General features: G+C 61.6%; 67 protein-coding genes and 1 tRNA gene (1 of these 68 running past the window's edge). 21 read left to right on the top strand and 47 right to left on the bottom strand.

Going from position 1 to position 52,559, the window contains the following annotated elements:
* Positions 1-126 precede the first annotated feature (126 nt).
* Both JP75_RS07000 and JP75_RS06995 read left to right on the top strand, forming a co-directional pair.
* A complete protein-coding gene (locus JP75_RS07000) occupies positions 127-609 on the top strand; it encodes a CAP domain-containing protein (protein WP_051960450.1) in 483 nt (160 codons plus the stop codon).
* Positions 610-616: 7 nt separating this feature from the next.
* Entirely contained in the window at positions 617-826 is a 210-nt protein-coding gene (locus JP75_RS06995) for a sulfurtransferase TusA family protein (RefSeq protein ID WP_244446271.1), read from the top strand.
* A 118-nt stretch (positions 827-944) separates the two neighbouring features.
* Here JP75_RS06995 and JP75_RS06990 read toward each other — a convergent pair whose 3' ends face one another.
* Positions 945-2,108 carry a D-alanyl-D-alanine carboxypeptidase family protein gene (locus tag JP75_RS06990; protein WP_051960448.1) on the bottom strand — a complete coding sequence of 388 codons (1,164 nt, stop codon included), beginning with the start codon at positions 2,106-2,108 and terminating at the stop codon, positions 945-947.
* A 165-nt stretch (positions 2,109-2,273) separates the two neighbouring features.
* On the opposite strand from JP75_RS06990, the gene JP75_RS06985 reads away from it, so the two are divergent.
* The gene (locus tag JP75_RS06985; protein ID WP_035081016.1) at positions 2,274-2,843 is read left to right on the top strand and encodes a DJ-1/PfpI family protein; all 570 of its coding nucleotides are present in this window, start codon (positions 2,274-2,276) and stop codon (positions 2,841-2,843) included.
* A 103-nt stretch (positions 2,844-2,946) separates the two neighbouring features.
* On the opposite strand, the gene JP75_RS06980 is transcribed toward JP75_RS06985, so the two are convergent.
* Together JP75_RS06980 and JP75_RS06975 are read right to left on the bottom strand one after the other, a co-directional pair.
* Positions 2,947-5,370: a beta-glucosidase gene (locus JP75_RS06980; RefSeq protein WP_035081013.1), complete on the bottom strand. Its 2,424-nt coding sequence runs from the start codon at positions 5,368-5,370 to the stop codon at positions 2,947-2,949.
* 117 nt (positions 5,371-5,487) lie between these two features.
* Entirely contained in the window at positions 5,488-5,880 is a 393-nt protein-coding gene (locus JP75_RS06975; protein WP_035080933.1) for a DoxX family protein, read from the bottom strand.
* Between the two features lie 95 nt (positions 5,881-5,975).
* Here JP75_RS06975 and JP75_RS06970 point away from each other — a divergent pair, with 95 nt between their 5' ends.
* On the top strand, positions 5,976-6,395 hold the full coding sequence (locus JP75_RS06970) for a winged helix-turn-helix transcriptional regulator (RefSeq protein ID WP_035080931.1): 420 nt from the start codon (positions 5,976-5,978) through the stop codon (positions 6,393-6,395).
* Between the two features lie 166 nt (positions 6,396-6,561).
* On the opposite strand, the gene JP75_RS06965 is transcribed toward JP75_RS06970, so the two are convergent.
* From JP75_RS06965 to mgtE, 4 genes are all read right to left on the bottom strand, one after another.
* Complete coding sequence (locus JP75_RS06965; protein ID WP_244446270.1) at positions 6,562-7,470, bottom strand: division plane positioning ATPase MipZ; 909 nt, start codon at positions 7,468-7,470, stop codon at positions 6,562-6,564.
* 103 nt (positions 7,471-7,573) lie between these two features.
* The gene (locus tag JP75_RS06960; protein ID WP_035080927.1) at positions 7,574-7,999 is read right to left on the bottom strand and encodes a DUF1489 family protein; all 426 of its coding nucleotides are present in this window, start codon (positions 7,997-7,999) and stop codon (positions 7,574-7,576) included.
* Positions 7,996-8,673, bottom strand: a complete 678-nt coding sequence (locus JP75_RS06955; RefSeq protein WP_035080925.1) for a glutathione S-transferase family protein — start codon at positions 8,671-8,673, stop codon at positions 7,996-7,998. Before JP75_RS06955 ends, JP75_RS06960 begins: the two co-directional genes overlap by 4 nt.
* Before the next feature lie 317 nt (positions 8,674-8,990).
* The gene (gene mgtE, locus JP75_RS06950; RefSeq protein ID WP_035080923.1) at positions 8,991-10,406 is read right to left on the bottom strand and encodes a magnesium transporter; all 1,416 of its coding nucleotides are present in this window, start codon (positions 10,404-10,406) and stop codon (positions 8,991-8,993) included.
* A gap of 153 nt (positions 10,407-10,559) precedes the next feature.
* On the opposite strand from mgtE, the gene JP75_RS06945 reads away from it, so the two are divergent.
* Together JP75_RS06945 and JP75_RS06940 are read left to right on the top strand one after the other, a co-directional pair.
* Positions 10,560-10,925, top strand: a complete 366-nt coding sequence (locus JP75_RS06945; protein ID WP_035080917.1) for an MmcQ/YjbR family DNA-binding protein — start codon at positions 10,560-10,562, stop codon at positions 10,923-10,925.
* 3 nt (positions 10,926-10,928) lie between these two features.
* Entirely contained in the window at positions 10,929-11,465 is a 537-nt protein-coding gene (locus JP75_RS06940) for a GFA family protein (RefSeq protein WP_035080915.1), read from the top strand.
* A gap of 59 nt (positions 11,466-11,524) precedes the next feature.
* On the opposite strand, the gene JP75_RS06935 is transcribed toward JP75_RS06940, so the two are convergent.
* Together JP75_RS06935 and JP75_RS06930 are read right to left on the bottom strand one after the other, a co-directional pair.
* A tRNA-Leu gene (locus tag JP75_RS06935) sits at positions 11,525-11,609 on the bottom strand.
* 124 nt (positions 11,610-11,733) lie between these two features.
* Positions 11,734-11,967: a FliM/FliN family flagellar motor switch protein gene (locus JP75_RS06930; RefSeq protein WP_035080913.1), complete on the bottom strand. Its 234-nt coding sequence runs from the start codon at positions 11,965-11,967 to the stop codon at positions 11,734-11,736.
* Between the two features lie 64 nt (positions 11,968-12,031).
* Between JP75_RS06930 and lipB the strand changes: the two genes are divergently transcribed.
* Together lipB and JP75_RS06920 are read left to right on the top strand one after the other, a co-directional pair.
* A complete protein-coding gene (gene lipB / locus JP75_RS06925) occupies positions 12,032-12,769 on the top strand; it encodes a lipoyl(octanoyl) transferase LipB (protein WP_051960446.1) in 738 nt (245 codons plus the stop codon).
* 38 nt (positions 12,770-12,807) lie between these two features.
* A complete protein-coding gene (locus tag JP75_RS06920; RefSeq protein ID WP_035080911.1) occupies positions 12,808-13,338 on the top strand; it encodes a DUF4282 domain-containing protein in 531 nt (176 codons plus the stop codon).
* A 57-nt stretch (positions 13,339-13,395) separates the two neighbouring features.
* On the opposite strand, the gene JP75_RS06915 is transcribed toward JP75_RS06920, so the two are convergent.
* Positions 13,396-13,773, bottom strand: a complete 378-nt coding sequence (locus tag JP75_RS06915; RefSeq protein WP_035080909.1) for a DoxX family protein — start codon at positions 13,771-13,773, stop codon at positions 13,396-13,398.
* A 239-nt stretch (positions 13,774-14,012) separates the two neighbouring features.
* Between JP75_RS06915 and rimO the strand changes: the two genes are divergently transcribed.
* The 8 genes from rimO (at position 14,013) to folK (ending at position 20,920) form a co-directional block, all read left to right on the top strand.
* Positions 14,013-15,338: a 30S ribosomal protein S12 methylthiotransferase RimO gene (gene rimO, locus JP75_RS06910; protein WP_035080907.1), complete on the top strand. Its 1,326-nt coding sequence runs from the start codon at positions 14,013-14,015 to the stop codon at positions 15,336-15,338.
* Positions 15,339-15,383: 45 nt separating this feature from the next.
* Positions 15,384-16,301, top strand: coding sequence for a DMT family transporter (locus tag JP75_RS06905; protein WP_152565753.1), 918 nt, complete (start codon positions 15,384-15,386; stop codon positions 16,299-16,301).
* Between the two features lie 168 nt (positions 16,302-16,469).
* The gene (locus JP75_RS06900) at positions 16,470-17,453 is read left to right on the top strand and encodes a sulfate ABC transporter substrate-binding protein (protein WP_035080904.1); all 984 of its coding nucleotides are present in this window, start codon (positions 16,470-16,472) and stop codon (positions 17,451-17,453) included.
* Between the two features lie 66 nt (positions 17,454-17,519).
* Entirely contained in the window at positions 17,520-18,356 is an 837-nt protein-coding gene (gene cysT / locus JP75_RS06895; protein WP_035080902.1) for a sulfate ABC transporter permease subunit CysT, read from the top strand.
* A complete protein-coding gene (gene cysW / locus JP75_RS06890) occupies positions 18,356-19,168 on the top strand; it encodes a sulfate ABC transporter permease subunit CysW (protein WP_035080901.1) in 813 nt (270 codons plus the stop codon). Before cysT ends, cysW begins: the two co-directional genes overlap by 1 nt.
* Before the next feature lie 77 nt (positions 19,169-19,245).
* On the top strand, positions 19,246-20,088 hold the full coding sequence (gene folP / locus JP75_RS06885; protein ID WP_035080897.1) for a dihydropteroate synthase: 843 nt from the start codon (positions 19,246-19,248) through the stop codon (positions 20,086-20,088).
* 17 nt (positions 20,089-20,105) lie between these two features.
* Positions 20,106-20,489 carry a dihydroneopterin aldolase gene (folB, locus tag JP75_RS06880; protein ID WP_035080895.1) on the top strand — a complete coding sequence of 128 codons (384 nt, stop codon included), beginning with the start codon at positions 20,106-20,108 and terminating at the stop codon, positions 20,487-20,489.
* The gene (gene folK, locus JP75_RS06875; protein WP_035080893.1) at positions 20,489-20,920 is read left to right on the top strand and encodes a 2-amino-4-hydroxy-6-hydroxymethyldihydropteridine diphosphokinase; all 432 of its coding nucleotides are present in this window, start codon (positions 20,489-20,491) and stop codon (positions 20,918-20,920) included. Before folB ends, folK begins: the two co-directional genes overlap by 1 nt.
* Here the strand turns inward: folK and JP75_RS06870 are convergent.
* Genes JP75_RS06870 through JP75_RS06850 form a run of 5 tightly spaced genes read right to left on the bottom strand, consistent with a single transcriptional unit; the run spans position 20,917 to position 25,052 of the window.
* Positions 20,917-21,696 (bottom strand): ATP12 family chaperone protein, encoded by a 780-nt coding sequence (locus tag JP75_RS06870; RefSeq protein ID WP_035080892.1) that lies wholly within the window; start codon positions 21,694-21,696, stop codon positions 20,917-20,919. The two genes, folK and JP75_RS06870, sit on opposite strands and share 4 nt — an antisense overlap.
* A gap of 1 nt (position 21,697) precedes the next feature.
* Positions 21,698-22,363 (bottom strand): HAD-IA family hydrolase, encoded by a 666-nt coding sequence (locus JP75_RS06865; RefSeq protein WP_035080889.1) that lies wholly within the window; start codon positions 22,361-22,363, stop codon positions 21,698-21,700.
* Complete coding sequence (locus tag JP75_RS06860; protein WP_035080887.1) at positions 22,360-23,349, bottom strand: RluA family pseudouridine synthase; 990 nt, start codon at positions 23,347-23,349, stop codon at positions 22,360-22,362. The genes JP75_RS06865 and JP75_RS06860 overlap by 4 nt, the downstream gene beginning before the upstream one ends.
* Positions 23,346-23,729 (bottom strand): fluoride efflux transporter CrcB, encoded by a 384-nt coding sequence (gene crcB, locus JP75_RS06855; RefSeq protein ID WP_035080885.1) that lies wholly within the window; start codon positions 23,727-23,729, stop codon positions 23,346-23,348. Before crcB ends, JP75_RS06860 begins: the two co-directional genes overlap by 4 nt.
* A gap of 9 nt (positions 23,730-23,738) precedes the next feature.
* The gene (locus JP75_RS06850) at positions 23,739-25,052 is read right to left on the bottom strand and encodes a replication-associated recombination protein A (protein WP_035080882.1); all 1,314 of its coding nucleotides are present in this window, start codon (positions 25,050-25,052) and stop codon (positions 23,739-23,741) included.
* A 99-nt stretch (positions 25,053-25,151) separates the two neighbouring features.
* Between JP75_RS06850 and JP75_RS06845 the strand changes: the two genes are divergently transcribed.
* The gene (locus JP75_RS06845; RefSeq protein WP_051960445.1) at positions 25,152-25,724 is read left to right on the top strand and encodes a hypothetical protein; all 573 of its coding nucleotides are present in this window, start codon (positions 25,152-25,154) and stop codon (positions 25,722-25,724) included.
* Between the two features lie 394 nt (positions 25,725-26,118).
* Here JP75_RS06845 and JP75_RS06840 read toward each other — a convergent pair whose 3' ends face one another.
* Entirely contained in the window at positions 26,119-27,603 is a 1,485-nt protein-coding gene (locus tag JP75_RS06840) for a Do family serine endopeptidase (RefSeq protein WP_084587522.1), read from the bottom strand.
* Positions 27,604-27,846: 243 nt separating this feature from the next.
* Here JP75_RS06840 and JP75_RS06835 point away from each other — a divergent pair, with 243 nt between their 5' ends.
* The 3 genes from JP75_RS06835 to JP75_RS06825 all read left to right on the top strand — a co-directional run bounded on the left by JP75_RS06835 (position 27,847) and on the right by JP75_RS06825 (position 32,180).
* On the top strand, positions 27,847-29,031 hold the full coding sequence (locus tag JP75_RS06835) for a type III PLP-dependent enzyme domain-containing protein (protein ID WP_035080880.1): 1,185 nt from the start codon (positions 27,847-27,849) through the stop codon (positions 29,029-29,031).
* A gap of 333 nt (positions 29,032-29,364) precedes the next feature.
* On the top strand, positions 29,365-31,632 hold the full coding sequence (locus tag JP75_RS06830; RefSeq protein ID WP_035080877.1) for an LLM class flavin-dependent oxidoreductase: 2,268 nt from the start codon (positions 29,365-29,367) through the stop codon (positions 31,630-31,632).
* 11 nt (positions 31,633-31,643) lie between these two features.
* Positions 31,644-32,180 (top strand): P-loop NTPase family protein, encoded by a 537-nt coding sequence (locus JP75_RS06825; RefSeq protein ID WP_035080875.1) that lies wholly within the window; start codon positions 31,644-31,646, stop codon positions 32,178-32,180.
* On the opposite strand, the gene JP75_RS06820 is transcribed toward JP75_RS06825, so the two are convergent.
* Positions 32,167-33,192, bottom strand: a complete 1,026-nt coding sequence (locus tag JP75_RS06820) for an NAD-dependent epimerase/dehydratase family protein (RefSeq protein WP_035080873.1) — start codon at positions 33,190-33,192, stop codon at positions 32,167-32,169. The two genes, JP75_RS06825 and JP75_RS06820, sit on opposite strands and share 14 nt — an antisense overlap.
* A 188-nt stretch (positions 33,193-33,380) precedes the next feature.
* Between JP75_RS06820 and JP75_RS06815 the strand changes: the two genes are divergently transcribed.
* On the top strand, positions 33,381-33,773 hold the full coding sequence (locus JP75_RS06815) for a YciI family protein (RefSeq protein WP_051960444.1): 393 nt from the start codon (positions 33,381-33,383) through the stop codon (positions 33,771-33,773).
* A gap of 808 nt (positions 33,774-34,581) precedes the next feature.
* Here the strand turns inward: JP75_RS06815 and rplQ are convergent.
* The 30 genes from rplQ to rpsG form a co-directional block, all read right to left on the bottom strand.
* Positions 34,582-35,004, bottom strand: a complete 423-nt coding sequence (gene rplQ / locus JP75_RS06805; RefSeq protein ID WP_035080870.1) for a 50S ribosomal protein L17 — start codon at positions 35,002-35,004, stop codon at positions 34,582-34,584.
* 31 nt (positions 35,005-35,035) lie between these two features.
* On the bottom strand, positions 35,036-36,055 hold the full coding sequence (locus JP75_RS06800) for a DNA-directed RNA polymerase subunit alpha (RefSeq protein WP_035080869.1): 1,020 nt from the start codon (positions 36,053-36,055) through the stop codon (positions 35,036-35,038).
* A 100-nt stretch (positions 36,056-36,155) separates the two neighbouring features.
* Positions 36,156-36,548 (bottom strand): 30S ribosomal protein S11, encoded by a 393-nt coding sequence (gene rpsK, locus JP75_RS06795; protein WP_035080867.1) that lies wholly within the window; start codon positions 36,546-36,548, stop codon positions 36,156-36,158.
* Between the two features lie 150 nt (positions 36,549-36,698).
* Positions 36,699-37,067: a 30S ribosomal protein S13 gene (gene rpsM / locus JP75_RS06790; protein WP_035080865.1), complete on the bottom strand. Its 369-nt coding sequence runs from the start codon at positions 37,065-37,067 to the stop codon at positions 36,699-36,701.
* A 175-nt stretch (positions 37,068-37,242) separates the two neighbouring features.
* Positions 37,243-37,806, bottom strand: coding sequence for an adenylate kinase (locus JP75_RS06785; RefSeq protein WP_035080863.1), 564 nt, complete (start codon positions 37,804-37,806; stop codon positions 37,243-37,245).
* On the bottom strand, positions 37,803-39,140 hold the full coding sequence (gene secY, locus JP75_RS06780; RefSeq protein WP_035080861.1) for a preprotein translocase subunit SecY: 1,338 nt from the start codon (positions 39,138-39,140) through the stop codon (positions 37,803-37,805). Before secY ends, JP75_RS06785 begins: the two co-directional genes overlap by 4 nt.
* 217 nt (positions 39,141-39,357) lie before the next feature.
* Entirely contained in the window at positions 39,358-39,861 is a 504-nt protein-coding gene (rplO, locus tag JP75_RS06775) for a 50S ribosomal protein L15 (RefSeq protein ID WP_035080860.1), read from the bottom strand.
* A 15-nt stretch (positions 39,862-39,876) separates the two neighbouring features.
* Positions 39,877-40,065, bottom strand: a complete 189-nt coding sequence (rpmD, locus tag JP75_RS06770) for a 50S ribosomal protein L30 (RefSeq protein WP_035080858.1) — start codon at positions 40,063-40,065, stop codon at positions 39,877-39,879.
* A 20-nt stretch (positions 40,066-40,085) separates the two neighbouring features.
* Positions 40,086-40,619: a 30S ribosomal protein S5 gene (gene rpsE / locus JP75_RS06765; RefSeq protein WP_035080856.1), complete on the bottom strand. Its 534-nt coding sequence runs from the start codon at positions 40,617-40,619 to the stop codon at positions 40,086-40,088.
* Between the two features lie 20 nt (positions 40,620-40,639).
* On the bottom strand, positions 40,640-41,002 hold the full coding sequence (rplR, locus tag JP75_RS06760; protein ID WP_035080854.1) for a 50S ribosomal protein L18: 363 nt from the start codon (positions 41,000-41,002) through the stop codon (positions 40,640-40,642).
* Positions 41,003-41,014: 12 nt separating this feature from the next.
* Positions 41,015-41,548, bottom strand: a complete 534-nt coding sequence (gene rplF / locus JP75_RS06755; RefSeq protein ID WP_035080852.1) for a 50S ribosomal protein L6 — start codon at positions 41,546-41,548, stop codon at positions 41,015-41,017.
* 182 nt (positions 41,549-41,730) lie between these two features.
* Positions 41,731-42,129 (bottom strand): 30S ribosomal protein S8, encoded by a 399-nt coding sequence (gene rpsH / locus JP75_RS06750; RefSeq protein WP_035080850.1) that lies wholly within the window; start codon positions 42,127-42,129, stop codon positions 41,731-41,733.
* A 12-nt stretch (positions 42,130-42,141) separates the two neighbouring features.
* Positions 42,142-42,447 (bottom strand): 30S ribosomal protein S14, encoded by a 306-nt coding sequence (rpsN, locus tag JP75_RS06745; RefSeq protein ID WP_035080848.1) that lies wholly within the window; start codon positions 42,445-42,447, stop codon positions 42,142-42,144.
* A gap of 30 nt (positions 42,448-42,477) precedes the next feature.
* Positions 42,478-43,035, bottom strand: a complete 558-nt coding sequence (gene rplE, locus JP75_RS06740) for a 50S ribosomal protein L5 (protein WP_035080846.1) — start codon at positions 43,033-43,035, stop codon at positions 42,478-42,480.
* Entirely contained in the window at positions 43,028-43,339 is a 312-nt protein-coding gene (rplX, locus tag JP75_RS06735) for a 50S ribosomal protein L24 (protein WP_035080844.1), read from the bottom strand. The genes rplE and rplX overlap by 8 nt, the downstream gene beginning before the upstream one ends.
* Positions 43,339-43,707: a 50S ribosomal protein L14 gene (gene rplN / locus JP75_RS06730; protein ID WP_035080843.1), complete on the bottom strand. Its 369-nt coding sequence runs from the start codon at positions 43,705-43,707 to the stop codon at positions 43,339-43,341. The genes rplX and rplN overlap by 1 nt, the downstream gene beginning before the upstream one ends.
* 67 nt (positions 43,708-43,774) lie before the next feature.
* Positions 43,775-44,008, bottom strand: a complete 234-nt coding sequence (gene rpsQ, locus JP75_RS06725) for a 30S ribosomal protein S17 (protein WP_035080842.1) — start codon at positions 44,006-44,008, stop codon at positions 43,775-43,777.
* A 12-nt stretch (positions 44,009-44,020) separates the two neighbouring features.
* Complete coding sequence (rpmC, locus tag JP75_RS06720; protein WP_035080840.1) at positions 44,021-44,215, bottom strand: 50S ribosomal protein L29; 195 nt, start codon at positions 44,213-44,215, stop codon at positions 44,021-44,023.
* An 11-nt stretch (positions 44,216-44,226) separates the two neighbouring features.
* Positions 44,227-44,640 (bottom strand): 50S ribosomal protein L16, encoded by a 414-nt coding sequence (gene rplP / locus JP75_RS06715; protein ID WP_035080838.1) that lies wholly within the window; start codon positions 44,638-44,640, stop codon positions 44,227-44,229.
* Between the two features lie 15 nt (positions 44,641-44,655).
* Entirely contained in the window at positions 44,656-45,396 is a 741-nt protein-coding gene (gene rpsC, locus JP75_RS06710) for a 30S ribosomal protein S3 (protein ID WP_035080836.1), read from the bottom strand.
* Complete coding sequence (gene rplV / locus JP75_RS06705) at positions 45,396-45,776, bottom strand: 50S ribosomal protein L22 (protein WP_035080834.1); 381 nt, start codon at positions 45,774-45,776, stop codon at positions 45,396-45,398. The genes rpsC and rplV overlap by 1 nt, the downstream gene beginning before the upstream one ends.
* A gap of 1 nt (position 45,777) precedes the next feature.
* Positions 45,778-46,056 (bottom strand): 30S ribosomal protein S19, encoded by a 279-nt coding sequence (gene rpsS / locus JP75_RS06700; protein ID WP_035080832.1) that lies wholly within the window; start codon positions 46,054-46,056, stop codon positions 45,778-45,780.
* A gap of 3 nt (positions 46,057-46,059) precedes the next feature.
* Positions 46,060-46,899: a 50S ribosomal protein L2 gene (gene rplB, locus JP75_RS06695; RefSeq protein ID WP_035080828.1), complete on the bottom strand. Its 840-nt coding sequence runs from the start codon at positions 46,897-46,899 to the stop codon at positions 46,060-46,062.
* Between the two features lie 18 nt (positions 46,900-46,917).
* Complete coding sequence (locus tag JP75_RS06690) at positions 46,918-47,211, bottom strand: 50S ribosomal protein L23 (protein ID WP_035080826.1); 294 nt, start codon at positions 47,209-47,211, stop codon at positions 46,918-46,920.
* Positions 47,208-47,825, bottom strand: coding sequence for a 50S ribosomal protein L4 (gene rplD, locus JP75_RS06685; protein WP_035080824.1), 618 nt, complete (start codon positions 47,823-47,825; stop codon positions 47,208-47,210). The genes JP75_RS06690 and rplD overlap by 4 nt, the downstream gene beginning before the upstream one ends.
* Positions 47,826-48,521 carry a 50S ribosomal protein L3 gene (gene rplC, locus JP75_RS06680; protein ID WP_035080822.1) on the bottom strand — a complete coding sequence of 232 codons (696 nt, stop codon included), beginning with the start codon at positions 48,519-48,521 and terminating at the stop codon, positions 47,826-47,828.
* An 87-nt stretch (positions 48,522-48,608) separates the two neighbouring features.
* Positions 48,609-48,917, bottom strand: a complete 309-nt coding sequence (rpsJ, locus tag JP75_RS06675) for a 30S ribosomal protein S10 (protein ID WP_035080820.1) — start codon at positions 48,915-48,917, stop codon at positions 48,609-48,611.
* 68 nt (positions 48,918-48,985) lie between these two features.
* Positions 48,986-50,176: an elongation factor Tu gene (tuf, locus tag JP75_RS06670; RefSeq protein WP_035080818.1), complete on the bottom strand. Its 1,191-nt coding sequence runs from the start codon at positions 50,174-50,176 to the stop codon at positions 48,986-48,988.
* A 70-nt stretch (positions 50,177-50,246) separates the two neighbouring features.
* Positions 50,247-52,337, bottom strand: coding sequence for an elongation factor G (fusA, locus tag JP75_RS06665; RefSeq protein ID WP_035080817.1), 2,091 nt, complete (start codon positions 52,335-52,337; stop codon positions 50,247-50,249).
* Positions 52,338-52,349: 12 nt separating this feature from the next.
* Positions 52,350-52,559, bottom strand: the 3' portion of a protein-coding gene (gene rpsG / locus JP75_RS06660; protein ID WP_035080814.1) for a 30S ribosomal protein S7. Its footprint extends 261 nt past the window's final position; the window shows 210 of its 471 coding nt (coding positions 262-471); its start codon lies off the right edge, out of view; its stop codon occupies positions 52,350-52,352.

Below are 52,559 nucleotides of genomic sequence, written 5' to 3'. Positions count from 1 at the left end.
AAGGCTGAGGCGACCATAGTTTGGGGTTTTGCGCGCGGCAATGCCGCCGCTGGCGGATTAACCTCACATCAGGTTCGCCGTGAGAGTTTGGCGGCAATCGGCCCCACGAGCCCAAAAAGGATTCCAATGAAAACCTCGTTTCTTCGTATCGCCGCCCTCGGTGTTGCCCTTTCCGCCACGATCGCCATTGCCGGATGCTCGATGATGGGCGGCGGCGGCGCGCCAGTGGCCCTCGCCTCGGGCCTGACCGCCCGTATGGACCAGCCGAATGCACGCCTTGATCGGGCGCAGGCGATCGACCTGATCAATGCCTATCGCTCGACCCGCGGCGTTCCGGCGCTCGTGGCCGATACGGGGCTTGATGGCACGGCACAGGCGCTGGCTAATCAGTATGCCCAGACGGGCACGGCTCCGGCGACGCCGGCGGGTATGACCGTGATGAAGCTCAGCGCGGGTTATGCGACCTTTGCCGATACGTTCTCGGGCTGGCGCAATAGCCCTGCCGACGCGGCGGGTCTCGTGGCGCAGGGCAGCAAGGCCGGCCTTGGCGTGGCCTATAATGCGGCCTCGAGCTACGGGGTCTATTGGGTACTCGTCGTTGCCAACTGAGCCGGAGGTGATCGACGCCAGGGGGCTGAAATGCCCCCTGCCCGTGCTGAAGCTGGAAAAGAAGCTTGAGGGATTGGCGAAAGGGAGCGGGCTAACAGTGCTCGCGACCGATCCCATGGCGGCGATCGATATTCCGCTTTATTGCCGGCAGCGCGGACATGCGTGCGAGGCGAGCTCTGAGGGCGAGGTGCTGCGGTTTGAAATCGTGGCGGGGTAGCCCGACTAAACGCTCAATTATCTAGCGTCGTCATTGCCGGGCTTGTCCCGGCAATTCACCTTGGCTGCGGCATGGACCATCGGAACAAGCCCGGTGGTGACGATGGCGGAAGGTGCTTTTACCTGAACACAGGCCGCGGGCGGGGATAGGGGATGCCGGGATTGGTGGCGAGGTCCAGGCCGGGACGGAGGCCGGCTTCGGTGGCCGTGTTGGCCGCGACGTCCTGAACAACTGGAAAAGCCGGAGTGTGAGCCGGGCGCGGGCGCGGCAGGACGATGCCGGTGCGCACGCGGCCGAGGTCGGTGGCGACGTGTTCCAGCGCGGCGACGGTGTCGGTGAGATAGCTCGGCTGGCCCTTCAAACCCATTGGAAAGGCCGCTTCCTGGGCCTTCACATATTCGGCGGCGCCCTTGCCGCAGATATTGGGGCGCATGTCGACCGGCGCGGCGCCGACGGCATTGGGGAGCGCGAGGATATTCTGGCCGGTGCCGGTCGCAGCGCCCGAAAGGCCCTTGAGGAAGAGTTCGGCGGCGCGTTCGTTGCGATCGCGGCCAGAGGAGCCGCCGAGTACCACCGCCATGAGGCGGCGGCCATTGCGGTCGACGTCGGCCACGAGATTGAGGCCCGAGGCGCAGACATAGCCGGTCTTCATGCCGATGGCGCCGGCGAACGTGGTCAGAATTTCGTTCTGGGATTCGAGCTTCTGGCCGTTGATGCGCACGACACTGGTGCGGAACATCTGCATGTATTGGGGGAAGCTCTGCTCGATATAGAGCGAGAGAATGGCGAGGTCGCGGGCCGTGGTCACCTGGCGCGGATCGTGGAGACCATTGGCGTTGACGAAATGCGTTGCCGTCAGGCCCATGCGCTGGGCGACGTCGTTCATCTTGGCGACGAAGCTGGCCTCATTGCCGCCAATGGTTTCGGCAATGGCCACCGCCATATCGTTGGCCGACTTGACGATGAGGATGTAGAGCGCGTCTTCCATGGAGACCGAGGTGTCGACCTTGAGGCCCGAGCGGCTGGGCGCCTGGCTCAGGGCGTATTTCGAGAGGGTCACCGGGGTTTCGAGTGTTATCGTGCCCTTGGCGATTTCCTCGAAGGCCACATAGGCGGTCATCAGCTTAGTGAGGGAAGCCGGGTGCCAGGGCTGGCCGGCATCCTCGGCGTAGAGCACCTGCAGGGTATCGCGATCGACGAGGAGGAGCGGGGTCGCGAATGCCGGCACCAGGCTTGCAAAGCTCAGGACAAGGGCAATGGCAAAACGGCGCAACAACAGCACGGGGAATCTCTTAAGCAGGTCTTACGGGGACGCGGCCACTCTTAGCAGCGTCCTCCTGAAGCCTCAAGAAATGGGGCAAAGTTTGACGGGACCGTGAATGGGCTGCTGACGCAGATTGTCGCGGCAAAGAGAAATCCTGACGCTCGAACCAATAAGGATCACGTCATGACCACCTTTGTTACCATTCTCACGCCCGGCTATGCCGATTGGGAAACCGCCCTGCTCAACGCTGCAGCCCGCAGCTATTATGGGATTAATACGCTTTTCGCGACGCCGGATGGCGAGGAAGTGGTTTCCTCGGGCGGGCTGAAGGTGACGCCGCACATGGCGGTGGCGGATATCAATGTCGACGAGATCGATGCGCTGCTGGTGAATGGCGGGACCATCTGGAGCACGCCCTGCGCGCCAGATATTGCCGAGGTGTTGCGCAAGGCACACGCTGCCGGCAAGACCGTGGGCGGGATCTGCGACGGGACGCTGGCGCTGGCGCGGGCGGGACTGCTCGATGAGGTGGCGCATACGTCCAATGGGCCGGAGAGCCTGCCCGACACGGGCTACAAGGGCGTTGAGCACTATCGGGATCAGCCGCAGGCGGTGCTTTCAGGCAAGATCGTTACGGCGCCGGGAACCGCGCCTGTCAGTTTCATGGGGGCGGTGTTTGAATCGCTCGGCATGCGCAATGGCGATATGGACTTTTATCTCGGGCTTTATGGCAGCGAGCATAAGGCGGCTTAGACCGACTTGCGCGAGGGCCTCTCGTTGGTCGTCACCACCGGGCTTGTCCCGGTGGTCCCCCAGCGCCGATTGAGCGGGAGGCTTGCTCCTGCATCGGGCCTTGCTAGACGGGCAGCATCAGGATCGTGCTGCGCTTGATGGTGGCCGTCAGCGGCAGGTCGGCTGAAGACTGGCCGATGCGGAGAGTGAAGTCGCCGGATTCGACGAGCCAATGCTTTGCCTCGGTGCGGAAGAAGGCGAAGGAGCGGGCGTCGAGGGTGAGGGTAACCTGGCGGCTCTCGCCGGCTTCGAGCGCGACCTTGGCGAAGGCCTTTAGTTCCTTGGCGGGACGGGGCGACGAGGATTCTGTGTCGGACACGTAGAGTTGGACGACAGTGGAGCCGGCGCGGGCGCCGGTGTTCGTGACTGTCACGGTAGCGGTGACATTGCCGTCGGCTTCGAAGCCCCTGTCGTCGACGGTGAGATCGCTGACCGAAAAGGTCGTGTAGCCGAGGCCGAAGCCGAAGGGATAGAGCGGGGTCATGCCGAGGCGATCGTAGTGGCGATAGCCGACGAAGATGCCTTCTTCGTAGCGGACCTTGCCTTCAAGGCCCGGATAGACTTCGCGGTCCTGGCTATGGGCCGGATTGTCGGACCAGCGCACTGGAAAAGTTTGCGGCAGGCGGCCGCCGGGTTCGGCTGAGCCGGTTAGGACGTCGGCGATGGCGTTGCCGGCTTCCTGGCCGGGGTACCAGGTCTGGACGACGACGCGGACGGAGTTGATCCAGGGCATTTCGACGGGGCCGCCGGTCTGGAGGACTACAACCGTGTTCGGGTTGGCCTGAGCCACGGCGGCGACCAACTCGTTCTGGCGGCCGGGCAGTTCGATGCCGGGGAGATCGCTGCCTTCGGTGTCCCACTCGCCGTTGCGGCCGATGAAGACCACGGCGACATCGGCATTGCGGGCCGTGCGGACGGCCTCGGCTATATCGGCGTCGCCGAATGGCAGGCCGATGCCGCAGGCGAAGGCGGCGAGGCCGAGGGTGGCAAAGTGCTTGGTGGCGAACTCGATCGTCACGTCATAGGTGCGACCGGCTTCGAGATCAGCGGTGCCGACGACTTCGTCGCAGCCCTCTTCGAAGAAGGTGCGGCCCTTGGTCCAACTGGTCCAGGCATCGGCAACGAGTTTTCCGTCGACGAATACCTTGGCGAAACCGGCGGAGTAGATGCCGACACGGTGGGTGCCGGACTTTTCAGGCGTATAGGTGGCGCGGACGCGGGCGGAGAAATGCAAGGGATCGACCTTGCCGTCAGCCACGTGGCCGATCCAGAAGGCCTGGGCGTCTTCCTGGGTGCCGATATGGACAGGCTCGCCTGCGAGCTTCTCGTTGGCGAAATACTCGACAGTCATTGTGCCGCGGAGGAGTGGTTCGAAGCGGTCATTGCCGCAGCCCACGGCGTAGGAGAGCTGGTCTTCGCCAAGCTGGGCGACGAGGCCTTCCCAAGGCGAGACGCGATAGTGGGCGTTGAGCTGGGCACTGCCGCCGCCCATGATCTGGGCACGCTTGGCATTGGGGCCGATGACGGCCACGCGGCTTTCGGGCTTTAGCGGCAGGGCGCCGTTGTTCTTGAGCAGCACGGCGGCTTCGGCACCGGCACGGCGGATCAGGGCGCGGTGCTCGGGGCGGTCATTGGCCTGTTCCTGATGGGGGCGGTGATCGTCGAGCGAACCGACGCGCTCCATAAGCCGCAACATGGCGGTTACGCGCTTGTCGAGCGTTTCGGCGGAGACTGCGCCCGCGTTGACGGCGTCGATGAGCTTTTGGCCGCGGTCGCGGGCGGGGCCCGGCATTTCGAGGTCGAGGCCGGCATTGATGGTTTCGGCGGTCGAGTGCGAGCCGAACCAGTCGGACATGACGATGCCATCATAACCCCATTCATTGCGGAGGACGGTCGTCAGCAGCCAATTGTGCTCGGAGGTGAAGGTGCCGTTGAGGCGGTTGTAGGAGCTCATGACGCCCCAGGTGCCGGCCTTCTTGACCGCCCATTCGAACGGGATGAGGTAGATTTCGCGCAGGGAACGTTCGTCGATTTCGCTCGACATGGTCGTGCGCTCGATTTCGCTTTCATTGCCGACGAAATGCTTGATGGTGGCGCCGATCCCCTGCCCTTGCAGGCCTTTTATATAGCCCACCGCCAGCTCGGCGGAGAGGAAGGGATCTTCCGAATAGCATTCGAAATTTCGGCCATTGGTGACCGAGCGGTGGATGTTGACTGTTGGCGCGAGCAGCATATGCGCGCCTTTGGATTTGACTTCGTCGGCGAGGGCCGCGCCGATTTCTTCGACCAGAGCAACATTCCAGGTGGCGCCGATGGCGATGCCGACGGGAAAACTGGCGGATTTGACCCCGCCGATGAGCGAGCCGCCACCGCGGGCGCCATTGGGGCCATCGGTAACGCGGAGCTTGCCGATGCCAAGGCGAGCGACAGCGGGAACCGACCAGAAATCCTCGCCGGAGAGGATGGAAACTTTCTCCTCAAGCGTCATTTCCGACAAAAGCTGCTCGATGCGATTGGTCACCGTATTCTCCTCCGGGCGCAATAGTTGCGAAAAAAGACAGGCCCCGGAGGAGCCTGTCAATCGGTCTATCAGTGATGTTTGGACTCAGCGTGGGCTGATCGGCGCCTTGCGCAACCGGCCCCAGAGAACGAAGAGCGAGAGAGCCAGGAGGACAAGATTGACCGGCAAGACCTGGAATTCGCCGCGCATGCTGTGCAGGCCGATGGCGAGGACCTGGATGGTGGAGAAGCCGAGCGCCGCGAGAGGCGTCAGGAAGGGTGCGATGCGGGTGGCGGCGGGCAGGATGATACCGATGGCGCCCAGTACTTCCATAGTGCCGATGAAGCGGGTGAGCAGTTCGGGATAGTCGCCGGCATAGGCCATGCCCGAGGCGACCAACGCGTCGATGGGTTGGGTGAGCTTCATGAAGCCCGCCATGACATAGACGGCTGCGAGGATCACCTGCGCAACCCAAAGGCCGATATTCCATTTGTTCATAGGTCGTTTCCCCCTGTTGACCATTCGTCACACTAGTCACAACTAGTAACTGTGTCTATATAAGTGCCCAAGTACCCGAACTAGGAGGCACAGCCATGTCACTGACCGATACATCCAAGCACTCGAACTGCTCCGCGATGTCCGATGTGCTGAGCCGCATTGGCGACAAGTGGAGCGTGATGGTCGTCGGCATGCTGAGCCGCAACGGCACGCTGCGCTTCAACGAACTCAAGCGCCTGATCAACGGCGTTTCGCAGCGCATGCTGACGCTGACCCTGCGCAATCTCGAGCGCGATGGGCTGGTGAGCCGCACGATCTATCCCGAGGTGCCGCCGCGGGTGGAATATAGCCTGACCGAAATGGGCAAGACACTGCAGGAGCCGATCAACGCCCTGTGGGATTGGACCGCGGAAAACCATCACTCGATCATCGATGCGCGCGATATCTACGATCAGCGGCAGACTGCCGTGGAAGCGGCGGAGCCGCGCAAGATTGCCTATGCTCGCGGGCAGTAGGTAACGGAACCTCACCCACTTGCATAACCAAGTCTTCGTCATGGCCGGGCTCGTCCGGCCATCCATTTGGTATGCGCGTATGGGGAGATGGACCACCGGGACAAGCCCGGTGGTGACGATGGTGGAGGGTGCGGTGCCCCTGCCCCGCGCCTGCTCGAACTGAAAATCAGCTTTCAGACGGCGCCATGTGCACGAAACGATTGGCGTCGGTTCCGCGCGTGCCGGCTTCCAGCACTTCTCGGCGGGCTTCGGCGCGGCGGCTGAAAGGCAGGTTCAGGGCGGCGACGAGCGCGCGGTATTCCTGGCGGGCGCTGGAGTGGGACATGGACGGGACGCCGCCGAGCAGCTCGTCGTCCAAGGGATCGAATACCGTCATGCCGGTGGGGAAGAGTGAGCGGAAGATCACGCGCTCGGCAATGCCATCGGAGACGCGGCAGCCGAGGCGCATGGCGATGCGCTCGAGCATGGTCTGCACCTGCCGCATGTTTCGCGACGAGAGCATGGAAATGCGGTTGCGCACGAGCACCCAATCGATGGTGCGGCCATCGATGGCGAGGCGCTCGGAGCGGGCGCGCTGCACGAGGCGGGCATAGTGGCTGAGTTCGCGCGGCTCGCCGGTGACGGGATCGACATGGGCCATGACGTTGAGGTCGATGAGGCTGTCATTGACAGGGGTTACCAGCGTATCGGCGAGCGAATGGGCGAGGCGCGTCAGGTTGGTGTCGAAGCCGGGCGTGTCGATGACGATGAATTCGCTCGACTGCTCAACCTCGGCAATGGCCTGGCGGAAGAGGTCGAATTCGACGCGGTTGTTTTCCTTGAGGGAATCGCCGCGGGCCAGAGGCAGGTGGAAGTGGGTGGTGTGCGGCAGGCTGAGGCCGCGCTGCCGGGCCCAGTCACGGCGATTGCGCACGTAGTGGGTCAGTGTCTGTTGGCGGCTGTCGACGTCGATGGAGGCGACCTTGTAGCCCTGGTAGAGCAGATAGATGGCCAGATGGAAGGCCGTGGTCGATTTGCCCGACCCGCCCTTTTCATTGCCTACGACGATGACATGCGCCGCCTGCCGAACCATCATGCCCCCAAATCAGTCGTCGGATTCTCGACTCTCCACGCCTTATGCACAAGTGGGGCGAAGATTAACAATCGTTAAACGATTAATGCGACGCGATTACGGGGGTTCACAACAGGCCGAGGCGGGCCAGTTCGGCGGCGATCTCGACCGAGTTTTCCGCGTCATTGGCCGCGATATCGGGCGGAGCGTCCTTGGGCTCGAGATAGCGCCAGCCCTGGAAGGGGCGTTTGGGATAGGGAATCGTACGGACGAGTTCGGGCGACATGATGATGTCGCAGTAGTCCTTGCCCTCGGCATCGGTATAGGGCGCGAGGCGCAGAATCGGCTGGCGGCAGACGATGGAGCCGGCAATGACCCAATAGATCGAGGCTATGCCTTCCATTTCAGCGGCACGCTTGGGCATCATGCGGGTGCGATGGACGTGGACATCCTCGCCATAGTCGGCACCCCACCAATGGGCGCGTTCGTTGCGATAGCTTTCCAGCTCCTCGAAGCTGGAAATGCCGACGCAGAGTTTGACCATATGAATCATACGATAGTCCCGGGGGCGACGCGGCCCTGGATGACGTCGATCTCGTCGCGATCGATGACCCAGGGTTCGTGGAGCGCCAGTTTCAGCCAGTCCTGGAAGGCCGGCAGGCTGTATATGGCTTCGACATAGCTGTTGGCCATGTCGGAGATGGGTAGGGCATAGGTGCGAAGGCGCGTTGCGACCGGGGCGAACATGGCGTCGGCGGCAGAGAATTCGCCGAAGAGGAATGGACCGCCGGAGCGCGACAGGAATTCGCCCCAGAGCTGCTCGATGCGGTGCAGATCCTGGCGGACGAGGTCTGGATCGACCTTGCCGGGATGGGAGGCGCGCAGGTTCATGGGCGCGTTGCTGCGAAGCGCATTGAAGCCGGCATGCATTTCGGAGGCTGCGGAACGCGCCAAAGCACGGTCTCGTCTGTCGGCGGGCCAGATGTGCTTTTCGGGATATTTGTCGGCCAGGTATTCCATGATCGCCAGGGTCTCTGGAATGACCAAATCCCCGTCGATCAGGACCGGCACCTTGCCGGTTGGCGATCGGGCCGCGAGAGCCTCGGTCCAGCCTTCGCCCGAGAGCATCAGGACTTCGTCCTCGAAGGGTAGATCGAAGTGGCGCAGGACCAGCCAGGGGCGGAGCGACCAGGACGAATAGTTGCGGTTTCCAATGAGCAGTTTCATGCGAAGGACCTTGCTGCAAAAGGAAGGGCGCCCTGTGGCAAGGGCGCCCTTCCCTAAATCTTTTCGGTGCCTATTGCCAGCTGACTAGACGCCAGCAACCACCGAGATAACGAGCCCCATCGAAAGAAGGGCTACGAGGGCCCAGCTAATGGAGTGCCAGGCCAGGGTCTTCGGTTGACTGCGCATTTTGCCGCTCCTTGTCAGCCGTCCATTCCGGCCGCTCTGGACGCTCCAAGTAGCCGGTCAGCAAGCGTTAACTGTGTCACGTAACCTTTGCAAGTGACCCATCTGCAACAGTGGACAACCGGTTTCGGGCTTCAAAAAAGCCCGAACCAAAGACCGGCAATGCCCAAAAAGGCGAAGAATCCAACGACATCCGTGACAGTCGTGACAAAGACCGCCGAGGCAATGGCAGGGTCTGCCTTGAAGCGATCGAGGGTCAGCGGAATTAATATTCCTGCGGTGCCGGCAACGACGAGATTCGTGATCATGGCCATGCCGATGACCACGCCAAGCTGCGGATTACTATAGCGCAGCCAGGTGACGAGGCCGATGAGGATGGCGAAAATCACGCCATTGAAGAAGCCGACGACCATTTCACGGCGGATGAGACGGCGAAGGCGGCCGCCTTCGAGTTCGCGCATGGCGATGGCGCGCACTGTGACGGTCATGGTCTGGGCGCCGGCATTGCCACCCATGGAGGCGACGATGGGCATGAGCACGGCCAATTCGACCATGCTGTCGATCGTGCCGCCAAAGAGGCCGATGACCAGCGAGACGAGGACGGCGGTGACGAGATTGACGGCGAGCCAGGGGGCGCGGCTGCGGACGGTATCAAAGGTCGTGTCGGACACGTCTTCATCGCCCACGCCGGCGAGCAGCTTGATGTCTTCGTCGGCCTCTTCGGTGATGACGTCGACCATGTCGTCGATGGTGAGGACGCCGACGAGGCGGCCGTTTTCATCGACCACGCCGACTTCGACAAGGTCATAGCGTTCAAAGGCGCGGGCGGCCTCTTCCTGGTCCTCGGCTGCATCGACCAGCACCAGATTGGTGTTCATGATCGATTCGATCTTGGTGGCGCGCTGTGCCCGCAGCACGCGGTCGAGCGGCAGCGTACCGAGGACCTTGTAGCCGGCATCGACCACATAGATCTGGTAGAATTCATCCGGCAGGTCGCGCTCGGCGCGCAGGTAGTCGATCATCTGCCCCACGGTCCAGAAGGGCGGAGTGGCGATGAATTCGGTCTGCATCCGCCGGCCGGCGGAATCTTCGGGGAAATCGAGGCTGCGCTTGAGGCTCAGGCGCTCGAAGGTCGGCAGGGCCGAGAGAATCTCGTTCTGGTCTTCCTCTTCGAGGTCTTCCAGAATCGCCACCGCGTCGTCGCTGTCGAGGCCGGCCACGCCGCGGGCGATTTCCGCATTGGGCAGCGCTTCCATCAGTTCGAGGCGGATGCTCTCGTCGACCTCGGTCAGCGCGGAATAGTCGAATTTTTCGCCCAGGAGCCGCACCAGGGCCAGACGCTCGTCGTGATCGAGCAGTTCGAGCACGTCGCCGACGTCAGCCGCATGGAGCGGCTCCATGACGAGGGCAACGTCTTCGGCCCGGCCAGCGGCAAGAAAAGCCCGTAAGCGTTCGAGCCATAGCGAATTGATGCGGTCTTCCGCATCGCGGAACGCGCTGGTCTCCATCTCGGTCTCTGGGCCGAGTTCGGTCTCGAAATCGCTGCTCATAGGGAGCCCTTTGCGTGTCCGCGGGGTTTCAGGGGCAAGGCAAGCAGTAGCCAATCAGCAATAAAGACGCCAGACTGCGAATACGAAGTTTTCTTCCAATTTCGTCCCGGTTGAAGCGTTTGTGTCTAGTGTGATGCAAGGATGGAGATGGTCATGTCGAGCCAGAGCAGTTTCGACCTCGCCTTCGACCGAATCACGGCCCTGGCCAATGCGCGCGGGCTGACGGATGTGGTGCTTTCGACGAGCTACGGCACCCCTGCCCTCAAGGTGAAAGATCGCACCTTTGTCAGGCTCCTCGACGAGGAGACGATCGTGCTGCAATGTCCGCTCGAACAGAAGGTGCTGCTGATGGAAATTTCCCCGGCCATCTATTTCGAGACCGACCACTATGTCGGCTATGACGCGGTGCTGGTCCGGCTTGCCGCAATCGACGATGAAGAACTCAGCCTTCGGCTGCAGGACGCCTGGCAATTCAAGGCACCAGAGGGCCGCAAGCCGGCCGCGACAAAGGATGACTAGGGTATGACGCAATCCACGCGCCTCAACTGCTCCTGCGGGCGGTTCGAAATGGTCGTTACCGGGGAGCCTTTCATCACCACCGAATGCCACTGCAATAGCTGCCGCGAGGCCGGCGGGCGCATGGAGAAGCTGCCGCTGGCAAGACCGATGCTGGAAGAGAATGGCGGCACGCGATTCGTGCTCTATCGCAAGGACCGCGCGGAGATCACCAAGGGCAAGGAATTGCTGCGGGGCTATCGCCTGAGCGACAGTGCGCCGACGCGCCGCGTGGTGGCGACCTGCTGCAACAGCCCGGTCTTTCTCGAATTCAAGGGCGGGCACTGGCTCAGCCTTTATTCGAGCCTTTGGCCGGAAGGACAGGCGCCGGAGCCAGAAATCCGGACTGTGACCGGCGACCGCGGCGCAGATGTCGTGCTGGACGACACGGTTCCGGCCGGCACCTGGCAGACCATGGGATTTTACGGAAAGCTCCTCACGGCCTGGATCGCCATGGGTTTCAAGGTGCCCAATATCGATATCAAGGACGAGGCCGTGATTTGAGGCCCAAAAACAAAAAAGCCGCCCGCAGGCAGCTTTTTGTTTCTTCCCCTGGGGAAGAATGGTGCGGTCGAGAAGACTCGAACTTCCACGCCTCGCGGCACAGCGACCTCAACGCTGCGCGTCTACCAATTCCGCCACGACCGCACATCTGTGGTAGAAGCTTCAAGTGCCGAAGCGCCCGAAGCGAGTGGGGATGTAGCAAAGGACTTGGCGAACCTCAAGCACCTAAATCGAGATTTCTTTCAAGCCTGTGGAGAGACGCAAAAATTCAGCCGTGCTTGTAGACCTTTTCCGTGACGAGCACGCGAAGCTGGCCATCTTCCACATTTACCTCGCCGCGGGCGATAAGCGTATGGTTGGCATAGATGGAGAGCGGATCGTTTTCCGTCTGCTCCAATTCGATCACGGCGCCGCGGCCCATGCGCAACAGGTGATGGATCGGCATCATGGTGGCGCCGAGTTCGACGGTGATATCGACTTCAATATTGTCGAGGGTGTTCATAAATAAGAATCTCGCTCGCGGAATGCCGGGGGCTTCGTGAATTAAGGATTGCTCAGGCTTGGTTATGGAAGTCTTAACAACTGACGACGAGGCGTGCCAAATTCGTTCGAAATTGCATCGGACGGATGGGCAGGCGGTCGACTGGGTGCAGTTCGAGGGTCCCATGGACTATCTGAGCACCCTCGCCGCGATGGAGAATCGCGCAGCCCTCGTGGCGGCCGGTGAAGCGCCCGAGGCGGTGTGGCTGCTCGAGCATCCGCCGCTCTATACGGGCGGCACATCGGCACAGCCAGAAGACCTGATCGACCCGCGATTCCCCGTTTATCCCGCGGGGCGCGGCGGGCAATATACCTATCATGGCCCCGGACAGCGGGTTGCCTATGTCATGCTCGACCTGACGCAGCGCGGCCGCGATATCCGCTGCCTCGTCAAAGGGCTGGAGCGATGGGTGATCGATACCCTTGAGGCGCACAATATCAAGGGAGAGCGGCGCGAAGGGCGCGTAGGCGTCTGGGTGCAGCGGCCGGACAAGGGTTTTGGGCGCGAGGACAAGATCGCAGCCATCGGTGTGCGCGTGCGCAAATGGGTGACCTTCCACGGCATTTCGCTCAACGTGGATCCCGATCTCGCGCACTATGATGGGATTGTGCCCTGCGGCATTACCGATCAGGGGGTGACCAGCTTTGAGGATCTCGGGCAGCTCGTTTCGATGGCGGAAATTGATTCCGTGATGCGGAGCACGTTCGAGACCATATTTGGGCCGACGGCCCAGGCGCCCGCCGCACTTGCCAGCGTGGCGTAAGGCCCTACTTTGAGCCAATCCGAATCGAGGAGCCCGGCATGACTACGGACGACCTGAAACGCCTTCTCACCCGCCAGACGCTGTTCCGGCTCGATGCCATCCTGTCGCCGCGCCTCGTGCCGATCCTTTATGCGCTGGGCTTGGCCTCTATTCTGCTCTGGGCAGTCAGCCACTTCTTTTTCCGCTTCGGCAGCAGTTTTGGCGATGGCCTCTGGGGCCTGCTGGAAATTGCAGTGTTTGGCCTCGCGGCCCTCGTCGCCCTGCGTATCGGCTGCGAAGCGCTGCTGGTTTGGTTCAAGGCGCATGAGGCGACGGGCGAAACCGTCAATCGCTCGCGCTATTCAGCTTCGCTGCTCGACGAAGTGCGCGACGCCATTCGCGATCTCGCCGAACATGGCGAAGCCACCGACTATGCGGAGGCCGACGAGTATTACACCCCGGCGACCGAGCCGCCGCCGCATGTGACGCCGGACGGCGACATCCGCCGGGAGCCCTCCACTACGGCGGGCGAGCCGTTCAAGCCGAAGCGGACCGCCAAGCGGACGCCGCCCACGAGCCCCATCACCTGACACAAAAAGGCCGCCGCGGATTGCTCCGGGCGGCCTTTTTCATTGCTCAGCGAGCGATCAGCTCTTGTTGACGCTCCAGGCGCCCGGGCCGGCGAAGATCAGGTAGAGGAAGACGAAGCAGAACAGGATTGCTGCGTCGCCGCCATTGTTGGCCGGGAAGAAATTGACCGGGGCATGCGCCATCCAATAGGCGACAGCCATGGTGCCCGAGGCCAGGAAAGCGGCCGGACGGGTGAAGAAACCGATGGCGATCAAAACGCCCGTGACGATCTCGATCAGGCCGGAAATCCAGAAAATCGAAAAGGCGGGCGGGGCGAACTCGGCAGCGGGGAAGCCCAGCAGCTTCTGCGTGCCATGGGCGAGGAACAGCAGGGCTGTCATGATGCGCAGCACGGCGAGGGCCTGCGGCGCATAGGCGGAGAGACGATCGAACATTTTTGTAACTCCCGTGCGGCGCCGGTCCTGGCGCCAGGGGGAGACGCCTAACCCAGACTGTCGGTTCCAAAAACCGAACATTTGGGAACGCACTGTTCGCTGTTTGCGATGTTCAAGAGTGCGTGTCCACCGCTTGGCGAAGGTCTGCCAAGCCCCGCGCGAGGGTCAGTCACATTGCGTAACCGTCCAACATTCTGTATGACGCGCCATCCAATTCAATTCCGGACCTCCGCACGCGCATGACTCAGGCGCCCAAAATCGGTTTAGTCAGCCTCGGCTGCCCCAAGGCGCTCGTCGACAGCGAACGCATCATGACGACCCTGCGCGCGCAGGGCTATTCGTTCAGTCGCGACTATGCCGGCGCCGATATCGTGCTGGTCAATACCTGTGGTTTCCTCGACAGCGCCAAGAAGGAAAGCCTTGAGGCGATTGGCGAAGCGCTGAACGAGAACGGTCGCGTGATCGTTACCGGTTGCCTCGGCGTCGAAGAAAGCATGATCCGCGAAACGCACCCGAACGTGCTCGCGATCACCGGGCCGCATCAGTATGAAGACGTGGTTTCGGCTGTGCATGACCATCTGCCGCCGGTGCCGAACAAGTACATCGATCTGGTGCCGGAGAGCGGGCTGAAGCTCACGCCGCGGCACTATGCGTATCTCAAAATTTCCGAAGGCTGCAACAATCGCTGCTCATTCTGCATCATTCCGCAGATTCGCGGCGATCTCGCTTCGCGCCCAGCCGCTGGCATTCTGGGTGAGGCCGAGGGCCTCATCCGTTCCGGCGCCAAGGAACTGCTGGTGATCTCGCAAGACACCAGCGCCTATGGCCTCGACCTCAAATATGCGACCTCGAAGTATCGCGGTCGTGACGTGAAGGCGAAATTCTACGATCTTGCCAAGGAACTGGGCGAGCTGGGTGCCTGGGTGCGTCTGCACTATGTCTACCCCTACCCCCATGTCGACCCGGTGATGGAGCTGATGGCCGAGGGCCTCGTACTGCCCTATCTCGACATTCCGTTCCAGCATGCTTCGCCGAATGTGCTCAAGGCCATGCGCCGTCCGGCACACCAGGAAAAGACGCTGAACCGCATCCTCGACTGGAAGCGCCAGGTGCCTGACCTGACCGTGCGTTCCAACTTCATCGTCGGCTTCCCAGGCGAAACCGAGGAAGATTTCGAAATGCTGCTCGATTTTATCGAGGAAGCCGAAATCGACCGCGCGGGCTGCTTCAAATATGAGCCCGTGACCGGCGCCACCGCCAATGAACTCGAAGGCGTCGTGCCCGACGAGGTCAAGGAAGAGCGTTTTGCCCAGTTGATGGAAGTGGCGCAGAACGTGTCGTTCCACCAGTTGCAGAAGAAGGTTGGCCGAACCATCGACGTGATCGTCGACGACGTTCGTCCCGAGGGCAATGTCGCCATTGCCCGTTCCAAGTGGGACGCGCCCGAGATTGACGGCCAGGTGATCGTCAGCAACGCCACCGGGATCAAGATCGGCGACATCGTTTCGGTGAAGGTAACCGACAACGACGAGTACGATCTTTTCGCCGAACCCGCGACGGCCTGAGACCTGCGACTTCCACACAATCCCCGCGAAAGCGGGGATTCTTTTTTGCGTGACTTCATGGAACTGAGCATAGCGGCAGGCCAAGGGACCAAGTCCACCTGGGGAACGACCGGCGGCGTCGCCGCGGTTTTCATCTGGTCGATGACTGCCCCTATTGTCGCGTCGGCTGTGGGCGTCGATCCATTCCTCTATGTGGGGCTCGGCGATGGCGTCGGCGCGCTGGTGTTCATCGCCATGTGGATTTTGCGGCGCCAGAATCCCCTGCCGGAACTCACGACGGTTCCGGTCTGGCTCTATCTCCTGGGTGTCATTGGCATTGGCGGCCATAACCTGACCTGGGTCGCCGCGCTGCAGCAGGCGCCGCCGCTTGAGGCGACGCTGATTATCTATACTTGGCCGCTGCTCGTGGTCATCCTCACCACGATCTCGCTCGGGCAACGGTTTCGTTGGTTTCATGCGGTGGCGGGCGCCTTGGGGCTCTCGGGCATTGTCGCGCTGCTTCTCGGCAAGGGGCTGTCGGTCGGCGGCTTCCACTTGATGCCGGGGCATTTCTGGGCCGTCATTTCCGCCGTTACCTGGGCGGTCTTTTCGGCTATGGCGGCACGCTATCCTTCGAGCAGCAGCAATTTCCTTGGTGTCATTTTCGGTGCCAGCGCGCTGATCAATGGCTCGGTCTGGCTGTTCGTGCTTGGCGCCCCACCGGCCCCGGATTCGAGCATTCTGATCGTCGCTTTGGCGTCGATCTTTTTCGCTTTGGCCTATGCGATGTGGGATTTTGGCATGAAGCAGGGCAATGCGCAGTTGATCGGCGTGGTCAGTTTTCTGACGCCTGTGCTCACAGCGGTCTATCTCGTTGCCTTGGGCATTGCCGAGCTGACGCCCTATCTCGTGCTGTCGCTGCTGCTGGTGGTTTCGGGCATCGGCGTTGCCAAATATGGCGAGAAGCTGCGGCCTGCGGGATAAACTGCCGAAACAAAATCGCGCTTTAGCGGCAGCCGGAGCAACGGCTTTCCGTTGCTTTTGCGGCGCGTAAATTAGTCATCCGAGGCAAGCATTTAGCGCTTTACGGCCGAAAAGCGGCATCGCATCACCTGTGACCAATGCCATCGCTTTCATGGAAATAGCGTCACAATGAACAAGCTTCTTCTCTCGGCCGTTGCGGCGCTTGCTCTTGCCAGCAGCCCGGTTCTGGCTCAGCCCACCGACATTCTCAACGCCTCCTACGACATCGCGCGCGAGCTGTTCGAAGCCGAAAACGCTGCCTATGCGGCGACTGGCGCGACCGTGACCATCAACCAGTCGCATGCCGGCTCTTCGGCCCAGGCGCGCGCAGTTCTGGAAGGCCTGCAGGCCGACGTTGTTACCTTCAACCAGGTGACGGATGTGCAGAAGCTGGTCGAAGGCGGTTACGTCTCGGAAGACTGGACCAGCGACTTCCCGAACAATGCCGCGCCCTTCTATTCCTTCCCGTCCTTCCTCGTGCGCTCGGGCAATCCCAAGGCCATCAAGGACTGGGGCGATCTCGCGGCTGAAGGCGTGCAGGTGATCTTCCCGAACCCCAAGACTTCGGGCAACGGCCGCTACACCTATCTCGCCGCCCGCGCCTGGGCGACCGAGGCCTATGCCGGCGACGAAGCCAAGATCGAGGAATTCCTCACCAAGCTTTTCGCCAACGTTCCGGTCTTCGAAACCGGCGGCCGCGCAGCCACCACCGCCTTCACCGAGCGCCAGCTGGGCGACGTGCTGGTGACCTTCGAGGCCGAAACACTGGCCGTCGTGAAGCAGCTTGGCGCCGACAAGTATGAAGCCGTCGTTCCCTCGGTCAGCTTCCTGTCGGAATTCCCGGTGGCTGTGGTCGACAAGGTCGTCGATGCCCGCGGCAGCCGTGATCTTGCCAAGGCCTATCTCGATTTCCTCTTTACGCCGGAAGGCCAGGAAGTGGCTGCTGCCAACTTCCACCGCCCGCAGGACGCAACTGTTGCCGCAGCCCACGCCGCGACCTTCCCGGAAATCCGTCTCGTGACTGTCGAAGACGCCTTTGGCGGCTGGGACAAGGTTGCTGCCGACCACTTCGCTGACGGTGGCCTGCTCGACAAGGTTTTCGTGAACCAGTAACGGCCCCGGCCAAACCAGTTTTTGCGGCGCGACTTCGGTCGCGCCGTATCGTATTTCGAGGAACGCATGGCACAGCATCGCAGCAAACACCTGCTGCCCGGTTTCGGGCTGTCCATGGGCATTTCGCTGTTCTACCTCACGCTCATCATCCTGCTGCCGCTCGCTGCCATGTTGCTCAAGGTTGCGGGCATGGGTTTTCCCGAGTTCTGGCGGATCGTCAGCTCGAACCGGGCGCTGGCGGCCTATCGGGTGACGTTCAGCTCGGCCTTCATTGCCACGATCATCAATGGCGTGATCGGGCTGCTGCTGGCCTGGGTTCTTACCCGCTACCGCTTTCCGGGGCGGCGGATTCTCGATGCGCTGGTCGATCTGCCCTTTGCCTTGCCGACGGCGGTGGCGGGCCTCGTGCTGGTGACGCTCTTTGCCGATACCGGCTGGTATGGGCAGTTCCTTGAGCCCAATGGCATCAAGGTCAACTACACCCAGCTTGGCATCATCGCTGCCATGACTTTTACCTCCATTCCCTTCGTGGTTAGGGCCGTGCAGCCGGTGTTGGAAGAGGTCGATGTGGACTTCGAAAGCGTGGCGACGACGCTGGGCGCTTCGCGCTGGCAGGTTTTTACGCGGATCATCTGGCCGACGATCTTGCCGGCGTTCATCGGCGGCTGTGTGCTCTCCTTTGCGCGGTCGCTAGGCGAGTTCGGCGCCGTGGTGTTCATCGCCGGCAACCTGCCGGGGCTGACGGAAATCGTGTCGCTGCTGATCTTCATTCGGCTCGACGAGTACAATTATGAAGGCGCGGCGGCGCTGGCCTTCGTGCTGCTGGTGGTTGCCTTCCTGACGCTGGTCGCCACCAACCTGCTGGCTGCCTGGCAGGTGTGCTACGTGGAGAGGAAGACCTGATGGGCCACTCGGCTGAGCGCAGCGCGGGCGCCAATGTTCTCATCGGGCTGTCGTTTCTCTTTGCCGCCGCGGCGCTGGTCGTGCCGCTGGCCCTGATCTTCAGCTTTGCGTTGCGCGAGGGCGTGGGCGCCTATTTCGACGCCATTCTGAAGCCCGATACGCTGCATGCTGTCTTTCTGACTGTCATCACCGCCATAATCGTCGTGCCGATCAATATGGTGGTCGGTGCGGCCCTGGCCTGGCTTGTGACCCGGTTCAGGTTTCGCGGGCAGCAATTGCTCGTGGCTGTCATCGAGCTGCCGGCGGCGGTCAGCCCGATCGTGGCGGGCATCGTTTATCTCTTCCTCTATGGCAATCAGGGGCTGCTGGGGCCGGCGATGCAAGCGATCGGGTTGCAGATCATGTTCACGCCGCTCGCCATTGTGCTCGTGAGCCTCTTCGTCACCGCGCCCTATGTGGCGCGCGAACTGGTGCCGCTGATGCGGCAGCAGGGAACGGATGACGAGGAAGCGGCGCTGTCCCTCGGTGCCAATGGCTGGCAGATGTTCTGGCATGTTACGCTGCCCAATATCCGCTGGGGTCTCGTTTATGGCGCGGTGCTGACCAATGCGCGGGTGATGGGCGAATTCGGCGCGGTGTCCGTCGTGTCCGGCTCGATCCGCGGGCAGACCAACACCTTGCCGCTGCAGATCAATCTGCTGTTCAACGACTTCAATATCGCCGGATCCTTCGCCGCCGCCTCGACGCTGGCGCTGATTGCGGTGATCACGCTGGTGCTGAAGTCGCTGCTCGAAGCCTGGGAGCGCCGCTAGCGCCTTTCGCGGGTCGAAAGACAAGAATACGCTTGAGCCGAAGCCTTGGCGCCCCTAAGCGAGGGGCAGGAATTGCAATGCACACGACTCATATCGTTCCCCTGCCCCGTCGGCCTGCCCTCGAACTGGGCCCGCATCCGCTCATCATGGGCATACTCAACGTCACGCCGGACAGCTTTTCGGATGGCGGGCTGCACAACACGCTCGATCAGGCCGTGGCGCATGCGCGCGCCATGCTTGCCGAGGGTGCTGGCATCATCGATATCGGCGGGGAAAGCACGCGGCCGGGATCGGAAACCGTGGCGGTGCAAGAAGAGCTGGATCGGGTCATTCCGGTGATCGATGCACTGCGCAGCGCCGGGATCACTGCGCCGATTTCCATAGACACGTACAAGCCGCTGGTGGCCGACCAGGCGATCCAGGCCGGGGCCGATATCATCAACGATGTCTATGGGCTGCAGGGGCCGCCAGAAATGGCTGAAGTGGCGGCACTCTATGGCGCGCCTGTCATCGCCATGCACTGGGACAAGGGCTGGGACGCGCAGACGCTGCCCCTGCCGGCGATGATCGACTATTTTGCGCAGACGCTCGATATTGCCGATGCGGCGGGGCTGGCGCGGACGCAGGTGATCCTTGATCCGGGCTTTGGATTTTCCAAGACGCTGGCGCAGAACTATCAGATCCTGCGGCAATTGCCGGAGTTGGTGGACGCCTATCCGGAGCACTCTGTGCTCGTGGGCACCTCGCGAAAATCGATGATCGGCAAGCTTTTGAACAATAAACCTAGCGAGCGGCTGCCGGGAACGATTGCCACAACCGTGCAGGGCTATGAGCGCGGCGGGCACATTTTCCGCGTGCATGACGTTGCCGCCAATCGCGATGCGCTCCGCGTGGCGCAGGCTACCCTTTACGGCCCATAATCTTTAGGACCATCTCAATGACCGCAGCTTTTACGGGTGACCGCATCATCCTCCGCGATCTCGGCTTTTATGGCTATCACGGCCTCTTTTCCGAGGAAGAGCGGCTGGGGCAACGCTTTTTCGTCGATCTCGAATGCGGGGTCGACCTGACCGCGCCGGGCAAGACGGATGCCATCGGGCACACGGTTTCCTATGCCGATATCTATGATGTGGTGAAGGCGACGTTTGAAACCAAGCGGACCAAGCTCATCGAGGCACTGGGGCAGAATATTGTCACCGCGCTGTTCGAGCGGTTTGGCGATATCAACTGGATTATCATTCGTATTCGCAAGCCGGAGGCGCCGATTGCCATGGTGCGGGGCGAGGCGGCGATTGAACTACGTCGCGCGAGGCCCGCGTGATGGCGAAGGCGTGGCTGAGCCTTGGGGCTAACATTGGCGATCCGCCGGCGCAGCTTGTTGAGGCCATTCGGCTGCTCGATGCGCATCCGAGTATCAAGGTGACAAAGCAGTCGTCGGTGATCGCGACGAAGCCCTGGGGCAAGACGGACCAGCCTGATTTCGCCAACATGGCGGCTGAGGTCGAGACCGATCTCGAACCCATCGACCTGCTGCATGTGGCCCTCGATACCGAGCGTGAAATGGGGCGCGTTCGGCACGAGGTCTGGGGACCGCGGCTGATCGATGTCGATATCATCGCCTATGAGCGTATCGAGATGCAGACGGGACGGCTGACCCTGCCCCATCCGCATGCGCATGCGCGCGATTTCGTGCTGGTGCCGCTGCGCGAGATTTCGCCGGAAACGGCGGAGTGGGTTGCGACGCGGGCCTAAGCCCGTAGCGCGTCTACGACTGACACGGCGGTGTCGAACTCGACGCGGCGCTTGGCGCGGCGGGTCATGGCTTCCTCGTCTTCGCCCCAGAGGCGGATCTGGTGGTCTTCATCGACATGGGCTGCGGTCCAGACCTGCTCGGCGTCAAGCAACTGGTGCAGCAGAGCGATGGCGAGGAGGCCGGAGCCGGTGATGCCGGTGATGGAGACGAGGGCTGTCAGTGACAGAAGCCCCTGCCCTTCAAGCGCGGTGTCGAGCTTGGTCAGGGTGGAGGCCGGCTGAGGCTGGTGGATGATGCCGATGGTGGGCTGGAAAGCGACGTCGAAATGACGCGCCAGCGTGACCAGAGCGCCATCCCAGTGCAGTTCCTGATCGTCGACCAGTTCCTGCGGGGCATCGGCGCGGTAGAGCAGCAGGTCATTGCCGGCGAACTTGCCGATTTCGGCGCGGAAGGCCGGGGCGTTTTCTTCGCCGCTTTCGACCGCCGAATTGATCAGGCGCACCATGGGCATGGTGGTGGGGTCGATGTATTTTTCCTGGGCGGCCCATTCCGCCGCCATCGCTTGCGCGATCGACTGGGCGGGCACGACGATGGGGAGCTTGCGGCCGGGTGTGCGGGTCTGCTTGCCGTCGAGGGTGACGACGAAACCGTCATTAGTGCGGGCGACGTCTACATCCTTATAGAAGCGCTTGGGTAGTTCGACCTGGTTGATGTGCTGCGCCTGGCCGTAGCCAAATTGCTGATTGTTTAGAGCGTCTTCCAACTGGTCGCGCATCTTATGATTCCAGTACTTTTTTGATCGCCAGCGGCAGATCGGCATAGGTTTCGACCAGCAGATCGGCGCCAGCGGCAAGCAATTCGTGGGGATCGTGGTGGCCCCAGGTCACGCCGATGGCCTTGGTGCCGGCGGCCTTGCCCATTTCGATGTCGAAGGTGGTGTCGCCGATGATGACCGTGTCCCTGGCCTCGGCGCCCGTTTCGGCCATGCCGCGCAGCATCATGCCGGGATGGGGCTTCGAGGGATTGTGGTCCGGCGTCTGCAGGGTGACGAAATGGCCGGCAATGCCGTGAAGCTGGGTCAGGCGGTGAACGCCGCTAAGACCCTTGCCAGTGGCGATGCCGAGCAGGGTATCGGGCCAGGTGGCAAGGAAATCGAGGGCTTCGCGGGCGCCGGGAAAGAGGCCCTCGCGGCCTTCGGCCTGCACCAGCGAGGCGCGGTAGCGGCCGCGGTAATCGTCGGCGAGCTGTTCGGCCAGCGGTGTCACCTCGGTGCCGAGGAGACGGGCGATGGCGACGGGCAGCGACAGGCCGATGACCCGGCGCGATTGCGCCGTGGTCGGGGTTTCCAGGCCGGCGGCCTCAAACGTGGTGGTCATGTGCTCGACGATCAGGGCCTCCGTGTCGAGCAGCGTCCCATCCATGTCGAACATGATCAGTTTCATGCATTGTCCTCGGGATCGGTGTCCTGGACATCGAAACGCTCGGCGTCGAAGCCCAAGGCGTCCCAGCTTTCGCGCATGTGCGGGGGCAAAGGCGCTGAAATATCAAGGCGTTTGCCATTGCGCAGCGGCAGGGCGATGCGGCGGGCGTGGAGGTGCAGGCCTTCGCCGAGGCCGGGGGCCGGCATCCAGTTTTCGATATTGAAATAGCGGGGGTCGCCGATGATCGGGGTGCCGAGCTGGGCCATGTGGACGCGAAGCTGGTGGGTGCGGCCGGTGACCGGTTTCAGCGTAACCCAGGCGAAGCGGCGGCTGGCGGTGTCGGTGGTCGAATAATAGCTCGACGAATGGACGGCGCCGGGGACACCGTTTTTCACGACGACCATCTGCTCGCCATCTTCCGTCGCGCGCTTGGCGAGGAAGCAGGAGATTTCGCCCTGGCGGGGCGTAGGGTTGCCGGCGACGAGCGCCCAGTAAATCTTGCGGGCCGAGCGCGACATGAAGACCTTGCCAAAATGCGTGGCCGCGGCGGCAGTCTTGGCGACGACGAGGCAGCCGGAGGTATCGCGATCGAGGCGGTGCACGAGGCGCGGGGCTTCGCCGAGCTTGTTGGGCAGGCTTTTCAAGAGGCCATCGAGGTGGCGAACGGTACCGCTGCCACCCTGCACGGCAAGGCCGTGGGGCTTGTTGAAGACATAGAGGTCATCATCCTCATAGAGGATTATGTCCTTGAGAAATCTCGCATCTTCCTGATTGACCTTGACCGGGCGAACGGTGCCGGGATCGTCAACGGGCGGAATGCGGATCGACTGACCTGCGGCCAGGCGCGTGCTGGTCTCGGCTTTCGCCTTGTCGACCTTCACTTCGCCATTGCGGATCAGCTTTTGCAGGCGGCCGAAGCCGACCTGGGGGAAATGCCGGGCAAACCAGCGATCGAGACGCATGCCGTCTTCGTCTGCTGTGACTTCCCGATGTTGAACGCCACTCATGCGGGGCTGCCTCTGGTTATCAAAAGGCCGAGATATAGGCCTATGAGACAAACTACAACTGACAAGGCGACATAGGTGATCGCCTGAACGAGTTCGCCGCGCTCGATGAGCACTATGGTGTCGAGGGAGAAGGAGGAGAAAGTTGTAAAACCGCCGAAAATTCCGACAGCGACAAAGAGCCTTAGCTCCTCCTGATTGGCGGGGAGAAGTTTGGCCATGAGGCCGACGAAGAGGCCCATGGCGATGGAGCCGATGATGTTGATCAGCAGCGTCGCGAGCGGGAAGCCCATGGGCCAGAGGCGTCCGATGATGCTGGCGAAGCCGTAACGGGCCATGGCACCAAGGGCGCCGCCGACGCCGACGAGGAAGAAGCCGTTCATTTGTAAGCCTCAGTCTTTCCTGGCTTTTTCGGCGCGAAGGCGGGCGAAATAGTCCATGCGCTTTTTTAGGTCGCGCTCGAACCCGCGCTCGACGGGGTGATAGAATTGCTGCCGACCGAGCTTTTCCGGGAAGTATTCCTGACCGGAAAAAGCGTCGGGGACGTCGTGGTCGTATTGGTAACCATCGCCATACCCTTCGCCCTTCATCAGCTTGGTGGGGGCGTTGAGGATGACCATGGGCGGCATGGGCGAACCGGTTGATTTCGCTAGGGAAATTGCCGCCTTGAAGGCGGTGTAGACGGCGTTGGATTTTGGGGCGAGCGCCAGGTAGACAACGACTTGGGCGAGGGAGAGTTCGCCTTCGGGGGAGCCGAGCATCTGGTAGGCGTCGCGGCCGGCTATGGCGAGGGGGAGCGCCTGCGGGTCGGCGTTGCCGATGTCCTCGGAAGCCATACGAATCAAGCGTCTAGCGAGGAAAAGCGGATCTTCGCCGGCGTCGATCATGCGGGCGAAATAGTAGAGGGCCGCGTCGGGATCGGAGCCGCGGATGGTTTTGTGCAGGGCCGAGATCAGGTTGTAGTGGCCGTCCTGCGCCTTGTCGTAAATCGGCGCTCTGCGCTGCACTACGGTTAGCAGACTGTTAGCATCGAGCGTCTCATCGGAGCGTGCGGATGCTAAAATCTCCTCGACGAGGCCCAAAAGCGCGCGACCGTCGCCATCGGCGAGACCGAGAAGGGTTTGGCGCGCCTCGTCGGTGAGGGGCAGCGCGGAGCCGAGGAGGGTTTCGGCGCGCTGGAGGAGCAGTTCGAGATCGGGCTGGCCGAGTGACTCGAAGCGCAGGACCTGACTGCGGGAGAGAAGAGCGGCGTTGAGTTCGAAGGAGGGGTTTTCGGTGGTGGCGCCGACGAGGACGACCGTGCCGTCTTCCATGACGGGAAGAAAGCTATCCTGCTGGGCGCGGTTGAAGCGATGGATCTCGTCGACGAAGAGCAGCGTTCGGTGGCCGGAGAGGCGTTCGAAGCGGGCTTTTTCGAAGACCTTTTTCAGGTCGGCTACGCCGGAGAAAATCGCGGAAATCTGCTCGAAGCGGAAGCCGATCTGGTCGGCGAGTAGGCGCGCGACGGTGGTCTTGCCGGTGCCGGGCGGGCCCCAGAGGATGAGCGAGCCGAGGCGGCCTGAAGCGAGCATGCGGGTGAGCGTGCCATCGGGGCCGAGGAGATGGGTCTGGCCGATGACTTCATCGAGGGCGCGTGGGCGGAGCTGGTCCGCGAGGGGGCGGGCCTTGTCGGTTTCGTTGGGATCGGCGGCGAAGAGATCGGACATGGGGGCTCAATAGCAAATTGTGCGGCGCGTCGCACCCGCTTCGTTCGTGTGTTGCCTTGGGTCGGGTTGCGCGTTCAACTGAGGCTAGAGGAAAAGGGAATGCTCATGATTGGTCGTTTGATTGCCGCTGTGGCGCTGGTTTGTCTCACGGGTTCGGTGGCGGTGGCGCAGGACGACGCGGTGGGGGCGCCGGGACCGTTCGTGCTCGAGGGGGAGAGTTTTGAACTCGCCTGGACCAGCCACCCGACTGACACGTTTTATAAGCAGGAATATGTGCCCGCGGGACAATCAGTGGAAGCCTATGAGCAGATGTTCATGGTGGATGTGCTGACCAATGGGATTTCGGTGCGGGACGCGGCCGGGACGATGGTCGATGGGCTGAAGCAGCGGCAGGCGAGTGATCCGGTGGTGAATTTTGCGCTGATCGAGAATGAGGAGACGGGGGAGATCATTCTGGATTTTCTGCTGAGTGATGACAGCAGCGGGACGGTGATCGTGGAGTGGAATGCCTATCGGTATGTGCCGCTGGAGGATGGGGTGGCGATGTTTGGGATCAGCCGGCGGGGGTATGACGAGGGAGCGACGGAATTGCTGAAGGGGTTGCAGGGCTGGCGGATGGGAACGATCGAGGCACTGGCTGGGATGGAATTGCCGGAAGTGGTAGTGGAATAAGGGGTTAGGATTCAGTGGGTTGGTGGGTGGGGTTGAGAGATTGATTCAGAGGGTTTGGCCCCCTCCCGGCCTCCCCCATCAAAGGGGGAGGTGTCACCGAATTCGCCATGGCGAATTCGGTTGGGCCCGTGGTTTGGGCAGGATATTGCCACGCACCCGATGCGGCACCTCCCCCTTGATGGGGGAGGATGGGAGGGGGTGTTTGGTGCCAGCCTCGCAAACAGAGGTTCCCGCTTTCGCGGGAATGACACGGTGGAGGTTGGAGCGCGGTGCCACCGATCGTCATCCTCGGGCCTGACCCGAGGACATTTCACTTTGGGTTGGGTGCGGCAAGTGTAGAGCCCTCGGGTCAAGCCCGAGGGTGACGGCCTGGGGTGCGACGGTCGGTTGGAGCCTATCCGCTCACTATAGCCCTGCTCACTCGTCCATCCCGTTGCAGAATGATCTGCCATGTCCGGACCCGCTGGGAGGCCGTGGTGCTGAAAGTCTGCGCATCCTTGATGTCGGTGTCGTTGAGCTGAAGGATGACGTCGTCCACTCGGAGGCCCATGGCTTCGGCGGGGGAGCCGGCGGTTATGGCGGTGATGAGGACGCCTGTGGCGTCGTAGGGCAGGTTTTTGGATTCGGAGAGGGCCGGATCGAGTTGGCGGACGGTGACGCCGGAGAAACGCGAGTCGGCGGAGATGGTGGCCGTGGCGTTGTCGGCTGGCGCGGGAGCGGCTTCGACGGGGAAGTCGAGAGTTTCCATTGCGGTGCCGCGCAGGCGTTCGAGCTTGGTGGTCTGGCCGATGGGCTTTGTCGCCAGGCGGAAGTTGAAGGCGCTGGGGTCGTCTACGCGCTGGCCATCAACGGAGAGAATGACGTCGCCGGACTGGAAGCCGGCGCGGGCGGCGGGGCCGTTGGGGGCGACATCGGTGATGAGGGCGCCATGCGGGGCGTCCATGCCGAGGCTATTAGCGATGTCGGAATCGACGGCCTGCATTTTGGCGCCGAACCAGGGGCGGACGATTTCGCCGCCATTGACGCCGGCATCGGCAACGAGCTTAGCCATATTGGCGGGGATGGCAAAGCCGATGCCGACTGAGCCGCCGGATTGGGAATAGATGGCGGTGTTGATGCCGACGAGACGCCCCTGCATATCGACAAGGGCGCCGCCGGAATTGCCGGGATTGATGGCCGCGTCGGTCTGGATGAAGAATTCGTAGTCGGAGCTTTCGACACCCGTGCGCGCCAGGGCAGAGACGATGCCGGAGGTGACGGTCTGGCCGACGCCGAAGGGATTGCCGATGGCGAGGACGAGATCGCCCACGAGCAGCGCGTCGCTATCGGCGAATGTGATGGCCGGGAAGGTGACGCCGCGCGTGTCGCGGACGCGGAGGACGGCGAGGTCAGTCTGCTTGTCTTCGACAACGACATCGACGGCGAATTCGCGGCCATCGCTGAGGGCGATGCGCACATCGGTCGCGCCATTGATGACGTGGGAATTGGTGAGGATCACCCCTGCCCCATCGACCACGACGCCGGAGCCCAGCGAGCGGGATTCGCGCGGGCGGGACTGGAAATATTGATCGCCAAAGAAGCGGGAGAAGAAGGGGTCATTGGCGAAGGGCGACGTGGCCTGCGACTCGATGCGGGTGGCATAGACATTGACCACGGAAGGCGAGACCGCCTGGACGATGGGGGCGAAGCTCAATTGTACCTGAGCCTGGCTCGCGGGCACGCTTCGGTTCTCTGCGGCGGGCGGGGGCGCTTCAGCCTGGGCCTGAGCTGTTTGAACCTGAGCCTGCCCCGGAGCGTTCCAAGGGGAGAAGGCCAGTGTGCCGCCGATGGCGATGACCGCTACGGCGAGACCCGAAAAGACGAGCGTTCGCAGAGACATGGGTAAACTTTCAGCTACCTGTTTCGAGCCATTTGGCTCACAGAATGCGACGCGAGCAGAACGCCCGGAATCTGTCATGAAAATGACGTTCGAACATTGTTGTTTCCATGGGCAAATAAACGTTTGCGCGAGGGGGCACACGGCCCTATATGCAGCGCTCAATTTTCTCGCGTTTTCGAACTGGAAAACACGTAAACGCGGTGAATTTCCTTCTCTCTCCAGCCCCGAAAGGCCTGTTGTCCAATGACTGACGAGCCGAAGACCGTTTACGCCAATACTTCCGCGCTGATCGCGGCAGAGGCGCCGGACTTTCCCTCCTTCCTCTTCTCGGAGAAGGAGTTCCATAGGGCCGTGAAGGTTTTCAAGAAGGGCTTTGACGGCCTGCTCACCTATGCGGTGAAATGCAACCCGTCGCCGCACATCATTGCGCAGTTGCACAAGGAAGGCCTCAAGGCGTTCGACGTGGCTTCGAACACCGAAATGGAACTGGTGCGCGACTACGCGCCCGGCGCTGTGATGCACTACAACAACCCGATCAAGAACAAGCGCGAAATCGAGCGCGCTTATGAAGAGTTCGGCGTTCGCTCCTTCACCATCGACCACCCGCAGCAGCTCGACCAGCTCGCCGCCGTCGTTTCGCCATCGCGTGACGTTGAGGTTACTACCCGTTTCAAGGCCGGCAAGGCGCTGAAGTCCTATGACTTCGGCATCAAGTTTGGCGTGATGGAACAGGGCGCGGCCGAAATCGTGCAGGCCGTCGAGAAGATGGGCTATACGCCCAGCCTCTGCTTCCACGTGGGTTCGCAGTGCGAAGACGCCTATGCCTATGAGCGCCACATTGCTGCTGCCGCGCGGATCGTCGAAGAGAGCGGCATTGAGCTGAAGCGCCTCAATATCGGTGGCGGCTATCCGGCCCCCTACCCGACCAGCGAAGCGCCGCCGATGGACTATTATTTTGAGACCATCGCCCAGGCCGTGACCGACCACTTTGGCGACAAGAACAAGCCGGAACTGATCATCGAGCCGGGCCGTGCTCTCGTGACCTCGTCGACTTCGCTCCTGTTGCGCGTAAAACATCAGCGCGGCGGGCAGTCGGTCTATGTCAATGACGGCGCCTATGGCTCGCTGATGGAAGTGAAGTTCATGCACTTCACCCCGCCGGTGCGCGTGTGGCGCGGCCCGCGCGTTCACGACAACGACCAGGAATTCTCCGAATTCACCATCTGGGGCCCGACCTGCGACAGCTATGACGTGCTGCCGCAGGTGTTCACGCTGCCGGCCGATATCGATGAAGACGATTGGATCGAGTTCGGCCTGATGGGCGCCTATACCCAGGCTTCGCTGACGCCGTTCAACGGGTTTGATCGTCGCGACCAGTATTGGGTCGATGAGGTTTATACCGGCAAGGATATGGCGCCGGCCGAGTGAGGGGTTTTACCCTCTGAATGATTGGGCCCGTCCTGGTGTGAGCTGGGGCGGGTCTTTTGTTTTGGGAGCGGGTTTCCAGTAGCCCTCATGGAAAGCAAAGTGTCGAACCATGAGGGAGTGGCTGAATGGGTCGGTGGCACGCCCTCGTGGTTCGAGGCTACGCTAGCGCTCCGCACCTCACCATGAGGGCTACTGGAATGATGTGGCTACTGAGATAATGCGGCGGCAGATGTGGCGGAGATACTTGTTCGCCGGTCACACCCATGTGTCCACTTGCACGGGCGACGGTATCGCCTAAATAGTCGGTTACCATTTGTAACCATTGAGCCTGCCATGACCGATTATGGGCACGAGCTGAAGTTCGGCACCTTTATCACGCCGAGCGCGCAGCAAGCCGATGACGTGGTCGCCCTGGCGCAGCTGACCGAGGCTGCCGGGCTGGACCTCGCCACGTTTCAAGATCATCCCTATCAGAGCAATTTCCTCGATGCCTGGACATTGCTGAGCTTCGTTGCGGCCAAGACCGAGCGGATCAGCCTTGCCGGCAATGTGCTGAACCTGCCGCTGCGGCAGCCGGCCGTTCTGGCGCGGGCGGTAGCGAGCCTTGACCTGCTCTCGCATGGGCGGGCGGAGCTGGGGCTCGGCGCCGGTGCCTTCTGGGACGGGATCAAGGGCATGGGCGGCGAGGAACTGACGCCGGGCCAGGCCGTGGATGCGCTGGAAGAGGCGATCGATGTCATTCGCGGCATCTGGGATGCCGGGAAATCGGGCGGCGTGCGGGTCGATGGGAAATATCACAAGGCGGCCGGCGCGCGGCGCGGCCCACTGCCCGCGCATGGCGTCAGCATCTGGCTCGGGGCGCTGAAGCCGCGCATGCTCAAACTGATCGGGCGGAAGGCGGACGGCTGGTTGCCGTCGATGAGCTATATCAAGAGCCCGACGATTGCCGAGAGCAATGCGATCATCGATGCGGCGGCCGTGGAGGCCGGGCGCGATCCGCGGGAAATCCGGCGGCTGATCAATGTCGGTGGGCGGCTGGCAACGCCGGAGGATGTCGAGGCGCTGGTGGAGCAATTGGTCGGGCTGGCGCTCGAGCATGGGTTTTCGACCTTTATCCTGCCCAGCGATGCGCCGGGAGCGATCGAGACTTTTGGCAAGGACGTAGCGCCGGAGGTTCGGGCGCAGGTCGAGAAGGCGCGAAAGGCTGCGGGGACGCAGACCGGGCCGGTGCGCAGCGCCCAGGCGCTGGCGGCGCGGCGCGCGGGGATCGATTATGACAGTGTGCCGGCGGCGCTGGCCGGGCGCGTGATCGAGCCGGGCGATCATGATTTTTCCAAACATCGCTCGACCTATATTCACAAGGGCAATCCGGGGCTGGTTATGCGGCCCAGGACGGCGGAAGAGGTGCGCGAGGCTATCACCTATGCCGCGCGGCAGGACGTGCCCTTGGCGGTGCGCAGCGGCGGGCATGGCATATCGGGGCGGTCGACCAATGATGGCGGGCTGGTGCTCGATGTGGGGCAGCTCAATTCGATCCGGCTGATGGATGAAAAGACCGGGCTGTTCCGGGTTGGGCCCGGGGCGCGCTGGGGCGAGGTGGCCACGGCGCTGGCGCCGCATGGGCTGGGCATGAGTTCGGGCGACTATGGCGATGTGGGTGTGGGTGGTCTCGCGACGGCCGGCGGCATCGGCTATTTCGCGCGAAAGCACGGGCTGACGCTGGATCATGTGCAGGCGGCGGAGGTGGTGCTGGCCGATGGTTCGTTCGTGAGGGCGGATCGGGAGAACCATGCCGATCTCTTCTGGGCGCTGCGTGGCGCGGGCGGCAATTTTGGCGTGGTGACGGCGCTGGAGCTGGATGCCTATCCGGTCGGGAATGTCGTCTTTGCGCAGCTCACTTATGATCTTTCGGATGCAGAGAGCGTGTTGCCGCGCTGGGCGGAGACGGTCATTGCGGCGCCGCGGGAGCTGACTAGTTTTCTGACTATGGTGCCGGGGCGATCCGGTAGCGGGCCGATTGCGCAGGCGAGCGTCGTTATCATGAGCGATGATCCCTCGGTGGCTGAGCCGATGCTGCAGCCGTTCCTCTCGGTCGGGCCGATGCTGGGGAGCCAGGCCTATATCATTCCCTATACGGCGCTGGTGGCGAGCCATTTTTCGGGCCATGACGGGGCTGGTGGGCTGGTGTCGCGGGCGGGGCTGGTGACTGATCTGACGCCGACGCTGGCCGAGGGGATGGCGGAGCTGTTGGCGGCGGGCGCGACCAATATGATGCAGTTGCGGGCTGTGGGCGGGGCGGTGAACGATGTAGGGGCCGATGAGACGGCCTATGCGCATCGGCACCAGAATTTCTCGCTCAATGCGGGTGCTTATGGGGACGCGATGGCGCGGCGGCTGGATGCGATCTGGCCGAGCATTTCGGCGCAGCTGGATGGGCTCTATCTCAATTTTGAGACGGGGACCGAGCCGCACTTGCTTGAAAAGGCATTTCCGGGCAAAACGCTCGCCCGCCTGCGCCGGCTCAAGGCCAAGTATGATCCCGGCGGGTTGTTCAATTCGAATTTCCCCATTCCGCCGGCTTCCGAGGAGGCCGCTGCCTAGGAGCGACGATCATGGACGATCTGCCGGAACTTTCCTCATTGGGCCGGCGGATCATGATCGTGGGGCCGACCAATGCGGGAAAATCGACGCTGGCGGTGGCGATCGGGAAGAAGGTTGGGATTCCGGCTGAACACGTGGACCTCTTCCGGCATGCGCCGCAAACAGATTGGGTGCAGCGGCCGGATCACGAATTCGAGGCGCTGCACGAGGCGGCGATTGCCGAGCCGGAATGGGTGATGGACGGGAACTATTCGGCCATCATGCCGGCACGGTTGCAGCGGGCGACGGGGATCATTTCGCTCGATGAGGCGCTGTGGCGGCGGTATCTGCGCTATTTCCGGCGCACGCTGGGGGAGCGGCGCGCGGGGGGGCTGGAGGGCAATCGGGACTCGATCAAGTGGGCGATGATCCACTGGCTGTGGCACACGCGCCGGTCAGGCGCGAAGCTGCGGGCTATGGCCGAGGGCACTGGGTTGCCGGTGGCCGTGTGCCGGAATGAGCGCGAGTTGGACCGGCTCTATCGAGCCTGGGGGCTTACTTTGCCTTGATGAGGTTGAAACGGATCAGGCTTTCGGCGGCGCTGAGCACAGCTTCTTCCGAAGTGTGATAGGGGCGGCCGAGGAGCTTTTCGCCTTTGCTGCCGTCAAAATGCTTCTCGTTGCCCATGTCGTTGATGATCTGGCGGACGGGGCCGCCCGCCAGGGCGACAATACGCATGATCCAGTCGGGGATGGTTTTCAGGGTCACCGGATAGTCCGGATAGGCCTTGCGGAGGATCGTCGCGACGTCCTCAAAGCTTTGATAGGGGCCGGTGCAGAGATAGCGCTGGCCGATGCTGTCCTGGTGTTGCAGGGCTGCGAGATGCATGGCGGCGACGTCGCGGACGTCGCTGATGGCGAAGCCGATGCGGGGCATGGCGGGGGTGGAGCCATCGAGGAGGCCGCCGACGAGTCCGAGGGAAATGCTGGTTTCCGGGTCGCTGGCGGGGCCAAGGATGGCGCCGGGGTGGATGGTGGTCAGTTGCATGCCCTGGCCATTGGCGAAGGCCCAGGCGGCCTGCTCGGCGCGGGTTTTGCCGGTGCAATAGGCCCAAGGGCGGCGCATCTTGGTCAGATCGGTGAAATCGGCCTCGGTATAGGTGCGCTTGCCGGTTTCGTGGCCGTGGCCGTAGCCGACGGTGGCGATGGACGAGGTCATGATGATGCGGCGGATGCCTTCGGCGCGGGCGAAGCGCAGCACGCGCTCGGTGCCTTCTACGGCGGGGCGGATGACGGTGGACGGGTCGCGGGGTTCTTCGGCCACGATGACGGTCGCGACATGCATGACCGCCTGCACGTCTTCCATGGCATAGGCCCAGCCGGCGTCGTCGAGGAGATCGGCTTCGACGATTTCGAGGCGGTCCTGAGTACCAGGCGCGAGGAGGTCCATGGCGGCCTGGATGGAGGTCAGCTTGCGGCGATTGCGGACGGTGCCACGCACGCGAAAACCGGCGCGCAGGAGTTCGCCAATGACGTGCTTGGCCACGAAGCCGGAGGCCCCGGTGACGAGGATGCGGTCCATGAATCTGCCCCCAATTCTCACCCCTGCCCTACACGCTCAAAGAGGCGCGCGGAAGCGGCTTTTGGTTTGTCCGGGGGACATTGGAAAAGCGGCGACAAGAAAATTGGATAAATTAGTCTGAGTTCGGTCGCGCCACTCGTCTAGGTGTGACGGCGGCGACGGCCTGCCGGTTTCGAGAGGAGACTAGAATGCAATTCCTGGTCGCAATTCACCTGCCTGACGACTACGACCCGTCTAAGGAAGACCCGTCGCTGATCAAGGATATTTCCGACCTCAACGAGGAGATGATCGCCAAGGGGGTTCGCGTGTTCGTCGGCGGCCTGCAGACGGCGACGCGCGCCAAGACGATCAGGGCGCGGAACAATGGCGGCATGGTGGTGACCGATGGGCCGTTCGTCGAGGCGAAGGAGCATGTCGGCGGGTTTTGGGTGCTCGAATGTGCTGACTTTGATGAAGCGGTTGAATGGGGGAAGAAGGCGACAGTGGCTTGTCGGGCGCCGGTGGAAGTGCGGGAATTCATGGGTGTGCCGCCGGAAAGGCTGAAGGCACGGGCCGAGGCAGAGGCGCGGGCGGGCCGGTAAAGCCCCCACCCTCATTCCCTCCCCACAAGGGGGAGGGAGGCGCGCGTTTGGAGCTCACAGTCCGAACCCCAGCATCGTGGAGAACGGTCATGAAAGTCGATGGTTCCTGGCGCTGCCGGGGGTTGCGGTTGGGGATAATGGGTAGACGGGTGGAAGGGCTGGGGCACGACCTCGTCCTTCGACGGGCTCAGGATGAGGTCTACTGGGGCGTCGGGGTTTGCTGTTCTCGGTGGGGGCTCGCCACGGTGGTCTGTGCGGAGGGGAGATGGATTGCCGGGACGGGCCCGGCAATGACGATGGTGGGGAAGGTTGGTGAGGGAGCGAGAGACTCCAAGTGATCCGCGCGATGGTTCGCGACTACGGCCGAGCCGAAAACAGAGGTTCCCGCTTTCGCGGGAATGACACCGTGGATGGAATGACATCGAGGGTGGAATGACACCGGGGGCCCAAGGGGGCCGGGAATGACACCTTGGGTGGAAGAGATCGCGCGCGGGATGAGCCCGGCAATGACGATGGAGGGGAATCTGGCGAGGGAGCGAGATACTCCAGGTGACCCGCGCGCTGGGTTCGCGACTACGGCCGAACCGGAAACTGAGGTTCCTGCTTTCGCGGGAATGACACCGTGGGTGGAATGACCCCGCGGATGGAATGATATCGCCGGCGGAGTGACATCGTCGGTGGAATGACATCGAGGGTGGCCGGAGTGACATCCTGCGCGGAAGACATCATGCTCGGGGTGATTGTCCCGTGCCGGAAAACAAAAAGGGCGGCCACTGGGGCCGCCCTTTGAATTTGGTGGAAGCGAAGCTTATGCGGCTTCGGCTTCGTCGTCAGCGTACTGGACCGGACCGGAGTCGAGGCCCTTGGCGTTGACGTCGCGATCGACGAACTCGATCACGGCCAGCGGGGCATTGTCGCCATAGCGGAAGCCGGCCTTCAGGATGCGGATGTAACCGCCCTGACGTTCAGCATAGCGCGGGCCGAGAACGGCAAAGAGCTTAGCAACCTGGGCTTCGTCGCGGATCTGCGCGATCGCCTGACGGCGAGCGTGCAGGTCGCCGCGCTTGCCGAGGGTGATCAGCTTCTCGACGATCGGACGCAGGTCCTTGGCCTTGGGAAGCGTGGTGACGATCTGTTCGTGCTTGATCAGAGCGGCGGACATGTTGGCAAACATGGCCTTGCGGTGGGAAGCGGTACGGCTGAGTTTGCGGCCGCGATTACCGTGTCGCATGGGTATCTCCTAAAATCTTGGCAGCGCCGGATCAGTAATGATCTTCGTAGCGCTTGGCGAGGTCATCGATATTCTCGGGCGGCCAATTGGCCACGTCCATCCCGAGATGAAGCCCCATCTGTGCCAGGACTTCCTTGATTTCGTTGAGCGACTTGCGGCCAAAGTTCGGGGTCCGCAGCATCTCGGCTTCCGTCTTCTGGATGAGGTCGCCGATATAGACGATGTTGTCGTTCTTGAGGCAGTTGGCCGAACGGACAGACAGTTCGAGCTCGTCGACCTTCTTGAGCAGCGCCGGGTTGAAGGCGAGTTCCGGGACAGCGTCCTGGGCCTTTTCCTTGGTGGGCTCTTCGAAGTTGACGAAGACCGAAAGCTGGTCCTGAAGAATACGCGCGGCATAAGCCACGGCATCTTCCGGCGAAACGCCGCCATTGGTTTCGACGGATAGCGTCAGCTTGTCCTTGTCGAGGCTTTCGCCGGCACGGGTCGCGTCAACCTTGTAGCTGACACGGCGCACAGGCGAGAACAGGGCATCGACCGGAATATAGCCGATGGGGGCATCTTCCGGACGGTTCTTGTCGGCCGGGACATAGCCCTTGCCGGTATTCACAGTGAACTCGATGTTGATCTCGGCACCATCGTCGAGGTGGCAGATCACGAGTTCGGGGTTCAGAACTTCGATATCGCCGGAGACCTTGATGTCGCCAGCGGTCACGGCGCCCGGACCCTGCTTGGAGAGAGTAAGACGCTTCGGGCCTTCGCCACCCATCTTGATGGCGATTTCCTTGACGTTCAGCACGAGGTCGGTGATGTCTTCCCGAACGCCCGGAAGCGACGAGAATTCGTGCAGAATGCCATCGATCTGGATAGCGGTTACCGCCGCGCCCTGAAGCGACGACAGCAAGACGCGACGCAAAGCGTTGCCAAGGGTCAAGCCATAGCCGCGTTCAAGCGGCTCGGCGATAACCGAAGCATGACGCGAGTCAGCGCCATCCGAAACAATCTCCAGCTTGGTCGGCTTGATAAGTTCCTGCCAGTTCCTCTGGATCGTCACGGTATTGTCCTTTCAAATTCGCGGCCTCGGAGGCCGCACCGCCGCAAACACAATAGAACCCCTGGCCCCGAGGCCAGGAGTTTACCAAGTGGTCTAGTCTTTAGACGCGGCGCCGCTTGCGCGGACGGCAACCGTTGTGCGGAATCGAGGTCACGTCGCGGATGGACGTAACGTTGAAACCAGCAGCCTGAAGAGCGCGGAGCGCAGATTCACGGCCCGAACCGGGACCACGCACTTCGACCTCAAGGGTCTTCATGCCATGTTCCTGGGCCTTCTTAGCAGCATCTTCGGCAGCAACCTGGGCAGCATAGGGGGTCGACTTGCGCGAACCCTTGAAGCCCATGACGCCCGACGAGGACCACGAAATCGTGTTGCCCTGCATGTCGGCGATGGTGATCATGGTGTTGTTGAAGGAGGCGTTCACGTGTGCAACGCCCGAAGTAATGTTCTTGCGCTCCTTGCGGCGGATGCGCGTGGTATCAGTCTTAGCCATTCAGGTCCTCTTGGGTATCGGCGCTGCCGTAATGCCAGCAGCTCCACCACGGAAGAAGCGGATCAGGACTTTGGCGTCCCCTAACAGGGTAGCCAGACCTCGATCCGCAGCTTCCAATCAAAATGCCAGCCTGCACATGCAGGCGTGGAATTACTTCTTCTTGCCGGCGATCGGCTTTGCCGGGCCCTTGCGGGTGCGGGCATTGGTGTGGGTACGCTGACCGCGGACCGGCAGGCCACGACGGTGGCGCAGGCCACGATAGTTGCCGAGATCCATCAAGCGCTTGATGTTCATGGCAACGTTACGGCGAAGATCACCTTCCACGACATAGTCGCGGTCGATGGTTTCACGGATCTGGATCACTTCGGCGTCGGTCAGTTCGTTGACGCGACGTTCGGCCGGAATACCGACCTTCTCGACGATGTCCTGGGCGAACTTGTCGCCGATACCGTGAATGTACTGCAGCGCGATCACCACGCGCTTGTTCGTCGGAATATTGACGCCAGCAATACGAGCCACGTCTGCTCTCCTTCATTCAACACGCGCCATCGCGGCGGGTGTCATTCAAACAACAAGGGACCGGATTTCGATCCCCACCTAATGTGAGAAACCGAAACCAGCCCAATAATCCATGAGACTGGTGCGGTTCTTTAAGGATTCGAAAAGGCGAAGTCAACACTCGCCTTGCCGAAGATTACTTGCCGAGGGCCGCCTTGATGGCCGTCGTCACCGTTTCGACCGCTTCCATGCCGTCAACCGTCTTCACCAGGCCCTGCCGGCTATAGTAGTCGACGAGGGGGGCGGTGCTGGTCTGGTAGACATCGAGGCGCTTGCGGATGACTTCTGGATTGTCATCCGGGCGATTGCTGTCCTTGGAGCGCTGAATGACGCGCCGCACCAGTTCGTCGGCATCGGCAGTCAGCTCGATAACGGCATCGAGCTTGATTCCCTTGGCCTTGAGCATGTCATCGAGGGCTTCGGCCTGCGCGATGGTGCGCGGGAAGCCATCGAGGATGAAGCCGGGCTTGCAGTCTTCAGCGTCGATGCGTTCGGACACGATGCCGTTGACGATGGTGTCCGAGACGAGATCGCCCCGATCCATGATCGCCTTTGCTTCGAGCCCAAGGGGCGTTTGTGCGGCGATGGCTGCCCGCAGGATGTCACCAGTGGACAATTGCGGGATGCCGTAGGCCTCAACCAGAATCTTTGCCTGCGTGCCCTTCCCCGCCCCTGGCGGTCCCAACAGGATCAGTCTCATCGGCGCTTGCCCCCTCCAAGGCGAGATTTCTTCAACAGCCCTTCATATTGCTGGGCCACGAGATGGCTCTGGATCTGGCTGACCGTATCGAGGGTCACCGTCACCATGATCAGCAGCGAGGTACCGCCAATGAACTGGCTGACCGCGAGCTGGCTGAACATCACTTCCGGAATCAGAGCCACAACAGTGAGATAGAGTGCACCGATAACCGTGATGCGCGTCAACACATAGTCGATGTGCTGGGCAGTGCGTTCACCCGGACGAATGCCCGGAATGAAGCCGCCAGAGCGCTTCAGGTTGTCGGCCGTCTCGGTCGGATTGAAGACGATCGCCGTGTAGAAGAAGGCGAAGAAGATGATGAAGAACGCGAACAGCGCCAGATAAAGCGGCTGGCCGCGGCCGAGGAGCGCCGTCACCGTGGTGAGCCAGGCCGGCGCATTGCCCTGGGCGGCGAACGACGCGATGGTCGCGGGCAGCAGCAGGAGCGAGGAGCCGAAGATCACCGGGATAACGCCCGAGGTGTTGAGCTTCAGAGGCAGGTGCGACGACTCGCCCTGGAACATCTTGTTGCCCACCTGACGCTTCGGATACTGGATCAGCAACCGGCGCTGGGCGCGCTCGAAGAAGACGATGGCGGCGATGACCACCAGAGCCAGGACGATCATGCCAAGGGCAGCAAAGCCGGGAATGGCGCCAGTACGGCTGAGTTCCAGGGTCTGGGCGATGGTCGAGGGCAAGTTTGCCACGATACCGGCGAAGATGATCAGCGAGATACCGTTGCCGACGCCGCGCGAGGTGATCTGCTCACCCAGCCACATCAGGAACATGGTGCCGCCGACCAGCGTGATCACGGTCGAGAGGCGGAAGAACCAGCCAGGATTGAGAACCACGCCCTGGCTGCCTTCGAGGCCCACAGCGATGCCGTATGCCTGGACGGCGCAGAACACGACCGCCAGATAGCGGGTGTACTGGTTCATCTTGCGGCGACCGGCTTCACCCTCTTTCTTGAGGGCTTCGAGGCGCGGCGAGGCCGTGGCGATCACCTGCACGACGATGGATGCCGTAATGTAGGGGATGAGGTTCAGAGCGAAGATGGCCATACGTTCCACGGCGCCGCCGGAGAACATGTTGAACATCCCGATGATGCCCTGCTGGCTCTGCTCGAACGTGGCGCGGAACGCGTCGGGATCGATGCCAGGAACCGGAATGAAGGTGCCCAAACGATAGACAAGCAGCGCGCCCAGTGTGAACCAGATGCGCTGCTGCAGGGCTTTCGCCTTGGAAAAGGTCGAGAATGAGAGATTGCGAGCTAGCTGCTCGGCTGCGGACGCCATACTTCGCTCCCTAGAGCCTGATATGAGCTGAACGCGTCAAATCGTCGGCTCTAAAATTTCGTTGCCGCAGGGTTCTTGATGCGGAGTTATCCGCCCCTGCTCCGTGGCTTTGAGGCCAGGCGCGCTCGGAGCGCCCAGGGAGCATATAAGACTGCGCCCCCAGCGCAACAAACCAAAAAAGCGCACCCGACCACAAGGCCGGGTGCGCAAAGCCAAATTACTTGGCAGCGTACGGGGTCTTCTTCCAGGTTTCCTTGACCGGGATCACGTCGACCTTGCCGCCGGCAGCTTCGATCGCTGCGGCTGCACCCTTGGTCGCGTAGTCAACCTTGAAGGTCACCTTCTTGGCCGTGAAGCCTTCGGAGCCGATCAGGCGCACGCCGTCCTTGGGACGACGGATAACGCCGGCAGCAACCAGAGCCGCAGCGTCGATGACGCCCTTGGCATCAAGCTTGCCGCTGTCGATATAGGCCTGGATGCGGTCGATGCGGACCTGGTTCCAATCCTTGGGGTTCCAAGCATTGAAGCCACGCTTCGGCATACGCATGTGAAGGGGCATCTGGCCGCCTTCGAAGCCGTTGATCGCGACACCGGCGCGAGCCGTCTGGCCCTTGCCACCACGACCACCGGTCTTGCCAACGCCGGAACCGATACCACGGCCGACGCGAACGCGGACCTTGGTGGAGCCGGGATTGTCGCGAAGTTCGTTCAAACGAGTCATTTGTCGAGCTCCCTCTTACTCGCCGAGTACACGGACGAGGTGCGGGATCTTGTTGATCATGCCACGGACTTCGGGCGTATCAACCAGCTCGCGCTCTTTGTTCATCTTGTTCAGCCCGAGACCGATAAGGGTCGCGCGCTGGCTCTTTTCGCGGCGGATCGGCGAACCGATCTGCTTCACGGTGATGGTCTTGTCTTTTGCCATGTGTCTTCTCCCGAGCCCTATCAGGCTTCGACAGCAGTCTCGCCACGGCGAGCCTGCAGTTCGGAGACCTTGAGGCCACGACGAGCGGCAACAGCACGGGGGCTGTCAACACGCTTGAGGGCGTCAAAGGTCGCACGGACCATGTTGTAGGGGTTCGAAGTACCGGTGGACTTGGCGACGATGTCGTTGATGCCCAGGGTTTCGAAGACGGCGCGCATCGGACCACCGGCGATGATACCGGTACCCGGAACGGCTGCACGCAGCACGACCTTGCCGGCGCCATGGCGGCCGGTGATGTCGTGGTGCAAGGTGCGGGCGTCGCGCAGCGGCACGCGGATCATCTGGCGCTTGGCCTGTTCCGTTGCCTTGCGGATTGCCTCGGGAACTTCACGGGCCTTGCCGTGACCGAAACCGACGCGCCCCTTCTGGTCACCCACAACGACGAGGGCTGCGAAACCAAAGCGCTTGCCGCCCTTCACAACCTTGGCCACACGGTTGATGTGGACCAGGCGATCGACGAACTCGCTTTCGCGCTCTTGAACGTCTCTGCTCATAATGTTTTTCCTCGCCGCTGTTAGAACTGCAGACCGCCCTCACGGGCAGCATCTGCAAGGGCCTTAACGCGGCCGTGATAAATGTAAGCGCCGCGATCGAAGATCACTTCGGCAACACCAGCCTTCACACCGCGCTCGGCGATCAGCTTGCCAACGACGGCAGCCGCCTCGGAGGTACCGCCGCTCTTGATCGAGCTGCGCACGTCCTTCTCGAGGGTGGAAGCCGCTGCCAGCGTACGACCGTTCGCGTCGTCGATGATCTGGGCATAGATATTCTTGTCCGAGCGGAAAACGCTGAGACGGGCGCGACCGAAGGCACGAGCCTTGAGCGCCTTGCGGACACGAGCCTTGCGGCGGTCTGCACCTTTTGCACTGATAGCCATAGGTGGCGCTCCTTACTTCTTCTTGCCTTCTTTGCGGAAGACCTGCTCGTTGGCGTAACGCACGCCCTTGCCCTTGTAGGGCTCGGGGGGACGCCAGCCGCGGATCTCCGCAGCGACCTGACCGACCTGCTGCTTATCAATGCCGGTGATGACGATTTCCGTCGGAGCCGGCACGGCCAGGGTAATACCCTTGGGAGCCGCATAGATCACTTCGTGGCTGAAACCGAGCGAGAGCTTGACGTCCTTGCCCTGCAGCGCGGCGCGATAGCCGACGCCCTGAATGGCCAGCTTCTTTTCGAAACCAGCGCTCACCCCGGTGACCATGTTCTGGATCAGCGCGCGGGTGGTGCCCCAGGCAGCACGTGCCTCACGGGTGTCGTTGGCCGGGGTGACGACGATGCCGTCGGAACCCTGCTCGACATTGACGATATCCATGAGCGTGAGGCTCAGCTCGCCCTTCGGGCCCTTGGCGGACACGTCACGACCATTGATCGTGACCGTAACGCCATTAACCGGGGCCACCGGTTTCTTGCCAGTACGTGACATTCTATATCCTTGAGTAATCGTCTTACCGCGCAGCCAATGCGCGTGAAAGTGCCCGAAAACGGAGCCGATCAGCGTTTCCGAGAAACGTTGATCGCGCTCCTATCAGTTTTTGCCGCACTTACAACAGGAAAGTGGGTTTCACTTGCCTTGAAGTGCTTCAATGAGCTTCGGGCCCACACGCATTAGAAGACGCGGCAGAGTACCTCGCCACCAACGTTAGCGGCCTTGGCTTCGTGATCGGCCATCACACCCTTGGGGGTGGAGAGGATCGAAACACCGAGGCCGTTAGCCACCTGAGGAATATTCTTGACCGACGCGTACACGCGGCGGCCGGGACGGGAAACGCGCTCGATGGTGCGGATCACGCCTTCATTGTCCGAATACTTCAGTTCGATTTCGTATTCGGCAGCGCCGTTCTCGAACTTGGTCTCCGAGTAGCCGCGGATGAAACCCTCGGACTGGAGAACGTCCAGCACGCGACCACGAAGGGTCGAGGCCGGCGTCGAAACGGTATTCTTGCGACGCTCCTGAGCGTTGCGGATGCGGGTCAGCATATCGCCGATGGGATCGGAAAAGCTCATTTATGTCTCTCCTTACCAGCTCGACTTAACCAGACCCGGGATCTGACCCAGGTTGCCCAGCTGACGCAGGGCGATACGGCTCATCTTGAGCTTGCGATAGTAACCACGCGGGCGACCGGACACTTCGCAACGGTTGCGAACGCGAACCTTTGCGGAGTTGCGCGGCAGCTCGGCCAGCTTGAGGGTGGCCTTGAAGCGCTCTTCGATCGACACGCCCTGGTCCTTGACGGTAGCCTTCAGAGCAGCGCGCTTTTCGGCATACTGCTTAGCGAGCTTGGCGCGCTTGTTGTTCTTTTCGATGGAACTGGTCTTTGCCATGTTCTGATCCTTTATCCCTTCCCTGCCCGCTTACTGGCGGAACGGGAAGTTGAAAGCGCGCAGCAGAGCACGAGCTTCATCATCCGTCTTGGCCGTCGTGGCGATCACGATATCCATGCCCCAGACCTGATCGATCTGATCATAGTTGATCTCGGGGAAAATGATGTGTTCCTTGATGCCCATGGCATAGTTGCCACGGCCGTCGAAGGAGTTCGGGTTCAGGCCACGGAAGTCGCGGACGCGCGGCAGTGCGATGTTCACCAGACGATCCAGGAACTCGTACATGCGGGTCTTGCGCAGCGTAACCTTTACGCCGAGCGGCATTTCTTCACGGACCTTGAAGCCGGCGATCGACTTGCGAGCGTGCGTGATAACCGGCTTCTGGCCAGCGATCTTTTCCAGCTCGGCAGCAGCCGACTTGACCTTCTTGGTGTCGTTGACAGCTTCGCCAACGCCCATGTTCAGGACGATCTTGTCGAGCTTGGGCAGCTCCATGACGTTCTTGTACTCGAACTGCTTGGTCAGTTCGGCCTTGATGGTCTCGTCATAGTAGGTGCGCAGGCGCGGGATGTAGACGGTCTCAGCCATCGATCTGGTCTCCGGTCGACTTGGCGACGCGGGTCTTCACGCCGTCCTTGATCTGGAAACCGACGCGAGTCGGCTTGCCAGCCTTGTCAGCAACGGCCAGGTTCGACAGGTGGATCGGCGCTTCCTTGGTGAAGATACCGGCGTCCTGCGAGGCAGTCTGCTTCTGATGCTTGCGCACAAGGTTGATACCCTGGACAAGCGCCTTGGTTTCGGTCGGGATGATGGACAGGACCTGACCGGTCTTGCCCTTGTCCTTGCCGGCCAGGACGACGACTTTATCGCCCTTCTTGATCTTGGAGGCCATTATAGCACCTCTGGGGCGAGCGAGATGATCTTCATGTGGTTGCGAGCGCGGAGTTCGCGCGGAACCGGTCCGAAGATACGGGTGCCGATCGGCTCTTTCTGATTGTTGATCAGAACCGCGGCGTTCTTGTCAAAACGGATGACGGTGCCATCGGGGCGACGGATGTCGGTTGCGGTGCGAACGACCACAGCCTTCATAACCTGGCCCTTCTTAACGCGGCCACGCGGAATAGCGTCCTTGACCGAAACGACAATAATGTCGCCGACCGAGGCGTATTTGCGATGCGAACCGCCCAGCACCTTGATGCACATGACACGACGAGCGCCGGAGTTGTCCGCGACGTCGAGATTGGACTGCATCTGGATCATAACTGGATGCCTTCTAGTTGAACCGGCTGCACCGTCATCCGGCTCGCCGACCTAATTTCAATTTCTCTTACGCAGACGGAACAAGCGTCCAGCGCTTGTTCTTGCTGATCGGCGCGGTCTCTTCGATCCACACCACATCACCGACTTTAGCCACATTAGCTTCATCGTGGGCGTGGTACTTCTTGGAACGACGCACTGTCTTCTTCAGAAGGGGGTGCGTGAAACGGCGCTCGACGCGGACGACGATCGTCTTTTCGTTAGCGTCGGAGACAACAGTCCCCTGCAAAACGCGCTTTGGCATGGGTTTTATTCCTTACTTAGCTGCGTTCTTTTGGCCGAGGATCGTCTTGATCCGCGCGATGTCGCGGCGGACTTCCTTGACCCGGGCCGGCTTTTCCAACTGCTGGGTAGCGCGCTGGAAACGCAGGTTAAACTGTTCTTTCTTCAGGTCGACGAGCTGATCTTTCAGTTCGTCTGCGGTTTTGCTCCGCACATCACTGGCTTTCATGCTCGTGTTCCTTAGTCGACAATGCGCGTAACGATGCGCGTGGTGATCGGCAACTTCATTGCTCCGAGGCGAAGCGCCTCCTTTGCAACGTCTTCGGGTACGCCGTCAATCTCAAAAACGATGCGACCCGGCTTTACGCGCGCTGCCCAGTATTCCACGGAGCCCTTACCCTTACCCATACGGACTTCGGTCGGCTTCTTGGAGACCGGAAGATCCGGGAAAATCCGGATCCACACGCGGCCCTGGCGCTTCATCTCGCGAGTGATCGCGCGACGGGCTGCTTCGATCTGACGGGCGGTAACGCGTTCCGGCTCAGTAGCCTTGAGTGCGTAGGAGCCGAATGCCAGATCAGTACCACCCTTGGCCAGGCCATGGATGCGGCCCTTGTGGGCCTTACGGAACTTAGTACGCTTCGGTTGCAGCATAATTGTTCAACCTTCTTATGCGCGTTCGCGATCGCGGTCGCCGCGTTCACGACGCGGTTCGCGCTCGGAACGCTGGCCACCTTCGCTACCACCTTCGGTGGCGCGACGCTCATGGGCGGACGGATCGTGCTCGAGGACTTCACCCTTGAAGACCCAGACCTTGATGCCGATGATGCCGTACGTGGTTTCAGCTTCAGCCGTACCGTAGTCGATATCAGCACGCAGGGTGTGCAGCGGCACGCGGCCTTCGCGGTACCATTCGGTACGAGCGATGTCGGCACCACCGAGACGGCCACCAACGTTGACGCGGATACCGCCGGCGCCCATGCGGATTGCAGTCTGCACTGCACGCTTCATGGCACGACGGAAGGCAACGCGGCGTTCGAGCTGCTGGGCAATGCCCTGGGCAACGAGGGTCGCGTCGGTTTCCGGCTTGCGCACTTCAACGATGTTGATGTGCACTTCAGAGTCGGTGAACTTCTTGACCTTGGCGCGGATCTTGTCGATGTCAGCGCCCTTCTTGCCGATCACGATGCCCGGACGGGCAGTGTGGATCGACACGCGGCACTTGCGGTGCGGACGCTCGATGACGATCTTGGAAACGGCAGCAGCCTTCAGATCCTTCATCAGAGTGGTGCGGATCTTCAGGTCTTCCTGGAGCAGCGTGCCGTATTCGCCCTTGTTGGCGAACCAGCGGCTATCCCAGGTGCGGTTGATGCCCAGGCGGAAGCCAATGGGATTGATCTTCTGGCCCATTATGCGGCCTCCTCAACTTGCCGGACGATGATCGTCAGATGCGAGAATGGCTTCTCGACACGAGCCGACTTACCGCGACCGCGGGCCATGAAACGCTTCATGACCAGCGAGTTGCCGACGAAAGCTTCAGCAACGACGAGAGCGTCGGTGTCGAGGCCATGGTTATTCTCGGCATTGGCGATGGCGCTCTCGAGCACCTTCTTCACCTGGCCGGAGATGCGCTTGTGGCTGAATTCGAGATCGGCCAGGGCCTTCTCAACCTTCTTGCCACGGATCAACTGCGCGACGAGGTTCAGCTTCTGAGGGCTGATGCGCAGCATGCGCAGGACAGCCTTTGCCTCGTTGTCTTTGAGAGCGCGCTCAGTCTTTGGCTTGCTCATCTTACTTCCTCTTGGCCTTCTTGTCGGCCGCGTGACCGTAGTAGGTACGGGTCGGGGCGAACTCGCCAAACTTGTGACCGATCATGTCTTCGGTGACGGACACCGGAACATGCTTCTGGCCGTTGTGCACGCCGAACGTGATGCCGACAAACTGCGGCAGGATCGTCGAACGACGCGACCAGATCTTGATCACATCGTTGCGGCCCGAGCTCTGGGCCTTCTCGGCCTTCTTGAGCATGTAGCCGTCGACAAACGGCCCCTTCCAAACTGAACGGGTCATGACTTACCTGCCCTTCTTCACGTGACGGCTGCGAACGATAAACTGGTCCGTTGCCTTGTTGGAACGCGTGCGCTTGCCCTTGGTCGGCTTGCCCCACGGGGTAACCGGGTGACGGCCACCAGAGGTACGGCCTTCACCACCACCATGCGGGTGGTCGACCGGGTTCATGGTCACGCCGCGGTTGACCGGCTTCTTGCCGAGCCAACGGTTGCGACCGGCCTTGCCGAGCGAGGTGTTGGCGTGGTCCTGGTTGGACACGGCACCGACGGTGGCGAGGCAAGTGCCGTGAACGCGGCGCTGTTCGCCGGAGTTGAGGCGAAGGATCGCCCAACCCTGGTCACGACCGACATACTGGGCATAGGCACCGGCAGAACGGGCGACCTGGCCACCCTTGCGGGGCTTCAGTTCGACGTTGTGCACGATGGTGCCGACCGGCATGCGCTCGAGCGGCATGGCATTGCCCGGCTTCACGTCGACGGTGTTCAGCGACGAGATAACCTTGTCGCCAGCCGTCAGACGCTGCGGAGCAACGATGTAGGCCAGTTCGCCGTCTTCGTACTTGACGAGAGCGATCCAGGCGGTGCGGTTCGGATCGTATTCGAGACGTTCAATCGTCCCGACTGCGTCGAACTTCACGCGCTTGAAGTCGATCATGCGGTAAGAGCGCTTGTGACCACCACCACGGTGGTAGGACGTGATGCGACCGGTATTGTTACGGCCGCCGCTCTTGTTGAGGCCTTCGGTCAACGACTTGACCGGGGAGCCCTTCCAGAGTTCCGAACGGTCGGTCGTGATGAGGGTACGACGGCCTTCGGAGGTGGGATTATAAGTCTTTAGAGCCATTTTGCTGTCTCTTGTCCCTTAGAGGCCGGTCGAAATATCGATCGACTGGCCGTCGACGAGGGTCACGATGGCCTTCTTAACGTCATTGCGGACGCCAACCTTGCCACGGAAGCGCTTCACCTTGCCCTTGCGGACCAGGGTGTTCACTGCCTTGACCTTGACCGAGAAGAGCTGCTCGACGGCAGCCTTGATATCGGTCTTGCTGGCATCAATCGCCACGTCGAAAACGACCTGGTTGTATTCCGAAGCCATCGTCGACTTTTCGGTCACGACGGGGTTACGGACGATATCGTAAGCGGCAAGCTTGTTCATGCGAACCTCGCTTCGAGCGCTTCCAGCGCTGCCTTGGTCAGGACGAGCTTGTCGCGCTTCAGGATCGAAACAACGTTGATCCCCTGGATCGGCAGCACGTCGATGTTCGGGATGTTGCGGGCGGCCAGAGCAAAGTTCTGGTCGACGTTTGCGCCATCGATGATCAGCGCGCTTGCCCATTCGAGCTTACCGAACGTGGTACGCAGGGCAGCCGTCTTGGCTTCAGCCTGAGCAACGCTGTCGAGAACGATCAGCGAGCCAGCCTTGGCCTTGGACGAGAGAGCGTGCTTGAGAGCGAGAACGCGGACCTTCTTGGGAAGATCGATCGCGTGGCTACGCGGGGTCGGACCGAATGCACGGCCACCACCACGGAACTGGGGAGCCTTGCGATCGCCGTGACGAGCGCCGCCGCCCTTCTGCTTCTTGAACTTCTTGCCCGTGCGCACGCCTTCGGAACGGTTCTTCACGTCGTGCGTGCCGGCCATTGCCTTGAGCTGCTGGTAGCGAACCATACGGTGCAGGATGTCGGCGCGGACTTCGAGACCAAAGACATCGTCCTTGAGATCGACCGTACCGGCGGACTTACCGTCGAGAGTGGTTACCTTGAGTTCCATTTACTTCGCTTCTCCCGCAGCAGCGGCCTCGAACGAACCCGGCAGGGCAACGTTCGCGGGAGCCGGCTTCTTGACGGCGTCCTTGACCATGATCCAAGCGCCCTTGGCGCCCGGAACCGAACCCTGGATCAGCAGCAGACCGCGCTCCACGTCGGTCTTGACGACCTTGACGTTCTGCGTGGTGATGCGGCGATCGCCCATGTGGCCCGGCATCTTCTTGTTCTTGAAGGTCTTACCCGGGTCCTGACGGCCACCGGTCGAACCGATGGAACGGTGGGAAACGGACACACCGTGGGAGGCGCGCAGACCACCGAAGTTCCAGCGCTTCATACCACCGGCAAAACCCTTACCGATCGACGTACCCGTGACGTCGACAAGCTGGCCCTCGGCGAAGTGGTCCGCCTTGAGGGTGGCGCCAACCTCGATGAGGTTCGAGGCGTCAACGCGGAATTCCGCGACGTGACGCTTCGGCTCGACCTTGGCGACGGCGTACTGGCCGCGCTCAGCCTTCGAGACATTCTTGGCCTTGGCCTGGCCTGCGCCGAGCTGCAGAGCAACATAGCCGTCCTTTTCGACGGTACGCTGACCCACCACCTGGCAGTTCTGCAGGGCCAGCACCGTGACCGGAACGTGCGAGCCGTCCTCGGCGAAGATGCGGGTCATCCCCAGCTTCTGTGCGATCAATCCAGAACGCATCGGTTATACCTTCTTGTTGGCGCTCTGCCGGGTCATGGTTTCAGAGGACCCCTTTTGCGGCAGGCGCGGAAACTTATTATCGTATTCTTAGAGCTTGATTTCGACGTCGACGCCGGCGGCGAGATCGAGCTTCATCAGTGCATCGACCGTCTGAGGGGTCGGGTCCACAATGTCAAGCAGACGCTTGTGGGTCCGGATCTCGAACTGCTCACGCGCCTTCTTGTCGATGTGCGGCGAGCGGTTGACGGTGAACTTGTCGATGCGGGTCGGCAGCGGAATCGGACCGCGAACCTGGGCACCCGTACGCTTTGCGGTGTTGACGATCTCGCGGGTCGACGTATCGAGCACGCGATGGTCAAACGCCTTGAGGCGGATGCGGATATTCTGACCGTTCATCTTCTCAAATCCTGACGGAAAAAGATCGCGGCGCGCTTAATCGCGCGCCGCGAATGTCTCAAACAGACTTACTTCAGGATCGTGGCGACGACGCCCGAACCAACAGTACGGCCACCTTCACGGATAGCGAAGCGGAGCTTCTCTTCCATGGCGATCGGAACGATGAGCTGAACGTTGATGTTCAGGTTGTCGCCCGGCATCACCATTTCGGTGCCTTCGGGAAGGGTCACGATACCGGTCACGTCCGTGGTACGGAAGTAGAACTGCGGACGGTAGTTGCCGAAGAACGGAGTGTGACGGCCGCCTTCTTCCTTGGTGAGGATGTAGACCTCAGCCGTGAAGTCGGTGTGCGGGGTCACGGAACCGGGCTTGCAGAGAACCTGGCCGCGCTCAACCTGAGTGCGGTCGATACCACGGATCAGAGCGCCGATGTTGTCGCCAGCTTCACCCGAATCGAGCAGCTTGCGGAACATTTCGACACCGGTAACGGTGGTCTTCTGGGTGGCCTTGATGCCGACGATTTCGACTTCTTCGCCAACCTTGACGATGCCGCGTTCGACGCGACCGGTAACCACGGTACCACGACCCGAGATCGAGAACACGTCTTCGATCGGGAGGAGGAACGGCTGGTCAACCGGACGTTCCGGCTGCGGGATGTATTCGTCAACAGCAGCCATCAGCTCGAGAACGGCGTCGTGGCCGAGCTTCTGGTCCGAGTTTTCGAGAGCGGCGAGAGCCGAGCCCTTGATGATCGGAATGTCGTCGCCCGGGAATTCGTAGGACGAGAGCAGTTCGCGAACTTCGAGTTCGACGAGCTCGAGCAGTTCCGGATCGTCGACCATGTCGCACTTGTTCAGGAACACGACGAGAGCCGGCACACCGACCTGACGAGCGAGCAGGATGTGCTCACGGGTCTGGGGCATCGGGCCGTCAGCAGCCGACACGACGAGGATCGCGCCGTCCATCTGGGCAGCACCGGTGATCATGTTCTTCACATAGTCAGCGTGGCCGGGGCAGTCGACGTGAGCGTAGTGACGCTTGGAGGTCTCGTACTCGACGTGTGCGGTGTTGATGGTGATGCCGCGGGCCTTCTCTTCGGGGGCCGCGTCGATCTGATCGTACGCCTTGAAGGTCGCGCCGCCGGTCTCAGCCAGCACCTTGGTGATCGCTGCGGTCAGCGAGGTCTTGCCATGGTCAACGTGACCGATGGTGCCGATGTTGCAGTGCGGCTTGGAGCGGGAAAATTTTTCCTTACCCATAGCTTTTCTCCAAATTCGTCAGCGCAATGGCCGACATACAGTTGAGTTTCTTGACTAGCTTGCGCTGGTTTTAGGCGTACTTGGCCTGGACTTCGTCAGCGACAGCCTGCGGGACCTGTTCGTAGTGATCGAACACCATGGAATACTGTGCACGACCCTGGCTCATGGAGCGCAGCGAGTTCACATACCCGAACATGTTTGCAAGCGGCACGAACGCATTCACGACCTGGACAACACCACGGCCTTCAGTGCCCTGGATCTGCCCACGACGGGAGTTGAGATCGCCGATGACGTCGCCCATGTAATCTTCCGGCGTGACAACTTCAACCTTCATGATCGGTTCGAGAATTTTCGGACCGGCTTCACGAAGAGCCTCACGGAAGCCTGCACGGCCGGCGATTTCGAACGCGAGCACCGAGGAGTCGACGTCGTGGTAAGCGCCGTCGGTCAGGGTGACCTTCACGTCAACGACGGGGAAGCCGATCAGCGGGCCTGCGCCCATGACCGATTCGACGCCCTTGAGCACGCCCGGGACGTATTCCTTCGGAACAGCGCCGCCGACGATGGCGTTGACGAATTCGAGGCCCTTGCCGACTTCACCCGGCTCGACAGTGATCTTGATACGAGCGAACTGACCCGAACCACCCGACTGCTTCTTGTGGGTGTAGTCCTTGTCGGTCTTGCGCGTGATCGTCTCACGGTACGCAACCTGCGGCTGGCCGATATTGGCTTCAACCTTGAACTCGCGACGCATACGGTCGACGAGAATGTCGAGGTGAAGTTCGCCCATGCCCGAGATGATGGTCTGGCCGGATTCTTCGTCGGTCTTGACGCGGAACGACGGATCTTCGGCAGCCAGGCGGTTCAGGGCGAGGCCCATCTTTTCCTGGTCGGCCTTGGACTTCGGCTCGACGGAGATGTCGATAACCGGATCCGGGAAGACCATGCGCTCGAGGATAACCTGCGAGTTCGACGGAGCCAGCGTATCGCCGGTCGTGGTGTCCTTGAGGCCGACGATGGCAACGATGTCACCGGCAAAGGCTTCAGTGATCTGCTCACGGCTATTGGCGTGCATCTGGAACATGCGGCCAACGCGTTCGCGCTTGCCCTTCACGGTGTTTTCCAGGCTGATGCCAGCTTCGAGGTGACCCGAATAGATGCGGCAGAAGGTCAGCGTACCCATGTGCGGGTCGTTGGCGATCTTGAATGCCAGCATCGAGAGCGGTTCGCTGTCGTCGGCGTGACGTTCGATCGGCTGCTCGGTCTTGGCATCGATGCCCTGGATAGCAGGAACGTCGAGCGGGGACGGCAGATAGTCGATAACGCCATCGAGCAGGGGCTGAACGCCCTTGTTCTTGAAAGCCGAGCCAGCGAAGACCAGGAAGAACTTGGCACCAATGACGCCCTGACGAAGCAGGCGACGGATGGTGTCGTTGTTCGGCACTTCACCGTTCAGATACGCTTCCATCGCAGCGTCGTCCATTTCGACGGCGGCTTCGACGAGCTGTTCGCGGTACTTGACGGCCTTGTCCTTGAGGTCGGCCGGAATGTCGACGACATCCCACTGAGCGCCGAGCTCTTCGTTGCGCCACACCAGAGCATTCATCTCGATGAGGTCGACAACGCCCTTAAACTCGGTTTCAGCGCCGATCGGGAGCTGAACCGGAACGCCACGGGCACCCAGACGCGAACCGATCATTTCCACGCAGCGGTAGAAGTCGGCGCCGGTCTTGTCCATCTTGTTGACGAAGATGAGACGCGGAACGTGGTACTTGTCGGCCTGACGCCACACGGTTTCGGTCTGCGGTTCGACGCCAGCATTGGCGTCGAGCAGAGCGACGGCACCGTCGAGCACGCGGAGCGAACGTTCGACTTCGATGGTGAAGTCCACGTGGCCGGGGGTGTCGATGATGTTGAAGCGGTGCTGGGTACCGTTGCGGTCCTTCCAGAACGTGGTCGTAGCGGCCGACGTAATGGTGATGCCGCGTTCCTGCTCCTGCTCCATCCAGTCCATGGTCGCAGCGCCGTCGTGGACTTCGCCGATCTTATGGGACTTGCCGGTGTAGTAGAGGATACGTTCGGTCGTGGTCGTCTTGCCAGCATCGATGTGAGCCATGATGCCGAAGTTACGATAGAGATTAATAGGATATTCGCGTGCCATAGGGCGCTCCTACTACCAGCGGTAGTGCGAGAATGCACGGTTGGCGTCAGCCATACGGTGCGTGTCTTCGCGCTTCTTGACGGCCTGACCGCGGCCATTCATCGCATCCATGAGCTCGCCGGAAAGGCGCTCGCGCATGGTGTTCTCGCCGCGCTTGCGGGCGGATTCGATGAGCCAACGGATGGCCAGGGCCTGCTGACGGTCAGTGCGGACTTCAACCGG

This window comes from Devosia riboflavina, assembly GCF_000743575.1.
In the GTDB taxonomy this organism is placed as follows: Bacteria; Pseudomonadota; Alphaproteobacteria; order Rhizobiales; family Devosiaceae; genus Devosia; species Devosia riboflavina.
This window is presented reverse-complemented; position numbering and strand designations above follow the sequence as displayed.

Coding starts and splice junctions, on each gene's coding strand:
- JP75_RS07000 (WP_051960450.1), top strand. CDS start 127: ATGAAAACCTCGTTTCTTCGTATCGCCGCCCTCGGTGTTGCCCTTTCC.
- JP75_RS06985 (WP_035081016.1), top strand. CDS start 2,274: ATGACCACCTTTGTTACCATTCTCACGCCCGGCTATGCCGATTGGGAA.
- JP75_RS06980 (WP_035081013.1), bottom strand. CDS start 5,370: ATGACGCTTGAGGAGAAAGTTTCCATCCTCTCCGGCGAGGATTTCTGG.
- JP75_RS06975 (WP_035080933.1), bottom strand. CDS start 5,880: ATGAACAAATGGAATATCGGCCTTTGGGTTGCGCAGGTGATCCTCGCA.
- JP75_RS06970 (WP_035080931.1), top strand. CDS start 5,976: ATGTCACTGACCGATACATCCAAGCACTCGAACTGCTCCGCGATGTCC.
- JP75_RS06965 (WP_244446270.1), bottom strand. CDS start 7,470: ATGATGGTTCGGCAGGCGGCGCATGTCATCGTCGTAGGCAATGAAAAG.
- JP75_RS06960 (WP_035080927.1), bottom strand. CDS start 7,999: ATGATTCATATGGTCAAACTCTGCGTCGGCATTTCCAGCTTCGAGGAG.
- JP75_RS06955 (WP_035080925.1), bottom strand. CDS start 8,673: ATGAAACTGCTCATTGGAAACCGCAACTATTCGTCCTGGTCGCTCCGC.
- mgtE (WP_035080923.1), bottom strand. CDS start 10,406: ATGAGCAGCGATTTCGAGACCGAACTCGGCCCAGAGACCGAGATGGAG.
- JP75_RS06945 (WP_035080917.1), top strand. CDS start 10,560: ATGTCGAGCCAGAGCAGTTTCGACCTCGCCTTCGACCGAATCACGGCC.
- JP75_RS06940 (WP_035080915.1), top strand. CDS start 10,929: ATGACGCAATCCACGCGCCTCAACTGCTCCTGCGGGCGGTTCGAAATG.
- JP75_RS06930 (WP_035080913.1), bottom strand. CDS start 11,967: ATGAACACCCTCGACAATATTGAAGTCGATATCACCGTCGAACTCGGC.
- lipB (WP_051960446.1), top strand. CDS start 12,032: ATGGAAGTCTTAACAACTGACGACGAGGCGTGCCAAATTCGTTCGAAA.
- JP75_RS06920 (WP_035080911.1), top strand. CDS start 12,808: ATGACTACGGACGACCTGAAACGCCTTCTCACCCGCCAGACGCTGTTC.
- JP75_RS06915 (WP_035080909.1), bottom strand. CDS start 13,773: ATGTTCGATCGTCTCTCCGCCTATGCGCCGCAGGCCCTCGCCGTGCTG.
- rimO (WP_035080907.1), top strand. CDS start 14,013: ATGACTCAGGCGCCCAAAATCGGTTTAGTCAGCCTCGGCTGCCCCAAG.
- JP75_RS06900 (WP_035080904.1), top strand. CDS start 16,470: ATGAACAAGCTTCTTCTCTCGGCCGTTGCGGCGCTTGCTCTTGCCAGC.
- cysT (WP_035080902.1), top strand. CDS start 17,520: ATGGCACAGCATCGCAGCAAACACCTGCTGCCCGGTTTCGGGCTGTCC.
- cysW (WP_035080901.1), top strand. CDS start 18,356: ATGGGCCACTCGGCTGAGCGCAGCGCGGGCGCCAATGTTCTCATCGGG.
- folP (WP_035080897.1), top strand. CDS start 19,246: ATGCACACGACTCATATCGTTCCCCTGCCCCGTCGGCCTGCCCTCGAA.
- folB (WP_035080895.1), top strand. CDS start 20,106: ATGACCGCAGCTTTTACGGGTGACCGCATCATCCTCCGCGATCTCGGC.
- folK (WP_035080893.1), top strand. CDS start 20,489: ATGGCGAAGGCGTGGCTGAGCCTTGGGGCTAACATTGGCGATCCGCCG.
- JP75_RS06870 (WP_035080892.1), bottom strand. CDS start 21,696: ATGCGCGACCAGTTGGAAGACGCTCTAAACAATCAGCAATTTGGCTAC.
- JP75_RS06865 (WP_035080889.1), bottom strand. CDS start 22,363: ATGAAACTGATCATGTTCGACATGGATGGGACGCTGCTCGACACGGAG.
- JP75_RS06860 (WP_035080887.1), bottom strand. CDS start 23,349: ATGAGTGGCGTTCAACATCGGGAAGTCACAGCAGACGAAGACGGCATG.
- crcB (WP_035080885.1), bottom strand. CDS start 23,729: ATGAACGGCTTCTTCCTCGTCGGCGTCGGCGGCGCCCTTGGTGCCATG.
- JP75_RS06850 (WP_035080882.1), bottom strand. CDS start 25,052: ATGTCCGATCTCTTCGCCGCCGATCCCAACGAAACCGACAAGGCCCGC.
- JP75_RS06845 (WP_051960445.1), top strand. CDS start 25,152: ATGCTCATGATTGGTCGTTTGATTGCCGCTGTGGCGCTGGTTTGTCTC.
- JP75_RS06840 (WP_084587522.1), bottom strand. CDS start 27,603: ATGTCTCTGCGAACGCTCGTCTTTTCGGGTCTCGCCGTAGCGGTCATC.
- JP75_RS06835 (WP_035080880.1), top strand. CDS start 27,847: ATGACTGACGAGCCGAAGACCGTTTACGCCAATACTTCCGCGCTGATC.
- JP75_RS06830 (WP_035080877.1), top strand. CDS start 29,365: ATGACCGATTATGGGCACGAGCTGAAGTTCGGCACCTTTATCACGCCG.
- JP75_RS06825 (WP_035080875.1), top strand. CDS start 31,644: ATGGACGATCTGCCGGAACTTTCCTCATTGGGCCGGCGGATCATGATC.
- JP75_RS06820 (WP_035080873.1), bottom strand. CDS start 33,192: ATGGACCGCATCCTCGTCACCGGGGCCTCCGGCTTCGTGGCCAAGCAC.
- JP75_RS06815 (WP_051960444.1), top strand. CDS start 33,381: ATGCAATTCCTGGTCGCAATTCACCTGCCTGACGACTACGACCCGTCT.
- rplQ (WP_035080870.1), bottom strand. CDS start 35,004: ATGCGACACGGTAATCGCGGCCGCAAACTCAGCCGTACCGCTTCCCAC.
- rpsK (WP_035080867.1), bottom strand. CDS start 36,548: ATGGCTAAGACTGATACCACGCGCATCCGCCGCAAGGAGCGCAAGAAC.
- JP75_RS06785 (WP_035080863.1), bottom strand. CDS start 37,806: ATGAGACTGATCCTGTTGGGACCGCCAGGGGCGGGGAAGGGCACGCAG.
- secY (WP_035080861.1), bottom strand. CDS start 39,140: ATGGCGTCCGCAGCCGAGCAGCTAGCTCGCAATCTCTCATTCTCGACC.
- rplO (WP_035080860.1), bottom strand. CDS start 39,861: ATGACTCGTTTGAACGAACTTCGCGACAATCCCGGCTCCACCAAGGTC.
- rpmD (WP_035080858.1), bottom strand. CDS start 40,065: ATGGCAAAAGACAAGACCATCACCGTGAAGCAGATCGGTTCGCCGATC.
- rpsE (WP_035080856.1), bottom strand. CDS start 40,619: ATGAGCAGAGACGTTCAAGAGCGCGAAAGCGAGTTCGTCGATCGCCTG.
- rplR (WP_035080854.1), bottom strand. CDS start 41,002: ATGGCTATCAGTGCAAAAGGTGCAGACCGCCGCAAGGCTCGTGTCCGC.
- rplF (WP_035080852.1), bottom strand. CDS start 41,548: ATGTCACGTACTGGCAAGAAACCGGTGGCCCCGGTTAATGGCGTTACG.
- rpsH (WP_035080850.1), bottom strand. CDS start 42,129: ATGAGCTTTTCCGATCCCATCGGCGATATGCTGACCCGCATCCGCAAC.
- rpsN (WP_035080848.1), bottom strand. CDS start 42,447: ATGGCAAAGACCAGTTCCATCGAAAAGAACAACAAGCGCGCCAAGCTC.
- rplE (WP_035080846.1), bottom strand. CDS start 43,035: ATGGCTGAGACCGTCTACATCCCGCGCCTGCGCACCTACTATGACGAG.
- rplX (WP_035080844.1), bottom strand. CDS start 43,339: ATGGCCTCCAAGATCAAGAAGGGCGATAAAGTCGTCGTCCTGGCCGGC.
- rplN (WP_035080843.1), bottom strand. CDS start 43,707: ATGATCCAGATGCAGTCCAATCTCGACGTCGCGGACAACTCCGGCGCT.
- rpsQ (WP_035080842.1), bottom strand. CDS start 44,008: ATGCCAAAGCGCGTTTTGCAGGGGACTGTTGTCTCCGACGCTAACGAA.
- rpmC (WP_035080840.1), bottom strand. CDS start 44,215: ATGAAAGCCAGTGATGTGCGGAGCAAAACCGCAGACGAACTGAAAGAT.
- rplP (WP_035080838.1), bottom strand. CDS start 44,640: ATGCTGCAACCGAAGCGTACTAAGTTCCGTAAGGCCCACAAGGGCCGC.
- rpsC (WP_035080836.1), bottom strand. CDS start 45,396: ATGGGCCAGAAGATCAATCCCATTGGCTTCCGCCTGGGCATCAACCGC.
- rplV (WP_035080834.1), bottom strand. CDS start 45,776: ATGAGCAAGCCAAAGACTGAGCGCGCTCTCAAAGACAACGAGGCAAAG.
- rpsS (WP_035080832.1), bottom strand. CDS start 46,056: ATGACCCGTTCAGTTTGGAAGGGGCCGTTTGTCGACGGCTACATGCTC.
- rplB (WP_035080828.1), bottom strand. CDS start 46,899: ATGGCTCTAAAGACTTATAATCCCACCTCCGAAGGCCGTCGTACCCTC.
- JP75_RS06690 (WP_035080826.1), bottom strand. CDS start 47,211: ATGAACAAGCTTGCCGCTTACGATATCGTCCGTAACCCCGTCGTGACC.
- rplD (WP_035080824.1), bottom strand. CDS start 47,825: ATGGAACTCAAGGTAACCACTCTCGACGGTAAGTCCGCCGGTACGGTC.
- rplC (WP_035080822.1), bottom strand. CDS start 48,521: ATGCGTTCTGGATTGATCGCACAGAAGCTGGGGATGACCCGCATCTTC.
- rpsJ (WP_035080820.1), bottom strand. CDS start 48,917: ATGAACGGTCAGAATATCCGCATCCGCCTCAAGGCGTTTGACCATCGC.
- tuf (WP_035080818.1), bottom strand. CDS start 50,176: ATGGGTAAGGAAAAATTTTCCCGCTCCAAGCCGCACTGCAACATCGGC.
- fusA (WP_035080817.1), bottom strand. CDS start 52,337: ATGGCACGCGAATATCCTATTAATCTCTATCGTAACTTCGGCATCATG.